This is a genomic window from Cesiribacter sp. SM1, assembly GCF_020178975.1.
GTDB lineage: Bacteria > Bacteroidota > Bacteroidia > Cytophagales > Cyclobacteriaceae > Cesiribacter.
Genome location: NZ_JAHXBU010000006.1, coordinates 1 through 57671, shown reverse-complemented (window position 1 = coordinate 57671; position 57671 = coordinate 1). Strand labels below are relative to the sequence as shown.

Below are 57671 nucleotides of genomic sequence, written 5' to 3'. Positions count from 1 at the left end.
CGCCCCGATCATGGCCACCAGATGTTAGATGACTTGAAGAAGCGGGTAAACCCCGGCTACTCTGCCATCGGCCGCCTTAGAGGGTTGGCAGAACTAAGAGGTTTGGAGTTGGGGATTAGCAGGGGGATGAAATGATTTTGGCCTTTTTTGGCACGAAGTTAGTATCTAAATATGATCTACAAGTTACATTGTAGGAGGTAAGCAGATAGGAGTTTCCTGTGGAGATTTGAGCATTTAACAATTCTACTTGTTCAGCCTTTTTTTAATTATTACGCTTAGATGGTGCCCTTGCCCAAACATAAAAACATTCAGAATAGTCTTTGGAATAAGAAACAAGGAATAGAGGAATAATAATAATAGAAGAAAGATTGTTAAATAATTTACCAATGTAGAAACTGGGGCATTAAGAACAATTTGTTTGGAGGTTAGCTTCAATGATAAAGCTAGTTTAATAATATATCCAAATGATAAACAAAAACTTTGTACTAACACACTCCATGTGAATACAGCAATAATTCTTTGAAAAAGTGAAGGTTTGAATAGCTTTTCGCCACTAATTTCAAGATTGGATAATGATTCTAAATATTCTTGATTGCCAAATGCTACAATAATAGTGAGGCCAGCTAAGGTAAAACCTAGTAGATTGGGTAAAAGGCTTACCGTTGTTTCTGTAATTTCACTAAGAATAGTGTAGCTATTTAGGTTTTGTGTAAAAGATATAATGCAATAACAGATTGTGAAGGCTATAGAAAGTATTAAAGGACTTTTGCTTAAAGAAACTAAATCTTTTGGGTTTAAAATATATAAGAGATTTATCAAACTGCCCTTGTGCAGACTTTTTATATCTTTACCCTCTTTGTAAGCCATTTCTAAGTCTTTCAATTAGTTGTGACGCAACTGATACTGCAAAACTAAACCTGTCTTTTCTTGTATTAACTTTTGCCTTATCGACCCTTGGATATTCAGATGTGTGAATAGTTTCTTTTCTGCCAGATTCATTTACAATCTTAGCATCAACAGACCCATTGTTTTGAGCAAGTTCTAATGTTCCTTTTACTAGTTTATTATTTACGTTAATATTATTGGATTCGTCAGCTACTGCTTTATAAGAGAATTCTTGAATATTTGCGTCCTTCAACATTTTATCCATCCATTCTTCATATCCCTCACTAAAATCATCATTTGTATATGAAATGTTTACATTGAGGCGTTCAACTTTCTTTGCACTATATATTCTGTCAAAAATGTCTGACGACTGTTCTATATTAATTATAATTTTTGAACCTTCTGGATTAGCATAATTTAGCCCATCATTTAAAAACTTTAGTACACTATTAGGATTTATTGAGGGATCTCTTCTAACAGAGAACCTGTGGCAAGAAGGAACAAAAACGAATTCGGTTTCTTTTGAGTTAGGAAAAAGGTTTCTTGGGATTTCATAATTTTCAATCTCCATTGTGTCAAAATTGAACCAGTGGTTACCTTCTATCCATGTAAACTTGGTGAGATTTCCATATAGTATTATCTCTCCATTCAAAGTTGTTTCAGACAAAGACCTAATAATTAGATGGCTATCACCTCTCGTTTTGATCTTGATTTTATTCTTATATAGCTCATGGATTAAATTAGCATATGAATCTGGACCTTTCAGATTTGAATACTCTTTTATATTAAAAGTATAATAAGAAACTTCAAATGTTCTCTCCATTAGGTTGAATTTGTATTATATGGGTTTCCAATATAGCAATACTTCGGTACTGTTAATAACATTTGATACCTTTTTAAGATGCGTTCAATAAAAGAAAGCCAGCTTCTGTTTAAGGAGCTGGCTTTCTTTTTAATCAATGATCGATAAGAAGATTAACTACTCCTCTTCACCGCCAGCTCCAACTCCCTTAACTGTTCGTCGGAGATAGTTGATGGCGTGTCGATCATAACGTCGCGGCCGCTGTTGTTTTTCGGGAAAGCGATAAAATCGCGGATGCTTTGCTGGCCACCCATTAAGGAGCAGAGGCGGTCGAAGCCGAAGGCAATGCCACCGTGCGGAGGAGCACCGTATTCAAAGGCCTCCATCAGGAAGCCGAACTGTTTGCGGGCTTCATCTTCGCTAAAGCCCAGCAGCTTGAACATGCGCGCCTGTGTGGCCCTATCGTGGATACGGATGGAGCCGCCGCCAATTTCCACGCCGTTCATGGCCAGGTCGTAGGCATTTGCGCGTACAGCGCCCGGATCGCTCTCCAGCTTCTCCATGTCTTCGGGCTTGGGCGAGGTAAAGGGGTGGTGCATGGCGTGGTAGCGCTTGGTTTCCTCATCCCACTCCAGCAGCGGGAAGTCCAGCACCCAGAGGGGCTTGAACTCATCGTTTTTGCGCAGACCCAGCTCGTTGCCCAGGTGCAGACGCAGCTCGCTTAGTGCTTTGCGGGTTTTATCGGCATCGCCGCTTAATACCAGCAGCAGGTCGCCGGGCTGGGCGTTCATTTTCTGTGCCCAGGCCTTCAGGTCTTCTTCTGCATAGAACTTGTCTACGCTTGATTTTAAAGTGCCATCGCTGTTGTAGCGTACCCACACCAGGCCTTTCATGCCTATTTGCGGGCGCTTTACATAGTCGGTAAGGGCATCCAGCTGCTTGCGCGTGTATTCGGCAATGCCGGGAGCGGCAATGCCTACCACCAGCTCCGACTGGTCGAATACCTGGAATCCTTTGTTCTGGGCCACATCATTCAGCTCGGTAAACTCCATACCGAAACGGATGTCGGGCTTATCGGAACCGTAGCGGCGCATGGCTTCGGCATAGGTCATGCGGGGCACTTCACCAATATCGATGCCTTTAACGGTCTGGAACAGGTGGCGGATCAGGCCCTCGAAGGTATTGAGTATATCTTCCTGGGTAACGAAAGCCATTTCGCAGTCTATCTGGGTAAACTCCGGCTGGCGGTCGGCACGCAGGTCTTCGTCGCGGAAGCACTTCACGATCTGGAAGTAGCGGTCAAAACCGCTTACCATTAACAGCTGCTTAAAGGTTTGGGGCGACTGGGGCAGGGCGTAAAACTCACCCGGGTTCATGCGGCTGGGCACTACAAAGTCGCGGGCACCTTCTGGTGTGCTTTTGATGAGCACAGGGGTTTCTACCTCTATAAACAGCTGGCTGTCGAGATAGCGGCGGGTTTCCTGGGCCAGTTTGTGGCGCAGAATGAGGTTGTTGCGCACAGGCGTGCGGCGCAGGTCCAGGTAGCGGTACCTGGCACGCAGGTCTTCACCACCGTCGGTTTCATCTTCGATCAGGAAAGGAGGTGTTTTGGCCTTGTTCAGTACCACCAGCTCCTTTACCCGTATTTCAATATCGCCCGTAGGCATATTAGGGTTTTTGTTGTAGCGCTCAATTACCTCGCCGCTTACCTGCAGCACCCATTCGCGGCCTACCTCGGCAGCCTTTTGCAGCAGTTGCGGGTCAGATTTGCCCTCTTCAAAAATAAGCTGTGTGAGGCCCCAGCGGTCGCGGAGGTCTATCCAGATCACAGAGCCTTTGTTGCGGATGGTTTGAGCCCAGCCGCTAAGGGTAACTTCTTTTCCTTTATCTTCGAGGCGAAGCTCGCCATTGGTGTGGGTGCGTAGCATAATATAGCGCTATTATTTCGTAGGGCTCAAAAATAAGTGATTAGGAGCAGAAACGTAAAGCAAAGCGCATAAATACAGTAGTAGCGCTAAAGAATTTGGCCTGGAGTTTGTGTGTTTTAGTCAGCATACTGGCGCAGGCAGCGTACTGCTTTAGGCAATGTACTGCCTTAGGCAAGGCACTGCCTCGGGCAGCATACTGCCAAAGGCCTCCAGCAGGAATACTGGCTGCTGATGGTTGTTGTGGGAGCAGGGCTTGGGCAGCAGGTGCCAGCGCCCGATTACTTTGATAAAACAGATGAATTTCAGAAGAAACAGCTAATTTTGCATTATGAAAAGAATACAGGTGTTATGGCTGGTGTTGTTAGCGCTGGTGTTTACCTATACAGCCTCTGCACAGGATGCTAAGCTGAAGAAGACAAAGCTGCATGATGCGATTACCGTATCACTGCCCCAGGATTTTGCTCCGGTAAGCGAGCAGGAGATGATGGCGAAGCATGTATCATCACGCAAGCCGGTGGCGCTCTATACCAACCCCAGCAAGCAGGTCGATTTTAGTGTAAACCTCTCAACCACCCAATGGCAGCATTTCGATTTGCCGCTGGTAAAGGATTTCTACAAAGCTTCGCTCTCTACGCTTTACAGCGATATGAAGTGGATGAAAGAAGAGATACAGGAAATTAAAGGGATCCCTTTTGCTATTTTTGAATATGTAGGCACGGTGGCAGATGAAGAGCAGGAAAATACCATCAAGCAAACAAAACCAATGCAGGTGTACACCCACATTGCTTATGGACTTGTAAATGGCAAGGTTGTGGTATTTACATTTACGGCTCCGGCTAATCAGCAGCAGCAGTGGGCACCGGTTGCCGAAGCAGTAATGGAATCTATCAGACTTAAGAAAACACTATAGCATGTTACAGGTTAATACTGATGAGCAGTTTATGCGGGAGGCCTTAAAACAGGCCTCTTATGCTGCTCAGGAGGGGGAGATACCTGTAGGAGCAGTGGTGGTAAGCCGCGGGCGCATTATTGCCAGGGCTTATAACCAGACTGAGCGTTTGCAGGATGTAACCGCCCATGCCGAAATGCTGGCCATTACAGCCGCAGCCAACTACCTGGGCGCAAAATACCTCCAGGATTGTACCTTGTATGTAACGCTGGAGCCCTGCCCCATGTGTGCAGGTGCCCTGTACTGGTCGCAGGTGAGCAGAATTGTTTGGGGAGCGGGCGATGACAAACGCGGTTTTGCTCAGCTGGGCGTACCCATGCTGCACCCGAAAACAGAAGTAAAGGAGGGTGTAATGGCAGCTGAATGCCGGGCGTTGCTTGATGAATTTTTTATGAAATTGCGGAAGAACGGACGCGGCTCCCTCTAGCTACAGGATTTAGAATTATTGAATAACAGCATAAAAAGAGTGTTTTGTGATTAAGTGACAGATACTCTTGGTTTTATGGAGATTCGCTTGAGGACCTGTTCTTAATGATGTAGATTCTTGATAGTTATTTAATATTCTATAACTATTCCCGATACCAGATACTTTGTACCTTGTACACAATTAACATTGTTTAACCTTTAAATACCTTTTTAAACTATGGCATTCGAATTACCTAACCTGCCGTACCCATCAAATGCGCTGGAACCAAACATTGACCAGCAAACCATGGAGATTCACCACGGCCGCCACCACAAAGGCTACACCGACAACCTGAACAAAGCAATTCAGGGAACTGATATGGAAAATAAATCCATAGAAGAAATCCTGAAGAACGTAAGTGGCAACAATGCCGTGCGTAACAATGGCGGTGGCTACTACAACCACAACCTGTTCTGGGAAGTAATGAGCCCGAATGGCGGTGGCCAGCCTACCGGCGCTGTGGCAGAAGCCATCAACAAAAAGTGGGGATCTTTCGATAAGTTCAAGGAAGAGTTCTCTAATGCAGCGGCTACCCGTTTTGGCTCTGGCTGGGCATGGCTGATTGTAACCCCAAATGGTGAAGTAGATGTAACCTCTACTCAAAACCAGGACAACCCGCTGATGGATGTAGCCGAGAAAAAAGGCACTCCAATTTTGGGTCTTGATGTGTGGGAACATGCCTACTACCTCAAGTACCAGAACAAGCGTGTTGATTACGTTGGCAACTGGTGGAATGTGGTAAACTGGGAAGCAGTAAACCGCCGCTTTGAGCAGGCACGCAAAAAATAGTCGATAAACTGTTATCTGCCTACGATAAGCGGCAGACTATCGAAAGCCACCCAGGCAGGGTGGCTTTTTTTATGCTTAAGCTGTTATTTAGCCAGTGTTGTGCATCTGTAGTGATTCCTTCAGCGGGAGAATGGGTGCAGATTTTTTCCCTCACTTAAACTTTTAGCTTATGACATTCCTGGAAATCTTGTTACTTCTATTGATTAGCGCAGGACTGCTGTTTTCACGCTACATCCTGCAGCAACACTGGCAAAAAATCTTTGGAGTGGCACTTTCTGCCACAGCTGTTTTGCACCTGTTTGTAGATGGGTACCGCTGGCAGATGACTCCTGCCTACCTGCTGATGGGACTTTTGGGCTGGCGTTTGTACAGGGGCGGCAGATCAGGAAGTGCTACCTGGAAAAGAATAGCACTGGGTAGTTTGCTGGGGCTCTTTGTGCTGATTGCCTGGCTGTTACCCACGGCAATGCCAGTGTTTGAGCTGCCAAAGCCTGGTGGAGCCTACGCTATAGGAACACAGTGGCTGCATTTAACAGACTCCAGCAGAGCCGAAGTAATTACGCCCGATCCCCTGGATAAACGGGAGCTGCTGGTGAAGTTGTGGTACCCGGCGGGCCCGGTAGAAGGTTTGGCAACAGAAGGCTATCTGACAGAGGCGGAGCGGGTGGGCCTTAGCACCGGTAGAGGACTACCAGCTTTTGCCACTTCACACCTGGCGAATATTCAGACCCATGTATACCCTAATGCTCCCAATGCAGCAGGTAGCTTTCCTGTGCTTATTTTCTCTCATGGTTATGAATCGGCAGGTGGTATGTATTACTCGTTTCTTTCGGAACTTGCCAGCCATGGGTATATGATAGCGCATGTTTATCATACACATGAAACAATTGCCAGAACCTTTCCCGATGGCAGAGTTATTTATGTAGACGACAGTGCTTCTAAAGCCAGAAACTGGTCTCCGGAACATACGGAAGTATTCTGGAAGTACTACAATGGTTTACAGGATGCCAAAACTGATGCGGAAAGAGAGCAGGTGGTGCTGGATTGGGTGCATGCCGATGTTACTACTGAAATTCCCAGGCGCTGGGCTTCTGATCTATCCTTTGTACTGGATCAGCTGGAGCAGATAAATGAAAACAGGGAAAGCCCGTTTTATGGCAGGCTGGATGTAGCAAAGGTAGGTGTTTTTGGGCATTCGATAGGCGGTAGTGCCGCTGGCCAGGTACTCTTGCAGGATAAGCGCTTTCTGGCAGGTATCAACCTGGATGGCTTAGGCCTGGGCGACATGATCGATAAAGCCCTGCCACAACCTTTTATGGTGCTTTCGGCAGACCGCGAAGGGCTGCCTGATAACATCAACCCCATCATTTGCAGGAATAAGAGTGAAAAAGAGTTTTACTACACCTATATCAAAGATACCTGGCACGGAAACTTCAGTGATGCCGCCTATTGGCTGAGGTACAGAAAAGCCGCTGACTCTGGCAGCCTGGATCCTGATCGGGCAGTGAGCCTGATCAACCAGTTATCCCTGGCCTTCTTCGATTACCACATTAAAGGCTTTCCTAACCGGATAATGGAAATTTCAGATAAAAATTCTGAACTCAGAACAACGCTGACAAAGCCAGAAGGCAAGCTGCAGCTAACGGCCTATTAGAGGTTTTAGAAGCCTAACAGGGGTATAGAATTTGGTGTGATATGTAAAAGCCACTTCTTTTGGGAGTGGTTTTTTCTTTTCCAATACCTGCAGCCCTGTTTCAAAGCTTTGTTCATATAAATAAAAGCAGGTCCGATGAAAATAATATCTACCAGATATGTATCTTTCATATAAGATGAATCTCTTAGACATAATCTTATTTATAGGAGCAGGACAAGGGATTCTGCTGGCGCTTTTACTCTTTTCAAGAGGTACCAACAAGCGTAATAACCGCATACTGGGTACCCTGCTTGGTTTGCTGGCGCTGCACCTGGTGCTGGTAGGCAATGATAATGCTACATTTTTCCTTGAGTATCCCCATCTTAGCCGGATTACCTGGACGTTGCCGCTGCTCTACGGTCCGCTCATCTTTTTACTGACCACTTCACTCACGGCGCCCCGTTTCAAGTGGCGCTGGCGCTACCTGCTGCTGTTTACCCCTTTTATATTATTTGTAGGTATACTGATGCCTTACTACCTGTTGCCGGCGCAGGAGAAGATCGCTTATCTCAGCAACTATGAGGTTGTGCTGCAGGAAGATTTTGGCTGGATGAATCAAATCACCAATGTGGTACATGTTTTTTTTCTGGCAATCAGTCTATTGAAGCTAAGAACCTATGTACAGCGGCTGCACTCCCTTTACAGCGATGAGCAGCACATGCGCCTGCTGTGGCTACGTGATCTATTGTGGGGAGTTTTCCTGATCCTGGCCTTTTCTGTGCTGGTATTTTACTCGCGCAAATGGGGCTGGCCGTTGCTGTCTGCTGTGTATCCTTACCATTTTCTGGGTGTGGTAGTGCTGCTGTACTGGATAGGGTATAAAGCGCTGGGGCAACCACTGCTTTTCAGGGCAGATCCTATGCTTGGTACACTGGAGCCACAACTGCCTGCCATTGAGCAAAGAGATACAGGGGGGGCAACAGAACTGAAGGATTCGGTGCCGCTTCCGCTTGCGGTGGCAGATAGTACCCTTACAGACCAGGCTGCACAAATACAGAATGCGATGGAGCAGGACAAACTATACCTGGATCCGGAGCTTGACCTGGTAAAGCTTGCTCAGCACCTGGACATGCCCCGTTACCAGGTATCGGCAGTGCTGAACGGCGTTATACAGAAGAAATTTTATGACTTTGTAAACGAGTACCGGGTAGCTGAATTTCAGCGCCTGGCTGCCGATCCTCACTACGCCCATTATACCTTGCTGGCCCTGGCGCATGAGGCAGGCTTTAACTCAAAATCTACCTTCAATGCGGTGTTTAAAAAAAATACCGGCCAAACTCCCTCACAATACTATCAAAAACAAGGTGCGAAAGTACCAATAGAGGTCTGAATCGTTCGGATCGGACGATTCAGGTCTATTTAGCCCCTTTCTTTGCAGCATAATTTAATTTTTATGAAAGCCACATGGATTGCTTTGTGTTGCTGCTTGCTGGGAGTGAGTGGCCATGCACAGGAGAAAGAAGAATTTTTCAAACCCCCGAAATTTCAGCTGGGCCTGCAGCTGGGTATCAGTACCTTTTCTATGGTAGACAAGGCTGTAAGTCCGCTGCTGTATAAGGGTAATTTCAGGCGGGTAGGGCTGCAGTTTCTGTACACCAGCGAACGCTCACGCTTTGAGCTTAACCTGCAGGGGAACCTGGGCAGCTACTACCCGTCAGCCTTTCCCAATGATCATGTTTATTTTAAAGAGCTGGAAGAAGATGGCTCTGTTAAAGAAACAAAGGTACCTGCAAGAGGTTCTGTTCTATCGCCAACAGTAAAGCTTGGTTACTGGCACACCCTGGGCAATGCTGATAAGCTGCAGTTCTCTGCAGGTGCAGCCATTACAGAACAGCTGTTTTATCCACAGGGCTTTGTGTCTGCAGGCTTGATGAACGTGGTATCGCTAAGCCCACAGCTGCGGGTTACCTATGCCGCTGCGGCCCGGCACCAGTTCGAGGCAAACCTTTCTACCGCTGTTTTAGGCCTGGTTACCCGGCCTCCCTACCATGGCACTCTTACCCAGCCTAACCAAAACCTCGAAGGAGCCTTCCTGAAACATAATACCAGCTGGCAAAGCCTCAATAAACTGCAGGGGCTACAGGCAGAGGTGCAGTATCAGTATCGCATGGGGCTTCGTACTACGGCTGCAGCCAGCTACCAGCTTAACTGGCTGCGCGAGAAAGACCCCAAGCCATTTACCATGGCCGAAAGTGCCTACAATCTTTCTTTCCTTTACCTGTTTCCTAAAAGCAATTAGTCATGAAAAATATCATCATTATCGTAGGGATTTGTTTTGGAGTGGCACTTTGTTCCTGTGAAGACAGTCTGATAAATGAGCCCCCGCTAAAGAATAGTCCTGTAGGCAATTTTGATTTGCTGTGGCAGGATTTTCACGACTATTATGGCCTTTTTGAGGTAAAGAAGATTAACTGGGATTCTGTTTATGCCGTTTACAAACCACAGGTACATGAGGGTATGTCGGAGGCGGAGTTTTATGCAGTGTCTACCAGCATGCTGTCAATTCTGAATGATGCGCACGTAACGCTTTTTCCTACAAATCCGGACCTGCCGCGCTGGAGTGTGGATCTTGAGGATGGCATTAGCCATCAGGAGGATTACAAATTTGAGGTGGTGAAGGAAAATTATCTCCAAAACCATAAGCAGGCTGGCGGAGTGTTTGACTGGGGCTGGCTATCGGATAGCATTGGTTATATACATGTAGATCATTTTATGGTGAAGCTTGCTGATGTAGATGATGCCATGAAAGAGATTGCACCCGCGCTTAAAAAAGCAAAAGGAATTGTGCTGGATATAAGGGATGCCCCGGGAGGGCAGGATCCTGTAGGGCAGCGGCTGGCAGGGTACTTTGCACAGGAAAAATACCTGTACATGAAAACCCGTAAAAGATCAGGGCCTAACCCAGCAGATTTTACCGACTGGCTCAACTGGTACGTAGATCCAATGGGAGGCGGGGAGCTGAAAGACAAGCCTGTTATCCTGATGACCACCCGTTTTACCGGAAGCGGAGCCGAAACCTTCTCCCTGGCCATGCTGGAGCTGCCCCAGGTAACACAGGCCGGCGATACTACAGCCGGTGCTTTCTCTGATAACCCAATGCGGCAACTCTACAATGGCTGGATGTTCAGCCTCTCTGTTGGCGACTTTAGGGATGCCAGTGGTGAAAGTTTTGAAGGCAGAGGCCTGGCTCCGGCCCTGCTGTGGGAAAATAATCCTGCAGATGTTAAAGCCGGAAAGGATGAAGCCCTGGAGAAAGCCATTCAGCATCTGGCAGAATAATAAATAAGCTGTAATAAATGAGAGCCACCTGTGAAGGTGGCTCTTTCTAATGTTGTGTTCTACTGAAGTGTTCTGGAATTACTACTGGCGCTGGCAGTCTTTTACTTGGGAAAGGTATCGGTGCGGGTAAAGCTAAGTACCTGCTCCTGCCCGGCAGGAGCAATTTTTGTCCAGGTCATGGTAGTGGGCAATATTTCTATCCGCCACTTTTCCTCCCTGCCATCAGCAAGCAGCGTAAGGATAGGCTGGTGCCCATCTATCTGCCAGAAGCCATAGGTTTGTCCGCCGGGTATCCCTTTAAAATTGAAGCGGCGATCCCAGCGCATAAGGGCATAGGCTTGCGGGACTCCAGTTGCCTGCTGAACTTTATCAGAAGGATTAAGCAACCAGAGGCCTAATATATCATCAGATGGGGTTTGTGGTAAATTTTCGGTTTTGTGCAGGTTTACAGTAATCAGCACTCCTTCCTCTAAACGCTGCCAGCGCATGCTGTTGCCGGTTTTCTGTACTACTTTGAAAGGGCCGGCCTCATCTTTCCAGCCATTGCTGCTAACGATGCTAAGGCTGGAGTCTGCCGGATTGTAATGCCATTTGCCAACGGTATGCTGTACCCAACCATTCCCGGATTGGGTGTTTCCGTCGGCATGAAAGCGGGTCCACCTGGCTACAGGCGTAACGATTTTATCGCCTGCTTTTACTTCTGTTACAATCCATAGGCCATTGAGCTGGGCATGAACAGAACCCAGGTGTAAGAATAGAAAGCAGAACAGGAGAAGGGAGAGGCGCATAGATAAAAAAGTTGAGTACCGGAAAAAGTATGGTACATCAGCTAAGGTAAAAAGTAGCCGAACAAAACACAACATCCTCTAAAGAACTCAGAAAGTAGATTGAGCTGCCTTTCTCCACCTGTAACCAAAGCCCAGCCTGAAGCCTATTTCACGTTCATCGAGGTAGTAGTCGCTGGCGGCTTCAATTATAAACTTCTCACCTATTTTAAAGCTGTGCCCAAAGCCAAGAGCCACATCGGCACTGCGGCCAACCAATGCCCGGTAACGAACAAAGGTAGCACCAAAAGGATAATACCGATTGCCTATCGTTGCCATTGGGGTTGGATCTTCATTCCAGAATTCCATTCCGGCTGTAAACTGCAGCTTACTATTTACGAGGTAACCTACCTCCAGGCCAGCCTGCAGTTTGCGGAAGGGCCGCTCAAAATTTGTTTTATAAACATCTGTATAGGCATGGACACTGCGTGTGCCCGGTGGTGCAAAGGGATTGGTTTGTGCATTCCCCTGCTGTATAAGCAGGAGAAGCGACATAACCAGCATACTATAAAAAACAGGTTGAGCTGAGGGTTTTTGCATATGTTATTAAGATGCTTTTTCCTCTTTTAGTTTTTTTATTTCCATCAGTTCATCACGCAGACGGGCAGCTTCCATAAAATCGAGCTCTTTTGCCGCTTTCTCCATTTTACGCTGGGTTTCTTTTAGTAGCTTATCCAGCTGTTCGGGCTTCATGTAAGCAACTACAGGATCGGCTGCCAGCGAAAGCGTGTCAGGCTCAATGTAGGCTTTCCTGGCTTCTTTTTTGCGTACATCGGCCACAGAGGTTTGCTCCATAATGGCTTCGCGAGATTTGAACACTGTTTTCGGGGTAATGCCATTTGCCTCGTTATACTCCATCTGGATCGCCCGCCTGCGGTTTGTTTCGTCTATGGCTACCTGCATCGATTCTGTTACTTTATCGGCATACATGATTACCAGCCCGTTTGCATTACGGGCAGCACGGCCAATGGTTTGCACCAGCGAGCGCACATTTCGCAAAAAGCCTTCCTTATCGGCATCCAGAATGGCTACCAATGATACTTCTGGCAAATCCAGGCCTTCCCGCAGCAGGTTTACACCCACGAGCACATCAAATTCGCCCAGGCGCAGGTCGCGCAGAATTTCAACACGCTCCAGGGTTTGCACCTCTGAGTGAATGTAGCGGCAGCGCACACCGGCGCGATCCAGGTACTTGGTAAGCTCCTCGGCCATGCGCTTGGTAAGGGTAGTTACCAGCACGCGCTCCTGCCGCTCTATGCGCAGGTGAATCTCCTCCAGCAGATCATCAATCTGGTTAAGGCTTGGGCGTACATCAATAACAGGATCCAGCAGACCGGTAGGACGAATGATCTGCTCCACGACCACCCCCTCAGACTTGCGCAACTCGTATTCAGCAGGAGTAGCACTTACAAATACCACCTGGTTAATGATTTCCTCAAACTCATTAAAAGTAAGCGGGCGGTTATCCAGTGCCGAGGGCAGGCGAAATCCGAAATCGACTAAGTTGATCTTCCTGGCCCTGTCGCCTCCCCACATGGCACGCACCTGTGGCACGGTTACGTGGCTTTCGTCTATGATCATGAGGTAATCATCCGGAAAGTAATCAAGCAGGCAGAAGGGGCGTGATCCGGGCTTGCGCCGGTCGAAGTAGCGGCTGTAGTTTTCGATGCCGGAGCAGAAGCCCAGCTCCCGGATCATCTCCAGGTCAAATTCTGTACGCTCCTTAATACGCTGGGCCTCCAGGAAGCGCCGGTCTTTTTCAAACAGCTCTACCTGTGCTACCATATCGTACTGAATTTCCTTGATGGCCTGCTGCGCCACATCTTTTCCTGTTACGAAGAGATTGGCCGGAAAGATAGAGATGATTTTTTCGTCGCCCAGCTTTTTGCCGCTCTCCGGATCAATGCGCTGAATGGCTTCAATTTCGTCGCCCCAGAAGATAATGCGGTAAGCAAAATCGGCATAGGCAACAAATATATCTACCGTATCGCCTTTTACCCGAAAGGTGCCACGCTTGAACTCTGCTTCGGTGCGGTGGTAGAGTATGTCTACAAGGGCAAACAGGAACTGCGAGCGTGCAATACGGTCGCCCTCCTGGATGCGCACCACGCTTTTTGCAAAATCGTCGGGGTTGCCCATGCCATAAATGCAGGATACGGATGCTACCACCAGCACATCCTGCCTGCCGCTCAAAAGGGCAGAGGTAGCACTTAGGCGTAGTTTCTCTATTTCATCGTTAATCGAGAGGTCTTTCTCTATATAAGTGTTGGTGGTGGGGATAAAAGCCTCTGGCTGGTAGTAATCGTAGTAAGAAATAAAATACTCTACTGCATTATTGGGAAAGAACTGCTTAAACTCACTATAAAGCTGTGCAGCGAGTGTTTTATTGTGGCTTAGCACCAGGGTAGGCTTGTTAAGCTGGCTTATTACATTAGCCATGGTAAAGGTTTTACCGGAGCCGGTAACACCCAGCAGTGTTTGTGCCGGTTCGCCAGCGGTTAACCCCTCAACCAACTGGATAATGGCTTTGGGTTGATCACCGGTGGGCTGATATTCGGAAATGAGCTGAAAATCCATGTATAAACCAAAAATAATAAAAACTTGGGGTATAATCTCTTTATTTGTGCTCACCAGCAGGTGGAGCCTCAAACTATTGTATAACAATAAAATCTACAGATTTATTTCCGAATCGGATGTTAAGTATTTAAACAAACGCTTAAAAGGTACTTGCTACTATGAAAGTCGAAAATTGAATGATAATCTATATATCACTTACCTAAATTCGGGCCTTGATAATTAACCTATTATCAACCCTTAAACAAAATAACAGAAATGAACGCAGTTGTTGGAAGTCAGCTTTTGATGAAGGAAAGCTTTGTTGAGATCAGCTACATGGCTGAAGATCGTATTATCATTGCAAAGTGGAAAGGCTTTCTTACGGTAGATCAGGTAAAGAAAGGATGTGAGGTGATAAATCAGCAGGTTACCAAGAATAAGCTTACCAAGCATTTAAGTGACCACAGCCAGTTGAAAGTACTAAGCAAAGAGGTTCAGGAGTACCTGGGGGGCACATGGTTCAACCAGGTAGAAAAGCTGGGCCTGCGTAAATTAGCCGTTAACCTGGCCGAAGATGTTTTTGCTCAGGCTACTGTTAAAAAAGTGAATGGTGAGCAAAAGTTCGGACAGATGATAATGGATTCTTTTGGTTCTTACGAATCTGCCATCAAGTGGCTGAATAGCTAAGAGCTTCTTACAAGGTACAGGCCCCTATGCAGACGGGGCCTTTTTTTTGTTTTTAATAAACTAGCTACCACTTCTTTATGATGTTACAGTCACTGAATTCTTCTAGTATAAGTATAGACCAGCGTCAGCAAAAAGAAGATGAATATATTTGTTCGCTGGACCCTTTGAATGCAGATGCAGTAGTAAAGCAAATTCCTGCATTCAATATGGATAAAAACGTGGAAAAACTTACATCGGCTTGTTATAGTCTGCTGCCTCACCCCGATCGGCTTGAGTCATTTGATTATTATGAGTCTGTTGCAGCCATGAGGGATCTGGGATTTTTCCTGGGCTCAATGAAAAGACACGGAGTAGAGCCGGTAGAGGCAGTACCTGAGCTGGATTATGTGCTGGATGTGCTGGGGAGTAAAACAAATCTTCCGCCAAGAGACACCCTCTTGCATTATACCAGCTGGAACCCTGTTGGCTTTCGCAGGCGAACATACACCGGCACACCAGATGAGGATAATCTCATTCAGAGTGTATCAATGGCAATGACTCCTCTTATCAAGGCAATATTTGCACTGGAAGCCATGCATAGCATAAGGCCTGATATGCCTGCTTTTGCTGCATGTGCTAAAGAAGCTGCAGGGGCTTTTGAAGGGATGATTGCAGGAATCGTGCATACCCGAAAGCACGTATCTGTAAGCTATTTTGCACATGAATTACGCCTGTACTTCGATCCTATTCATTTGCACGGTAAGGTATACCTGGGCCCGGGAGCAGTAGAAATGCCCATGTTTGTGTATGATCACCTGTTATGGAGCAGCAGCAACAACGATCCTGCTTATGTTTCCTTCAAAGAAACCTACCTGCCCTACATTTTACCCTATCTGCGCGATACCTACACAGCCCACTGCTATAAGCCTTCTTTGTTAGATATCTTTGGTAAGTTTATGCTTGAGAGTGAACTACAGCAGGAAGAGGTGTGGCAGGCAATTCGCGAGTTTAGAAATCTGCTGAATTTTCTGAAAAGCTTTCGGATGCCCCACAAGAAAATTGCCGATAATGCCTACAAAGCAGCAAACGGAGGAGAGCAGCAGCGCACACATGGCAGTGGTGGTTATACTCCTGATATCCTGGAAGTGGTGCTGCATCATATGAAAAACGCAGTTGCTGATTTTGAGAATGCAGTTAAGTATTACGAATCCCTGCCTGTAAGGTAAGCGCATCTGCTTTGTTGCAGCTGCACGAATACCAGGTTTTGTCAAATCATCTGCTGATTATTGCTATTCAAGCTCCAAAAGGAGCTTTTTTTTTTGCTGTTTCGGAATTCTCTGCAGTCTGTTCTGCTTATTCTACAGGAAACATTAAAATACCGGAAAACCGGTATTTTGGTAGTGGTTGCAAAAAGTAAGCTTTTGGCATAGTACTCGCTTGCCTAATGCTCTGTATTTTTGTGTTTAAAACTGGTAAAATACCATAGCTTCTTCAGGAAGGCTCCTATGAATAACAGACTGTTGATTGTTGAACCCTATACCGAGGTAAGTTATGATGAGCAGAACAGGGTAATTATTACAAAGTGGAAAGGATCATTAGAACTTGAGCAGGTGCGGTCAACACTTGAGTTTAAGGCCAATTTTATTCGTGAGCATGGGATCAGGTATAACCTGAATGACCATTCAGAGCTAAAGGTTCTTTTACCGGAAGTGCAGCAGTACCTGATAGAAGAAGGGCACCCATTGTTAGAACGTGTGGGTTTAAGAAAAATAGCAGTGAAGCTTGCCAAAGATATTTTTGCACAGGCTACCGTACGCAAAGTGAACCGTGTAGAAAACTACGACAGGCTGCAAATAGAAGTGTTTTCCAATTATGAAGATGCTTATGCCTGGCTGCTCAGTGACTTGTGAGGGGTAATTTAATGAACCAAGAGTCTGCTTCATGTGCAATTGTACTGCTATGGATATGGTCGCCAGGCCTTAGATCCCTCTCATGTTAATTCATGTATATTAGCTACTCGCCGTTCCAGATCTTCCAGGCTTTTTCTGCCTGCAGATGGAGCATCTGTAGCCCGTTTTTAGCACTGGCCCCTCTTTTTGTGCCTTCTTTCATAAACTGAGTTTCTGCAGGGTTGTATACCAGGTCGTAGAGGTAATAATCCGGGCCTAGCTGCTCATAGGGCAGATCGGGGCTGGAACTAAGGTTGGGCTGCATGCCCAGTGGCGTGGTGTTGATGATAAGCCGGTGTTGCAGCAGCAGGTAGGGCTGCTGATGGAGCTGGGCATAGCTAAGAGTATCTGGCCCAGATTGGCGAGAAACAACCTGATAAGGCACCTCCAGATCATCAAGAGCTGCTCCTACTGCTTTGGCAGCGCCACCTGTGCCCAGCACCAGTGCCTTCAGGTTATTTAGTTTGTTGCCCAGCCACTCCTGCAGCGAAAGCTTAAAGCCAAAGTAATCGGAGTTGTAGCCAATAAGCTGCTCTCCCTCCCGCTTTATTACATTTACGGCCCCAACCTTTTGAGCACTGTCGTGCAGGCTGCTGAGGTAGGGAATCACCTGTTCTTTATAAGGAATGGTTACATTTAACCCTGCCAGTTGAGGTGTTTGAGCCACCAGCTGCGGTAGTTCATCAATACGCTGCAGGGGATATAGTTCGTAGGCTGCATCGTTTATGCCTTCTCTTTTAAATTTTTCGGTAAAGTAGCCTTTTGAAAAACTATGACCGAGGGGATAACCGATAAGTCCGAACTGTCGCATTAATGATCGGGGCTAACACTGTACTTTGATACTTTTTCGATGCCTACCACCAGCAGAATGCCAAGGGCTGCAAAAAGCACCGCCCATAGCACATGGGCCTGCTGGCCAGTACTGATGGCGTAAGTGGTAGGCCACACACTTTCGGTAACGAGGGGCTTTTGTATGCCCTTGCTATCCATATAGTATTCTGTTACCACCTTCCAGGGCCACACTTTATTTAGTGAGCCAATCATAAAGCCTGCCAGCAGTGCAACGGCTACGTTATAATAACGATCCAGCAGCCATGATACCACCCGGGCAAAGCTTAAAAGGCCGGTTACGCAGCCAAGGCCAAATACAATAATAACGGGTATGTTCAGCTCTTTTACGGCATTCAGAATAAACTCATATTTTACAAGCAGGAGCAGGATAAAGGAGCCAGAAATACCGGGCAGGATCATGGCGCAAATGGCAATTGCACCTGCAATAAATATAAACCAGAGATCATCTGGGGTTTGTCCCGGGCTTACTACCGTAATCACATAGGCAATGGCAATACCAATGATGCCTGCTATAACCACTGCCGCATTCCATTTTCGTATTTCTTTGGTAACCAGTATGGCAGAAATAATAATGAGGCCAAAAAAGAAAGACCAGAGCTGTATGGGGTAGGTAGCCAGTAACCAGGTGATCAGGCGTGACAGCGTAAGCAGGCTGGTAAACACGCCTGCCAGCAGTACCACCAGGAAGGTACCGTTAATGTGCTGCCAGAGCCCTTTAAACTGCCCCTGCTTTAGTAGCTGCAGGGCATCGAGGTTAAAGGATTTAATGCTGTCCAGCAACTCTTCGTATATACCTGTAATGAAAGCAATTGTTCCACCTGATACACCGGGAACAACATCGGCGGCGCCCATGCCGGCACCTTTCAGATAAAGGAGTATGTAGTCTTTGATCGTTCTCATAAAAAGTAGGGCCGGGTGTTTGGCAAATGGGCCGGTTTACCAGCAGTTGCAAACATAACAATTATTAGCTAAATGCCTGAGGCTTATAAAAAAGGAAAAATAAAAGCCTGGATAGCATCCAGGCTTTCTTATATAGAATTCTTTATTCAGTTTACTCTGTGAGAAAGTCACTGAAAGTATCTCCTCTTAATCCTAAGCGAATGGTTTCCAGTGGTATAACTTCATTTGGTGCAATGTTTCCTAAGTTAACATTGGTGCCCAATAGCTTTATAAACCACACCTGCTGCGATTTCTGAGGTGCCTCCCAAATGATTCTTTCAAATGGGATCTGGGTTAAAATTTCTTCTACCAGACCTGAGCGCACCTCTCCGGTACTGCGGAAAAGGCCAACATTTCCACCCTCGCGGGCTTCGCCGATCACCTTCCAGGCGCCGGCTTCCATCTCGGCCTTCATCAGGGCAATCCATTTGTAGGGCGGTATGATCTTGTCGGCATCTTTAGAGCCTACCTCAGATAAGACCGTTACCTGTGTTGCCAGCTGGCGTATATATTCACATTTTTTATCGTGGGGCAGTTCAATAGAGCCATCCGAAACTTCGGCGTACTCCATCTTGTACTTGTCCAGAATCCGGCGGTATTCGTCGAATTTGTTGCGGATGATAAATGCTTCGAAGAGGGTGCCACCAAAGTACACAGGTATGTTAGCCTCTTTAAACACCTGGAGTTTGTCGTCCAGGTTGGGGGTTACAAAAGAAGTAGCCCACCCAAGCTTTACAATATCGACGTAATTGCTGGCTACACTCAAGAAATCTTCCGCCTCCCTGGTACTTAAGCCTTTGTCCATGGCCATGGTAAAACCATAGTCCCTTGGCTTTAGGGTTCTGTAAGGGATTTGCCCAAGCTCGTAATTCATCTGGTCTCTTTAATTTCGGTACTGATCGATGATCTTGTACAGCGCCTTTTGTACTTCAGGTTTTTTGAAGAAGTCAAACAGAACGCTGTGCTTATCGAAGTCCAAAATTAAAGCATTTTCCAGAAAATTAAAGGCCTCTTTGTATTTACCCGCTGAGATAAGGTAAACAACTGCACGATATTGAAGATCAGCGTTGTCTGGCAGCTCATCCATGCCGGCTTTTATGATCACAAAGGCCTTATCGTACTCATGCAGATCGAAGTATACATTAGACCACTCCACCCACACGGCCAGGTTGCCGCCATCGTACTGGCTGGCGGCCTGGTAAGCCTCAAAGCTCGACATTAAGTTGCCTGCACGGTACTCGGCATCGGCTAGCGACAGCCAGTAGTGGCCATTCTCGGCATCGTACTTAAGGGCTTTGGTAAAGAAGTATACAGCCTCGAAATGGCGGTTTTGCTTGCACAGGCAGTAGCCAATGCCAAACCAGGCCCTGTCGTAGGTAGCATCTGCCTTGGTAGACTTCTGGTAGTATTTAATGGCGCCATCGAACTGACCCAGCTTTTCATAGGCAGAGCCTATGCAGCAGTAGGTTTCTGCGCTTGGGCCTTCCCATTTGTGGGTGTTCTTATAAGATTCGAGTGCCTGCTCATATTTGCCCAGGTTCATGAGCGAGTTGCCCATGTTGAAGTGGGCAGAAGCAAACTTTTCGTTGATAGCCGTAGCGTACTCGTAGGCATGTACAGCCTCGTTGTAGCGGCCAAGCTTGTTGTAGATAATGCCAATATTGTACCAGGCATAGAACGAGAAAGGATCACGGTCTATGAACTTCTGGTAATAGGCCAGGCTTGAATCCAGCTTACCGGTTACATCCAGGCAGTATGCAAGCTCATAGAGTGCATTCTCGTGGTTAATATTAACCTCTATTGCCTGTTTGTAGTGGCTGATTGCCTCTTCGTACCTGCCGGTGCTCTGGTAGGTAAGCCCTATGTTATAGTATACATCATCTTTATCTGCCGAGAACATCAGGGACTTTTCATAAAGCCCTATGGCATCATCATGGCGACCGCTAAGCGACAGCACGTTTGCTTTCATGCTCATCACTTCCGGGTCGGTTGGCTGAAGTGCCACTGCTTCTTCCAGCAATTCCAGCGCCTCCTCGTATTTCTGGAGGCGGGTAAGAATCTGTATCTTCAGACTTAATACTTCTGTGGATAGAGGGAACTGTTCAGATGCCAGTTTACAGGCTTTAACGGCCTGCTGCCATTTACTTTTTTTAATATAGTGGTTAACGATGGTCTCGTACTCCTCTACCTCAAAGTAAGTGTAGCTGTCATCTTCAAGAACGCTCTCAAAACGCTCTATTAACGCTTTTTCCTCCTGTCTTCTTTTATAATTCTCTGCCATACTATTTCAGCCTTTTCATGCCGCTACTGTCATACTAAATAACATAAAGCTTGCCAAGAATAACAGGAGGCGTAATATAATAGCAATTATTATAGCATATAGCTTTGCAGCTCTTTACAACACCACTGGATCGTCTCATGCAAGGAGCGGAAGGTATGGTTAAACTCTTTTCTTGTCTTTGAATTGTTAAATTCTATCTCTAAATTACTTAATTTTACAGTTTCTTTTGTAATTAGAGGAGATTTTTGTTGGAATCGGGAACGAATCTTTTCCAGGTAATATGCACCACTTGTGAGGACCGAATTGGCTTTGATTTGTGGTGGCGGTACTCCCAGACAGTCAGCCATTTGCCTGAACAGTAACTCATAACGCACGGCTCCTGCAGAAATTATGTACCGCTGGCCTGTAGTGGCGGTTGGTTGCAGGGCTGCCATGGTCAGGTCAACTACATCTCGTACATCTACCCAGTTCATTAGGCCAGGCGGATAAAACCTGTTTTTCTTAATTACATAATTAAATAATTGTGTGCTGGAGCGGTGCAACGGCCCCGGACCAAGTACTGTAGAGGGGTTGAAGATAATGCAGGGCATACCTTCGGTGTGGGCTCTCCAGACTTCGAGTTCGCCCAGGTACTTTGTTTCGCCATACCAGCTGTTGAGGCTCGATTTTTCCCACTTCTGCTTTTCATCTACAACACTGGTTCTCCTGGACCGGCCAATGGCAGCCACAGAACTGATGTGGATAAAGCGCTCGATGCCGGCAGCCAGAGAACTGTTCACCAGTGCAGTAGTTCCTTCTACATTAGTCTGGTAGAGCAGGTCTTTGTCTTTAGCGGCGAAAGAGACCATTCCCGCACAATGGATTACCTGCCGGCAACCCTTTAGAAGTTGGTGCAACTGGCTTACATCAAGCAGATCTGCTTCTACCCAGTCAATTTCTGCCGAGATATCTTCAAGCTGGGAAATATTGGAGTTTGCGCGCCGTAATGCTCTTACTTTATAACCTTCAGCTATAAGCCTGCGAACCAGATGAGTACCAATTAATCCGCTGGCACCGGTAACGAAAATCATGCCTCTAGCAGGGTGTTGTTCAACAGGTCGAGCTTCAGCAGCTTGTCGAAGTAGGGCAGTTTTATTGTTTCCTTCAGCAGGTTGTAGTGCTTTTGGTTATGGCAGTCGGTGCCTGCAAAATGGATCATTTTCTTGTCAATCAGCCATTCGCTTACCTTACGGGCAGGAGCGGAGTAATAGCCAGATATGGAATTAAGATTGAGCTGAAGCAGTGCACCACGGTCTACCAGTTCCTGGGCCAGTTCATAATTATGATACATATATTCATAACGCTCGGGGTGCGCTAAAATTGGCTTAAAGCCCCGGGCTTTCATTCTGAAAATTGCATCAAAAAGAATTGCTGGCTGGTTTACAAAACCAGTCTCGAACAGGATGTAGTTATCTCCGAAAGTAAGCAGGTCTTCATCGGCCAGCAGGCTTTTAAAGAATACCTCATCGAGGTAGTATTCAGCTGCGGCCTCCAGCTTTAAGGCCAGGCCTTCTTTTTCTGCAGCTTCCTGTATGGCATTTAGCTGCTTTTTGATACCGTTAGGGGTATTGGGATAAAAGTCGCTTAAAATGTGAGGGGTAATCACCAGGTGTTTATAGCCCAGCTCACTAAAGCCGCGTAACAGCTGCACAGATTCCTCCACGCTTTGTACACCATCATCCAGGCCCGGAAGCAAATGAGAGTGTATGTCTGCCTGCAGGGGCAGCACATTGGTGTGCTTCGTATGTTTTTTAAAGAGATTGAACAAAGTAATTGCTGATCTTATTCTTCGTAATAGCCGCCGCTATCGCCATATCCGTAGCCATAGCCATACCCATATCCTTTGTTTCGGCTTACGCCGTTCAGAATTACCGCTAAGTTATTAAACTGGTTAACAGTTGCCAACCTGTTAAGGGTTTTAAAGTAAGCCTTATGGGAATAATTTGCCTTGAAAACGTAAAGAGGCAGATCAGCTTTTTTCATGATCAGAATACCATCAGTTACCAGGCCAACAGGCGGCGTGTCCATCACAATCACATCATAAAGATCCTGCAGCTTTAGAAGGAGCTTGTCAAAGTCTCCGTTCATGACCAGTTCCGAAGGGTTTGGCGGGGTTGGGCCAGCAGGTATATAATCTAAATTAGGAATACTGGTTTTGCGGATACTTTCCTCAAGGCTGTGCCTGCCAATCAGTACAGTGCTTACACCTGCAGAAGAATTTTCACCTTCAAAAGCAAGGTGCACCTTGGGCTTGCGCATATCCAGGTCCAGCACCAGCACTTTCTTTTTAGACAGCGCAATGATGGCAGCCAGGTTTGTGGTAACAAATGTTTTACCCTCACCACTTACTGTAGATGTAACCGAAATAATACGGTTATTCTGGCGGGCGCCCATAAACTCCATATTGGTTCTGATGGCACGCATGGATTCGCTAAAGGCCGATTTAGGGTTATCGGTAATCACCATGCGGGCAGTGGCAAGCTTATTGTGCGTTAAGGGCACTGCACCCAGGACAGGTACATTAGCCAGGCGCTCAACCTCGGCTACACCATTAACTTTATTATCTAGCACATAACGCCCACCCACAAACAGCAGGCTCAGCATCAGGCCAGCCGCTAACCCTATGCCATGGAACAGATATCTATCAGGAGATATGGGTGCTCCCGGCATGCTGGCAGATGACAATATCTTATAATCTGTGGTAGAGCCTGCATTGGCAATTTCAAACTCGATTTTTTTGCTTTGCAGGTTAAGCAAAACCTCCAGGAGCTGATTATAGTCTCTTTGGGATTTACTGAACTCAGTGCCTTTTGATGGCAGTTGTACAAAGCTGCTAAGCAACTCTCTATGTCTGAATTGGAGATCTTCTACCTGCTTTCTTAGATCGCTTTCGTACAGATGGAGAGCGGCAAGCAAATCTTCCTTGATCAAGCTAACCTGCTTGATCTTCAATTGAGCTGCCTGCGTATTTTCATTATAATGCTCCAGCAGTACTTCTTTTTCAGAGATCAGTTTGTTGAGCTGATCGAGCAATGTTTTAATATCGGCAGGAAAATCACTTCCGGCCCGGTTTACCAGTGACTGCGCAAAATAAGTATCTTCTGATTTAATGCGGGAGGATAGATTTGTAAGATTATTCAGCTGGCGGCGCGTTGCCACCCGCTGACTGTCTACACTTTCCAGCATCAGGATAGTATTACTGATATCCTTGCTCAGGTTTGTAGTTCTTTGGCTGATAGTGAAATCTTCAAAATATGTCTCATAACCTTCGAGTTTGCTTTCAGCATCTTCTACCAAGGTATTCAGGAAGGCTATTTTTTGGTTATTGGCCTTAATCTGCTCTTCTTCTTTATAGGTAAGATACATGTTACTAACGGCATCTACCACGACCCTTGCTTTATAGGGGTTATAATCAGTCAAAGAGATTTTGATGGTTTTAGCATTTGGGTTTAGTATTGTAACTGTTAGATTATTGCTAAGGTAATCTATCAGAGACTGGTCGCTGTTGATGATAAAGTAGTAGCTACTATGAATGGCATCGCCTGTTGCGCCTTCTTCAAGAGCTAGGGTCAGGCTAAAAGAGCCTGTTTCTACAGTTTGCCCAAAGCGATAGCGGTTGCTTACTTCCTGATCGTCCAGAAAATAGCTAAGGGTATACTCCTGATGATCGTGAATGTTAACAAAAATTTTCTGATTAAAGAACCGCTCATCTTTAATGAGATACTGTACTTTGAAAGGAGAGGAGCGATATTTCTCATCATCAAGAATTTTACCCTGTGTATAGTAGCTTACATCCAGATCCAGGGCTGCCAGCACTTTGTTCAGAAAGAGCTTTGACTTGATGAGTTCAATTTCGCTCGACATACCCTCCATGGTTGCTTTGTCGGAATCAACAAAGCCAAAGCTGGCTGCCGGCTTGTTTTCGGTTAGCTGAAGTTCGGAATTTGACTGGTAAAGAGGTTTTGTGTAGCGTACATACAAATAGGCTGCCATGTTGCAGACCAAAAAGATCACAACAATAACAGGTAAACTCTTTTTTAAGACACTAAACAGCTTATCAAAGTCAATACTTTGAAGAGGGCCTCTTTCGGATTGCTCATCTGGAGCATCTGTATATTCAACATATGTAGTATCTTCTTTCAAAATTCCTCCTCCTGCTACAGATAGCTAATTATTGTTGCTAAGGCTTATAATCACGAGTGTTAAACCAATCACATTGGAAATCAGACCCAGAACAGGACCAATGTCCCGAATAGTTTCCGGGAGCAGCCTTCTGATTGGTTCAATGTAAACAATATCCCCTGACTGAACCTGTAAAGAGGCTTGCCGCATCCCCTCGATGGTCGTAAGATCAATTATCTGTACATGCGGATTATCTAAATCACCCCTGATCAGGCGAATGTTATGGGCTTTCCCATCTCTGCTTATGCCGCCTGCCAGTGCTATTACCTCCAGTAAATTCATGTTCTGGTTGGTAAGTGGAATTACCTGTCCGCCGGTGGAGCCGAGCACAATAATTCGTTTGTTCACATACCGTGTAAAAACAAATGGGCTCTTGTAAAAACTACTGAAAGCCGTTGCCAGCACACTATCGGCCTGTTTGAGGCTGTAACCGGCCAGCAACACATTACCAACCATGGGTAGCACAACTTCGCCGTTTGGTTGCACCAGGTACTGAAGCTGCCTGCGCTGCTGTTGTTGCACGTTTGTTCCTCCCAACTCTCTTGCCAGTTCAAAATCAGGATCGATAATACGTTCACCCCTGTTGGTGTAAACATCTACTTCCAGAAGGTCGTTAGGCTGTATGGTGTAGGTACGTTCAGCTTCTATCACCACACCTTTTAGTGGAGCATAGTCATCTCCTGCCACCTGCAACATGATATCCTGCTTATAGACTCTACAACTGCTAAACAGGATCAGGCAAGGGAGAATAATATGTAATAGGGATGGTTTCAACGTGCTAACTGATCTGTGAATTCCTTGAATGTAGGTAGTTTCAGATCTTTTTCTGAAATAGTGGGAGATTCTGCACCCCAGTTGATGTTGAGGGTAGGGTCGTTCCAGATTATACCGCCTTCGGCCGAGGGATCGTAGTAGTCATTACACTTGTACAGTAGTATTGTATCTTCCAGCGCCAGGAACCCATGGCCAAAGCCCTCTGGCATATAAAACTGCTTGTGCTCCTGATCATCTAAGATGGTGCTGTGGTATTTACCAAATGTTGGTGAGTTAGGCCTTAGGTCTACTGCTACATCCAGTACTTTGCCTTTTATTACCCGGATGAGCTTGCTTTGCTGGCTTGCTCCATTCTGGAAATGTATGCCCCGCAATACTCCCTTTTTAGAAAAGGACTGGTTGTCCTGAACAAACAGATCTTTTACACCCAGTTCTTTCAGCTTTTTCTGGTGAAATGATTCAAAAAAGAAGCCTCTGTCGTCAAAGAGTACTTTTGGATATATTTCGACTAATCCTTCAATTGGAGTTAATACTGCGCGCATTCTATATTATTATAGCTGTATGTGTTAATTTACGAATTAAAAGGAGTTGCTCGTTTATTCAAAATTTAGGGGCAAATTTCACCAATAGTGTTCAGGTAATGTCTGATGACTATTTTTTCATCAAACCGTTCCACTGCGGTGCGGCGGCTGTTCTGCGCCAGCGCTCTGCGGTGCTCATCATCCAGTTCATACATCATGAGCATTTTCGCAGCAAGATCTTCAGCATCGTGATGTTTGCACAGGAATCCATTATATCCATCTGTTACTACATTATTACAGCCTGCAACATTAGTGGTTACAATAGGCTTGGCAGCACTGGCGGCTTCCAGCAATGTGCGGGGTGTCCCTTCTCTGTAAGAGGGAAGTACAATGCAGTCGGCCTTATGAATAAAAGACAGTACATCATCGGTAGTGCCTAAATAATCAATCAGTTTATTGTCTATCCACTCATTGAGTGTGGCCAGGGGAATGCCTCTTCTGTGGCCGGGGTCGGGTGCTCCTAAAAGCTGAAACTTTGCCTTGATTCCTTTTTGCTTCAGTAGCCGTACGGCATCGGCATACTCCATTAAGCCTTTGTCGTAAAGGAGCCTGGATATGACCAGAAAAGTAAATTCCTCATTAACATGCTGCCCGTTGGGAGAAAAGCGTAGCGTATCAATTCCCGATCCAGGGATTACCTCTGTTATTTCAGGTGCTACGATACCAAATTTTAAGAAGAGATTCCGGTCGTCTTCATTCTGAAAAAACACTTTATTAGGATAGCGGAAGGCAATTCTGTAGAGCCTGCGGGCTACTTTGGCCACCATTGAATTGCTTAGAAAAGCAGTGCCAAGTCCGCTTACGTTATTAATGCAGGGAATCCCCAATAAATGAGCCGCAACGGTGCCATACAAATTGGGTTTGATGGTGTAATGCAAAATTACATCTGGCTGTACCTGCTTATAGGCCTTATACAGCTCATAAAATACGCCGGCTTCATGAAGAGGATTGGCGCCACTGCTTTGCATGGCTACCGGAACATACCGGCAGCCATTTTCAGTCAGGAGGTGTGAATACTTATCTTGCGGCGCAATGGCATATACCTCCATTCCCTCTTTCTGCAGTGCCTTCACCAGGCTCATTCGAAAATTATAAATATTCCAGGAGGTATTGATAACGATAGCAACTTTCTTCATATGTAGAGCAGACGCTTCGTATAGTTCTGCATCCGTTGTGCCGGCTGTATATTAAATTATGTAGTATCTGCAAAAATATAAAAGAAGCTTACAATTTTTGCTATACTGTACCTTAAATTGTGGAAAGATAGGAACTTGAGGGTAGGTACTAACGTTTTTAATAGCTTAATATTACGAAAATAACAATTAATGATAGAACCAATTTCTACAGCTCCAAAGGTAGAGAAGGCTGTTTTAGTAGCACTGATAACCCCAAGGCAAACAGCCGAGCAAGCTAAGGAATACCTGGAAGAACTAGCTTTTTTAGCAGAAACCTCGGGTGTACAAACCCTTGAAACCTTTACCCAGCGGCTAGACAGACCTGACACCCGTACCTTTGTTGGGAAGGGTAAACTGGAGGATATAAAAGCTTTTGTGCAGGAGCACGAAGCAGATGTTGTCATATTTGATGATGAGCTTACTCCCTCACAGGTGCGTAACCTGGAGCAGGAGTTGCAGTGTAAGATTTTAGACCGTAGTCTCCTGATTCTGAATATATTCAGTGTTCGGGCCAAGACTGCCCAGGCCAAGGCTCAGGTAGAACTGGCACAGTACCAGTATTTGCTGCCCCGGCTTACCCGCATGTGGAGTCACCTTAGCAAGCAAAAAGGTGGTATTGGTATGCGTGGACCGGGTGAGAAAGAGCTGGAAACTGACCGCCGGATTGTGCGTGATAAAATAGCATTTCTCCGCGAGAAGCTGGATAAGATCGAAAAGCAGAGCCTGACCCAGCGCAAAGGCCGCAAGCAGTTGGCTCGTGTAGCCCTGGTAGGCTATACCAACGTTGGTAAGTCAACGCTCATGCGCCTGCTTTCTAAATCAGATGTTTTTGCAGAGAATAAACTGTTTGCAACGGTAGATTCTACCGTGCGCAAGGTGGTGATCAACGAAATTCCGTTCCTGCTGACCGATACTGTTGGTTTTATCCGCAAGCTGCCCCACACACTGGTGGAATGCTTTAAGTCTACCCTGGATGAGATCAGGGAAGCAGACCTGCTGCTGCATGTAGTAGATATTTCTCACCCTGCCAGCCATGAGCAGATCGAGATTGTGAACAGCACCCTGGCGGAAATCGGTGCCGGCGATAAACCAATGATCATGGTTTATAATAAGGTAGATGCCATGCCCGAAGAAGAGCGGTTAAATATACAGGAGACAGGTGTGCCCGAAGAGAGCGAGCAGCCAGTTGTTGATCGTGTATTCATTTCTGCCCTTAAGAAGCAGAATATAGAAGTGCTACGCGAGGCAGTGAATGAGCAGGTAAAGGAGCGTCATTACCAGATTTATCCTAACTACCTGCAGCCCCAGGTGTATGAAGGCAGCTGGAGTTTTGATGGCGAAGAGGAAGAGTAGTCTTTTCTTTAGAAGAAGACTCTGATTCTTTTTTTGCAGAAGAACCACGCTTTCCTTAGATTTGCCACTTCCGAGTCTAAAACTCGGAACTTCCGGCCTCGTAGTTCAATGGATAGAATAGAAGTTTCCTAAACTTTTGATACAGGTTCGATTCCTGTCGAGGCTACAAAATAGGATTTTTAAAATTCAGGCCGCTTCAAAAACCTTCGCTATAGGTATTTGAAGCGGTTTTTCGTTTCGGCTTGTTTCACATTTTTCCTATCTTCGTTTCACCAGTGTTTCACTAAGGGGTTTTGGTGAAAGGAACTGGTGAAACAATTGAAACATATGGGACTTAGCTACAGCAACAAATTCTTCTTAAAGCCAGTTGCAGGCACGAAAAGGGCTAGAATCTACCAACGCCTGATAGTGAATCGGGAGAAGGCAGAGCTTTATACAGGCCTGGAAATAGAAGAGAAGATATGGGATGCTGCATCTCAGCGCACAAAGGGAAATGCGGTCATCAATACTCGGCTTGTCGAAAAAGAATCCGAGTTACATAAGCTCATCGGGAAGTTGCAGGAGGAGGATAGAGACATTAATGCTAAGCTCGTGAAGTCTCTGCTTAGGGGTGATGAAGAAGATCAGAAGAAAAAGGTTAAGCTGTTAGCCTATGCCGAAAAGTACATTGCCGGTAGAGAAGAAGATGGCGAGCTTACCGCTCGTACCATTTGGGGGTTCAAGAATCTTAAAGACCACCTGACGAAATTCATTACACTTCATGTAGGCGAGGAGGATGTCGCACTAAAGGATATTGACTATAATTTCCTGAAGAGCTTAGACTCCTACCTGCTAAAGCAAAAAGCAGAAGGGAAGAACACAACTTTAAAGAGGAATACCATCAACAAGCATCATGTTCGCCTGCGCACTTTTCTACATGCTGCGGTGCGGGAAGGTGTGCTTGAAAAAAATCCGTACAGCAGCTTTAAGCTCAAGGATACACCTGCTCAAAGGAAATATTTGACCGAAGAGGAGTTGCGAAAATTAGTTGAACATGATTTAAATAATAATGTTAGTCTGCAGCGCATTAGAGACATTTTCGTTTGGAGTGTTTATACAGGCTTGCGATATCAGGATGCAATGGATGCAGAAGCAAAGCAAGTACAAAAAGACAGTGAGGGTAATTATTATATACAGCTGTATCAGAACAAGACTGGAGAATCGGTTAATATTCCCCTCCTCCAACCAGCAGTAGATATTTTTAATCGATATGATAATGATGAGCGCAAGGTGAATGGCAAAATTTTGCCACGCATATCAAATGCAAAAGTGAATGAATACCTAAAATCAATCGGGATTTTAGCAGGTATTGAAACTCCTATTACACACCATGTCGCTCGTCATACCTGTGCTACTACTGTTTTACTTGCTAATGATATCCCTATGGAGGTTGTAAGTAAGTGGTTAGGGCATAGTGACTTCAAAACAACCCAGATTTATGGTAAGATTACTAATCCAGCTTTAATGCGTGCGGGCAAGGTAATGAGAGAGAAGCTTAGGATTGGTTCATTAGGAAATAAGTAGATAATAATTCTTATGGAGGGGTTGTGCAATAAAATAGCGCTTGAAAAAACAGTCAGAAAGAATATTAAAAAGGCATTGGGGAAGTATTCTAAATATACTTTGCCACCTCAATTATTTACCTCAGAATCAATTCCAATCAAGGATGCAAAAGAGTATATCCGTGGCCCATTGAGATTGAGAAGAGATAAGCTGATACAGCTAGAATCAGTAACTAATGCTTATAAGGATGCATTTTGGATGACTAGAGAACATGTAAGTCCGGTGCAAAAGGCAGAATATCAAGTTATTTTAGCTTTGGAGGTAGAAATATATCAAGGAGTTATGGAGGCATATGTTAATTTCAAGACTCTGTTTCCCTATCCTTTTATCAAACATGTTGTTGAGAGTGAGTCGCAACAAGCAGCTATTGCTAAAAGTCAAGAAGCAAGAAAGAAGGATCCTTTTTGTTTTTGCTATGATAATATAGGCAGCATAGATTGGGAAGACTTTACTAATAGGCTAACAGCAACATATTTTATTATTTATACTTGCCATTTTTTAATAAATAATCCAATCTATTTTTATGCGATTTGTAGAGTCTTTGCTGACCATAGTACATATATAATAGGTTTTAAAAATAACTATGCCAGTTTTGAGGAAATACAGGATCAAATTAAAATTGCCTCCAAGGATTGCCAAACTTTTTATAAAGAAGTAGAAGAGGAGTTCAGCCGCATTCACAATGGTAGATACGGTTCTGGTGGCGATATTAATTATGAGTTATCAGAGGCTTATTCCGAGCCTAAACATGTAAGAATTATTTCTTTGGCGACTAAAAATTTCTTTGGGTTGCTCAATGATGGAAATCCTAGCTTCTTGTCATTTGCACATCTTATCGAGTGCCTTAAATCTAATAAAAGCAATGAAGAAGAGGAGCCAGAGCACTCAAAGCTAATATTGCTACACAAATTCTTGCAGCCTTTTTTTATAAGTGGCCATTACAAATTAACATCGCTAGAGGAGCATAAGAATCGTGAAGATAATTCTTATGAGATACAGTCAGGGGAACGTCTTCCAAAGGAATACATCGATTGTTGTAGGGGTGAACTTAGTAAGCTTTTTCATTTTTCTAGAAAGTCTCATAGAAAAAAATAATCAATTTTACAACGTTCTTTTTTTTTACATCTTCTCAAATTTTTGAACGTAGAATTGCACTGATTCATGCTGCTTCTTGGCGGTATGAAACATTTTAACTCAAATCGCAGCGAGACTAGCGGGAGCTTTGTTTTGGTGCCGCATGAATTTATTGAGCGGGTAGAGAAGATGGATGCCAAGGTTGATAAACTTTTAGAATATCAACAAAAGGGTGTACATGTAAGCCCTGTAGAAGAGTATGTTCCCGAACATGAAGCAAGACAGGCATTAGGGAAGGGTGGAACCTGGTTTTGGGAGCAACGCAAGTCTGGTGCACTTCCATATACAAAAGTTGGCGGAAAAGTTTATTACAGGCGTTCTGACCTGGCCAAACTTTTCGATCAATCATCTTCCAAATCTTAATTCCTATCCTCATGAAAGAAGAACAAATAGGTTTTAAGGTAACGAAGCAGGAAAAGGAAGCGCTTCACGCCCAGGCAAAGGATCAAGGTGTAACAATCTCAAATCTTGTAAGGTCAAAGGTCCTGTCTAATGAATTAGATCCTGACTTCTTGAAATCACTATTCCTGTTTAATATGTACAGGGGACATCCTTTAGATAAAAAGGGTCACAGAGAAGTCAAGTTCATGATTTCCAGCTTCAAAAAAATTTACCCGAAGTTAAATCGGGAGCAAATCCGTATTGTTCGCAAACTACATGCTGCTGTTGAGGAAGTAGATATTGCTTTGGATTATGATCCAAAAGAAGAGCATATTCTCACAGATCCTTTCAAGGATTACTCTGAATATGAGCAAATTATTTGGGAGCAGTTTGTAGGTCTAGGATGGGAGGAGGAGCATGAGTAAGATAAAAATTAAAACTGTAGCTATTAGCCTCCAAAACCACAAAAAGGAATTTAAACGCAAAAGGGTTACTAAATTTAACACTAAGTCATATCAGTTTGACTTGTTAAACCTTGGTGTTAAACACGAAAAGCTTTGGTTTACTAAGTTTAATCTGCCAGTGATTACTAAAATACTTGTTGAGGCAGGCTTTAGAACTTATGGCGCCGACACAGAAATTCAGCTTGTAAGGGTTCAGGATAATATTGTTTCCCGAGCAACTGAGCTAGAGCTAAGAAATTTTGTCCTTAGCCTCATTCAGGCTTATCCTGAAAAGCAGGCAATAGGATATGATCCTAATGAATTAACAGGCGAGATTTACCGGGATGAGCTAGAGCAGGCATTATATTCACACCAGCACTATATGTTTCATCAGTCTTATTGGAGTATACTGCCAATGATTGAGAAGCCAATGATGCATGATGATGCAAAAACTTCTTACTCCCCATTTCGAAATGGGGTCGAACAAGTTAAACATGATGGGTTTAACCTGTTGAACTACCAGAAGCTTAAACGTTTTTACGTGTGGAGTGACAGTATTATGGATTTTGACATTGAGCTGGAACAAAATATTGGATTCTCCTCACAATTTGCAAAATTCATTGCTAATATATGCGACAGTGAGGCTCAGAAAGTGCGGAGCTTTATGTTAGCTATTGACTATCTATTGCATAATTATAGCACACCGGCAAATCATAATGCGGTAATTTGTTATGATGAAGTAGCGGGTAAAACTGCCGCTGCTGAAGGTGGTACTGGAAAAAGCATGCTGGCTAAAGCTATATCTCAATGTAGAAAGGTTGAAAGAATTGACGGGAAAGGCTTTGATGGCAAAGATGTTTTTTGCTTTCAGGATGTGAAGGAATCAACTCAGATCGTATGGATTGATGATCCAAACCCGAATTTCCCAACAGAGTGCTTAAATTCCATCATTTCGGAAGGGTTGATAGGTAGAAGACTTTATGAAGGCAATTTTCATCTGGCAGCAACTACTGGCCCTAAATTTTTGATTTGCTCTAACTATATAAAGGGTAAGGGTAAAACATTTAAGCGGAGAAAAATCATCCTTAAGTTTGGTGATTACTATTCCAGCAAAATGTTAGACGGGGCAGAAATGCCAGTGCTGAAAGAGCATGGCTGTATATTTTTTGAATGGGGAAAAGAAGAGTTCAATTGGTTCTACAATTATATGCTCCACTGCCTTCATCAGTATATGAAAGATGGCTTAGTTGTGTTTGAGCAAGATCTGAGTAAACAGAGTTGCAAAGAGCAATTAGATCCGGAATTTTATGCCTGGGTCACCAATAAGGACTTTGAGATTGGTATTGAGCACTCTGTCAAAGAATATTACCCTGCTGAAGATTGCTGTAAATTTGATGTCATCCTTTATCAGCTGCAGTACACTACTTCAGGACAGATTGCCATAGTCCTAAAACTGGAGAGAGGAATGGTTACCCCGTGTTTGTCAGACTTAGAAGGCTCTCGCCATATAAGGGTTCCGTTCAAAGCAAAGTGCCCGATAACTAGCATTTCGGTTATGCACAACTGCAAAATTGATTGGCGATCCAAAGTTTAAAGCCGGGGAGGACTAAGCATGAAAAAAGAAATTAAAGTGCATTCTTTTGATGTTAGAATAGCAAAATCTTTAGGTTTAAACTGTGCAGTCTTTTTAAAAAATCTGCAGTACTGGTTAGCCCTCAACAAAAGGAATGAACTCAATTATCATGAAAATAGGTACTGGAGCTATAACACCCTAAAAGCTTTGCAGGAGTCCTTCCCTTATTGGTCTATATCGCAAATTCAGCGCATTATAAAGAAGCTAAAAAATGCAGGAGTTATAGAGGTAGGCAACTTTAATAAACACCGGAGCGACCGCACCAACTGGTACACAATTAACCCCAAGAGTGAATATTTTAATCTTGCTAACCCTCAAGCGAAATGGCATGAAGATAAAACGAATTCGGATGAACATTTTGTGGAATCACATAATCTAGATCAGGCGAAATCGCGTGATGAACATATAGCGAAATCATATGATGGTTTACCAAATACTGAACCAGATACTAACACATCTTCTAACCTCCATCTCTCTTACGCACTCCCTAGCCCCCAGGGGGAAAGGAGCATTGAACATGAAGATGAGGTAATTGATGTTGAACAAGAGGAAATGGTGGAACCCTCTGCCTTTGAACAGCCATCAAATTTAAAAGAAAAAAATTCCGCCAAAAAAGAAAGTGCAACTATTAGGCCTCTGTCGGCAAAGAGGGTATCTATTGAGTTACCTCATGGTCATGCATTCGCCCAGGCCTGGGAAGAATGGGAGAAGCACCACTTCGAGAAGCGAAATAAGCTAACACCTACTAGTATAAAGCGCCAACTCGAAGCTTTAGAGCGCATCAGTGAGCGTGATGCTGTAGAAAAGATACAATACAGTATCGAGAAAGGATATATTGGCCTTTATAGCCCTAAAGATCAAAAGCAAATCATATCACATACAGGCAAAGTAGATGATTTTGAGCAAAGGCAAAGGAATATAGAGGGGAGGAAGTTACGATTTGGGCAGAACAGACAATGAGCAGCATCCAAAAACTACCCAAATTTAATGTTCTAGTACCAAGACCTGAGGATCTTAACCTCTGCCCCGAGCTCTCACCTTCCCAACAGCTGGCCGTGTGTGACTTCAATACCACTGGCATAGGGGCAATGCTCCAATCTAGTATCGGTGAAGGGAGCATAATTGGGTACCTCTCTGAATGCCTGGAGAACATTGACATTCTGGCTGGCATTGATAAGCCCAAAAAGCTATCCGAGCAAATGCAAGACATGCTGATTATGGGTATTATGGAGGTAGTACGGGAATTTCGCAGCCTGACCTTTGGACAGCTTAAGCGAGCCATTTTCAATGGCATGTCTGGCAAATATGATGTGGATGGCAAGGTGTATGGTTTCACAGCCAAGGATGTTCGTCAGTGGCTCAACGCTTACATTAACGAGCTAAGAACCGAGCACCAGGGCGCATTACAAAAGCAGTTGGATTATGAGTGTTCAAGAGAAGAGGAAAAGAAGCTTGAGGCCCGGAAATCAGCTCATGAGGAAACCAAAAAAGCAATTCTTGAAGTCTTTCACAGCGACTACGAACAAATACGAATAAACTTGGCTGGCGGGGAGGCAAGTATTGCCGACATACCCGAAGAAATTGACAGGGGGAATATCCTTTATAAAATGTTTTGGAGGGCCAAGCTAATCGGCTGTTCAAAAGCTGAATGGGAGGTGCTAGTAGAGAAAATGAAGCTGCAGATTATGGCAGAACTATCGGGTATATTGAATGTTCGAAGTAAAAGGTCGAAGAAGCAAGGTGATAACTTCATTATTGACTATGATCAAGGGAAAGCAGAGTCGGCGGCTAGAAGTCATATTTTTAGGCAAAAGATAGCTGAATTTCTGAATGCTGACATGCCTGCGGAAGTGATTCTGCAGAAGCTTGAGCAGGCTTAAGGGAAGTTAAACGAGTTTAAGCTTTTCCAGTGCCTGTTTGGGGAGCATAAGTTAGCCAGAGATAGTCAAGAAAAGTTGATAGGCATTGTGGAGAGTGAAAAAACAGCCATCATCTTATCAAACTTGCTTCCTGAATATGTTTGGCTTGCTTTAGGCAGTATTAGTATGCTGAAGTCAGAACTGTTTTCGGGACTAGATGACCGGCAGTTTGTTTTATTTCCAGATGCAAACGCGTTCAACCTTTAGAATACTAAGCTTTCCGCTTTTCATGAGAAGGGTTTTATCATTAAAATAGATGATACCCTGCAGAAACAACTGACAGACTAAGAAAAAATGAATGAGTATGATCTAGCTGATTATCTAGTTAAACGAGATCCTAAATATGGTTGTGCATTAAACGACGAAGGTTATCCCCTATTCTGGGATGGTTAACGTATTCTTCGAATATTTAACAACTTGTTTGTTACAGCCCTGGGGGCAGCATTTAGTTTGACTGTTCATTCTGCGATTTGCTATTCAAGTTACCAGCTTCTTAGGGTTCAGATGCCTCTTTTCATTAGCTTCAGAAATAAAATGAGCAAAATGGAAAAAGAAGTATTCAGCAGAAAGGAGCTTTATGATTTGGTGTGGTCTACTCCTGTGCTAACACTATCAAAAAAGTACAAAGTATCCGAAAGCAGTTTACGTAAGCTTTGCAGGAGGCACAAAATCCCTTTGCCTCCTGCTGGTCATTGGCGTAAAGTAGAGCGTAATAAGCGTATATTGGTTACACCATTGCCTTCGAATACCAAAGACGTAAAAGAAATAATTCTAAAGCTGAGAGCAACAGGTGAGCTAGAGAAGAAAGCTAATAATCAGGCACAATACGAGAATCTCAGAGATAGCTTACCACTGAAGGTTCCCTCAAGGTTAACTAACCCCGACCCGCTAATTATTGCAGCCAAGGATAGTTTAACTAGTGGTAAGGGCCGCCGCTACCAACATGGGGGTTTAGTCTGGACTGCTGGTGGTCAATTAGACATCAGAGTAAGTCCAAAGAGTGTAGGGCGGGCCCTTCGCTTTATGGATACTTTCATAAAATTACTCAGAGCCAGAGGGCATGATATTAATATCATTCATGGTAGTACCTGTGCTGTTATTGGTAAACAAACTATTGAGATCCAGTTGAAAGAATTCATGAGGTTGGCTTATGTAGAGCACAGATCCTCATACTCAGATAGTGCATGGACGAGTAGAGAGTATCAGGCAACTGGAAAGCTAGCTTTGCGAGTGGACAGGTATCCAGTTAAGGAGTGGAAAGATGCTAAGCTCCCATTAGAAGAGCAACTGTGGCCTATTCTTATGAAACTTGAAGCAGAAACTGAAAGGATGAGTGTTGAACAGGCTAAGCATGAAAAGCTTCGCCTGGAAGAGCAAGAAAAGCTACGGATTGAGAGGGAGCTAAGGGAGCAGAAAGAAAAAGAACTTGCCGCCCTCAAAGAGTTGCTGGATCAGGCTCAGCGGTGGCAGCAGGCAAAAGCACTTAGAGAATACTTAGACGCTGTTGAAGTTAAAGCGGCAGCCAATGCAGGTCTAACAATTGAGCAGGCTAACTGGCTTATGTGGGCTAGGTGGAAATCGAATGAGCTGGATCCCTTACTGCCATGATCAAATTTGCTCATTATTCTCAGTAAAGAGTAGAGAGTGGGTATCAAGGATCAGATAAACTATATCAGCACAGTGAAAGAGTTTCATATAAAGTAAGGTTTATGTACTTTTTGATTTAAAGTTGAACCTCTATTTTGTAGACCTATTGTTACATTGCAAGCTCTTTCTCATTTCAACCAAAACATTATGGGCTTAATTGACGCATTACTTGGCACGAATAGCAAAATGTCTCAACAGGAGATTCAGCAGAAGTTCGGTCATATGCTTATTGCTGGAGAGGAAATTCAGCATGCTTTCAAAAGTGTAAGAGACTTTTTCGTCTTTACTAACAAACGTCTAATTCTCGTAGATAAACAAGGCTTAACGGGTAGAAAAACAGAATACCTCTGTATTCCCTATAAAAGTATTACCCTTTATTCAGTTGAGACAGCAGGTACATTTGATGTAGATTCGGAGCTTAAGATTTGGATAAGAGGATTGCCACAACCACTTGTAAAGGAGTTTAGGAAGGACAATGATATTCATGAGATCTATCAGCTGTTGAGTCAGCATGTTCTCTAAAATACCTAACATCCATGCCTTAAAGAAAAAGTGTAGTATCCTTTTTTAGGTTCGCCAATAATGCATTAAATAACCTTTGGTCTTTGTGACGATCTTTGGCAAAAGCCGGCTAGTGATCAAAAAATATACTCTCAACTTCTGATATATAAAATTATGAGCAGCAAGCTTGTAGTTATTGCACTACTACTATTTTCTACTGTCAATGCCTTCGCTCAAACTCCCATTGACCTAACTGAACAGACAATAAAGCTGGGCGGAATGAAAGAAGAATTACTTTATTACGGCTTTGCGGAAGGAGATAAAATAGTCTTTAGCTTCCAAGAGGTTGGAAATAAGGAAGTGAAGGAAATTGAAGTTATAGAATATCCTAGTAGCTCTAAGTTCTCTGACTATAAGAGCAAAAAAATCGAAAATAAAATTATAAACGTCCCTAAAACAGGAGTCTACGTCTTCCGCCTCAAGAATACTGCAATATCTGGAAGGATTTGTAAGATTAAAATTCAGCGCATTCCAGCCAATGAGACTACTACAAAGTTTAACTCTGCCGTAAATTGGGTTACTCGACAGGATACTACATGGAACACCTTCACAAAAGATGTAGTCGTAGGTTACGACACCACCTACCTCCAAAAGGTTAAAAGGGAATTAGTTAAAACTGAACAAAGAGAAGAATCGATTCTTGATAAAACTCAGAGAGTACATTCTCAGACAAATGACAATGGTAATAGAACCCGCCTTTTCTTTACACTACCCCGAAACGAAGCAAGTGGTTTAAGAACAAAAAGAGTTGTCTCGTGGGCTTATTGGGTTGGGGTAAATGAAGCCGGTAAACAAGCCTGGGATCAAAATTCAAAAGTGTTATCAAAACTAGTTAAAGGTATAGCGACAACTTACACTACACCATTGGGCGCACTTGCAATAGGTGCAATTTCGGATATGGCGACCCCTAAAGTAGGAGAAGATGTGATTTATGGAATTGCCGACCAAGAAAATGCAAATTTATTTCATGCTGGGCAGCCTTATAAAATTTATGATGAAGGAAAAGGCGTAGCTGGCTATAAGAGGTTTACAGATCCGGGTATTTGCCAAGGAACCTGGTACATAATTTTAGCGAATGATAATTTTGTCGATGGAATTGATGCAACTGTTAAGGTTGTAGCGATTATTGAAACCAATATATACGAAGATAAACATTATACAGAACAAGTAGTATCACCTAGAACAGAGAAGCAACTCTTCAAAGAACCTGTTATTACCTCAAGTGAAGTTCCTGTTACTGGTATATGAAATTTTCAAAGTTAAGCCTTTGTGAAGTAGAAAGTTTGCTAATTCAGGATTAATGAAGACTACAGTTAAAGTTATCAATATTATCATCGCTATTGCATTTGCACTACAGCTACTGACAGCGTTCGATAATAATGGGTATCCTGAAACGATAGGGATTGCCCCATTGTATCTAACAGATGTTTTAATTCCCTTTTTTTACATAATAGGCCCAATAATTATAACCATTGCCTTTTTTTATCAGCAGGCCAAAGAGTATTTGTCTCCAGCTATCATGTTTCTGTTTGCTACTGGATTCATTTATCTAGGCTATCTCAATTACCCAACAGTAAAACAAGAGAATATTTTTCCTCATTTAAAACGGCTTGAATGGGAGATTGGGAGCTATAAGGAGGCCATGAATAGTCTGGAAAAGGATGAATATTTTGAATATCATTTGCATCGGCTAAAAGAGCTGCAGATGCTGCAAAGGATGTACGCTGACCAATATAGTTTTTTGGAGAGATCCATTCATCTGGAGGATCCTAGAAGGTTTAGAATGACGACGCTTTTTGGCTTACTAGGTATCTTACTGTTGGTAAATTGTTTTAACCAATACAGAAAGATAAACGAAGTAAAGCGTCAAAAAGCAATGAATAATAGCTTTCATACCCTCACACCTAAACAGTAACTGTGTTAACAGTTTCATTCTCAAATGAGAAGATATCGATAATGCGTTTAACCATGGCATTGGTACGAGCTTCAATCATGTCAGCGTTCCAGGTATTGGCACTTGCCAGGCTTTGGTTTTTATGATCTATGCTAAAAAGGAGCTTGTTTAGAGCCAAACCATTCTTGTAACCAATCCACATTTCTTCGTTCAGGATATTACGCTGGGACTTAGACTGTTTTTCCTCAAAAGACTTATTTGATAAGTTAGAGTTGTAGGCAGAAAGGGTTAAGTTACCAAGTTTGTGAACCCATTCATCCTGGATCTCTTTCGCTAACTTCTTATCTCCATCAGCGATCATTTCTATCCATTTTTTTGGCAGGTTTTCTCCCTGTGGTAGTACATGTTCGATAGTCCAGACATAGTTACCGTTGTTCGGGTTTCTCTTCCACAAATCTGGAGCGTATTCGCGGCTATGGCTGATGCTGTCTAATTTCCAGAGAAGGTAACGTGTCATGCCTGAGTTGTTTATAAACATATCGCTTTCCAGCCACTCCTGGAAGTTTTGCAAGCTTTCAGGCTTTGCTTTAGAGTTATTTAAGTGGGCATCGATTACAGTGCTTGCAGATATGTATCCTTCCTCTACCAGCTGTTTATGGCACTTCTCGACAACCTCAATATTGATACCATCCAAATCCCTAGTGCTAGGATAATCAGTAACATTTCGTCTAACATAGTACTTGATTAAGAAAGAGATTACCTCTTCAATTGTGTTTTCGCTAATAAGCTTATCGCGGTGTGAAAATAAGTGAAGCAGGACAGTATAAGAGGCTGCTGCACCCACCATGTTAAGCTCTGTGAGCATTGCAGCTACTTTTCGGTTCGCCTCCTGGTTTGTTCCTGAGAACTTACCATATACGGCTCCTTTATCCAGTAGCTCATCAAAAGTTTTCTGTGCGTCTTTCTTGATAAGCCTTTCATAGATCTGCAGGATATTACTTCTGGTGGCTCTGCTGATCCTTTCCTGTCTTACAGTATCATAAACCTTAAATGCATTATAATACTGGCGTAAAAAACGAAGTTGGCTGTCATAATCAGGTACAAATTCTAATAGCTCCTGCCACTGATCGTAAGAAACGTCAATCTCCTGATTGTGCTGCTTCTCCATTTCAGCCAAGAGATTATTCTTGATAATGTCGATTGGAGAAAGGGGAACACCCCTATTGTTGAGTGTTTCAAACAGGGTGAAAGCATCAGCCTGGGAGCTTACTGAGATATGGATGAAAACTAGACGGTTGATTTTATTTAGGAGTTCGTCAAGTTCGTCTTTTGCCTCGGGCAGCTGACTGTAGAAATACTCAAAAGCTTTGCTGAATCGCTTATTGCCAAAGTTTCTTGGGTACTCAACTTCTTTCAGTATCCCGCACTGTGCCAATATGTACTTGTAGTCCTGCAGATTGTTGTTCTGGCTGGATGGTTGTACCCGCAGAAAGCACATTTCTTTTCCTTCTTTGAAGCCTCCTTGTTCATCACTATAGTATTGCTTCTTCCTGATGACGAGTTTCTTCTTGATACCATTTAGTTTAATGGCAAAATCCATCTTTTCGTCGTCATCATCTTCTTCCAGTTCTTCCTGCAATTTTTTGTAGCGATAGTAAATTGCGGCAAGGACAATGCTAATGGTCGTAAGCCTTTGCTGGCCATCAATTACCTGGTAAATTTTCTCCTCACCTGGCCGAAGATCGTCTGAGTGATTAACAACGATAATGGAGCCAATGAAGTAATCAGGATCATTTTCGTTAATGTCGTTTATTAATACCTCCCAATTATATTTTCCCCAGGTGTATTCGCGCTGGTACTTTGGGATGTGGTAGTGCTCAATGTTACCCTCTATTTTAAGGATATCAGCTAAAGTCAGTTTTACAGCATTCATAGCTGGAGGAGAAATAAAATTTTAAATTAAATTAGATTTAAAGCTTTCTGCAGAAAATAACAGGCATGCATAAACAGAATGATCTGCCTGTATGTATTGTTCAATATGGTAAAAATCTATTCTATTGTAAAGCATTAGGCCGAAATCTTCTGATCGGAATAGATTAGATTGCTCCTTCTAACGCTATGTTGTATTCCTCAATTTTCTTTTTCAACGTATTGATAGATCTGTAGCCAATAAGCTTGCAGGCTCTGCTTTGATTGTAACTACATATTTTCAGGACCCGCTCTATATGAACCTTTTCAACGTCCTGCCAGCGCAAAGAATGCTTCTCCTTTTGCTGAAGCAGACGCTTTGGAAGCTGGTCCAGACTTGAAACTATATCTTCTTCAGTAAAAACATAAAGGGAAGAGATGACATTTTCAAGTTCGCGGATGTTGCCGGGGAAAGGGTATAACATTAGTTCAGCTTTAACTTCAGGAGCAAGCTTTAGAGCCTTCTTTCGCCTGAATTTGTTTTTCTGTGCTTCCAGAAAGTAATGCAGCATAATCTCCTTTTCAGCCTGGCCGCGCTCTTGCAAAGTAGGTAGCTCCAGCTCCGCGACAGCCAGCCGGTAATACAGATCCCAGCGGAATTTTCCTTCCTCACATAAGCTCACCAAGTCCTTATGAGTGGCGGCAATTACACGGACATTTACTTTTTTAGATCTGGTGTCTCCTACAGGAGTGAATTCTCCGCTTTGTAATACCCGTAACAAAGACTGCTGCATAAAAGGAGATATATCGCCTATTTCGTCCAAAAAAATAGTGCCACCATCCGCTTCTTCAAAAAAGCCCTTTTTGTCTTTCTCGGCTCCTGTAAATGCCCCTTTTACGTAGCCGAAGAGAGTTGATGCAAGCAGCTCATCTCCTAAAGAAGAACAGTTAACGGCAAGGAATGGCTTTGATTTGCGGACTGAGCCTTCATGGATAGAATAAGCCAGGTGTTCCTTGCCCGTACCGCTGGCGCCACGGATAAGGGTGGAGATTCCATCTGCCTCGGCAACCATCCTGGCACGTTCATAAACAGGCTTTATAGATTCGGTGTAACAGTATTCATACTTTTGATCAGGTGTGGTATCAGACTGCTTGCTTAACAAAGAAATAGGCGTGCTGGATTTTTCGACCTGAATAGTAATAAGCTGGGGCTTCCCATCTTTTCTGTGTCTGCCGGCTTGTGTTTGAATCAATTGTGTATTTATGTGGGAAAGAGAAGTGTGGCAGATGTACCAAGCCAGCTGCATGATGGAAGTGCCGGGAGAAAAGAAGATATCTATGTCATGTAATTTATGCTCCTCAAGCACCAATGCTACTTTTTGCCTGATTTCCGTCAAGTCAATAACGCTTTCAAGTTTTACCGGCTTTAGTTCTACTACATGATCAGGAAAGTACCTCTTTAGAAGCGCCTCTAAAAATTCTGCTCGTGTATCGTCTTGACTGTTGAAGAGGATGATATGCTTGTCATGTTCATAGAAGTATTCATGATACTGAAAAGTGGGCCCTTTTTTACTTGCGCCTGTAATTCGTTCATCGTGATCCTTCTCGAAGTCATTATTGAAGGCAAGCCAAGAGATTAAAATTTTACTTTTCATATCATTATTTGACATATAAAATTAAATATTGATATTTAATTTAACTAAAACAACAGCTTAAGGGGCTTTTTGTGCTTTGGCACAGCTTTGGTAAGAAGTAGGTTAACCAAACATTAAAAACTTCTAGCTATGAGCCAGACACAGATTACCTGCCCCGAGTGTAAGCACCAGTTCAATGCCGAAGCTGCCCTTACCCACCACATGAAATATCAACTGGATCAAGAGAAAAAGCGTCTCCAGCATGAAATGAGAAGCTGGAAAGAAGAGCAGAACAAAACAGTAGCAGAGAAGGTGAATATCCTGAAAATTCAGGAAGAACGACTAAAGCAACAGCAACTTGAGGTGGATACTAAGGTCTCACGCTTAGTAGCACAGAAAGAAGTCGAAATGCGCCAGGAGCAGCAGCGGAAAGAGGCTGATAATTTGGCAAAGCTTCGTCAGCAGGTAAGGCAGGAAAGTCTTCAGGAGGTCTCTGCGCTAAAAGAAGAGTTGGAGGAAAAAAGTAAGCTGGCGGCGCTGGCCAGGGAGGCTCAAATAAAGCTAGAGCAAACTCAGCGGAAGCTTGATGAGAAGGAGCGGGACCTGCGTTTGCAGTTCGAGCGCCAGCTAAGTCAGCAAAGAGTGGAACTAGAAGAAGCAATAGCAAAACGTGAATCAGAGCAGCACCAGCTGAAGCTAGCCGAAAAGGATAAGCAGCTTGAGGATATGCGCAAACAAGTGAGTGAGCTTAAACGCAAGTCAGAACAAGGTTCCATGCAGTTACAGGGTGAAGTACAGGAGTTGGCTATTGAATGTAAATTACGTAAGCTGTTCCCCCAGGATGAAATCCAGGAGGTTCCTAAAGGCCTTAATGGAGCAGATACCATGCAAAAGGTTATTGATGACAGTGGCAAAGCCTGTGGAATTATGCTCTATGAGAGTAAGAGGACCAAGCACTTTAGCCAAGCTTGGTTACAAAAATTACGCGAAGACCAGCAGCGTGTTGTTGCCGAGGTTGCCATACTGGTAACAGAGGCCATGCCCGATGGTATTACCGAATTCGGTTGGATTGACGGTATTCTAGTTTGTTCCTTTGGCACCTTCCCGATCGCTGCCTCTTTGATCCGTCATAACCTAATTGACCTTTCACACCTGAAAGTGGCACATATTAACCAGGATAGTAAGATGGCACTTCTGTATAATTATCTTACAAGCGTTGACTTTAAAATGCACCTGGAGGAAATAATTCGTACGTTTGAATCTATGCGCCTGCAGTTAGATAGAGAACGAAGAACCTATACTAGGCAGTGGAAAGAGCGCGAAACGATGCTTGAACGAGTAACCCATAACACAGCTAGTATGTATGGCAAGTTACGTGGTATTGCCGGGGCTGCTATTCAGGAAATTCCCTCCCTTGAATTGGAGGGATCTTCCGACAATGAACAAACGCTCCTTCCATCAGCAAATCAATAGCTCTGGGTAGCCTCATTTCTTTGTCCATTCATTTCCCTTAAATTGACTTTCTATGCACAAGGAACTTGTTTCTAAATTTTATAAGATCAGAAATATTCTGGTTCACAGCGGAGTCTCACAGAGCTACGAACAAGCGATGCAGTTTCTATGGATCATTGTGCAGTCACTCGTTCAAGAGGATCGCATTTCCTTTGTCGAAAGAATGCTTGGTAATACAGAGCACCGACTAAATCTTATCGGCCTAAACAAGCAAAACAAAGAAAATCTTTTTTCTCTGATTAACGATATTGATCCTGTCAGCACAAATGAACTTAGGCAAATCATGGAAAATTTCCCTGATCTAATCTCTAGTCTTCAAGCACACTACTTTAAAAGTTCTACTGCAAGTGGCATATGGAAAGTCTCACAGGATGTAATCAATTTGAGTATTCAGCTAGCCAATACTAAGGGATCTGTGCTTATTCAAAATCTTGAGCCATGGGAGGTAAGCAAGCATCAGCTACATGGTGTTATAATTCCCCCCAGATACAGCAGCCTGGACTTAGCGGAAGATATTGCTCATAAGCTACGCATGGATCTTAAAGTAATCAATAGCGTTGGTGGTGTACAAAAAGGACAGTATCAGTCCTTCATTGCCTTTCCTCCCTTGCGGGCTGAAGGAAGTAAGTCATTAACGCCTACTTCACGTCGAAAAACCTATCTCTCTGAGGAGTCTATTGTAGATGGCTTGGCAACTACCACAGCCACTGGAAAGATAATTGTTTTTGCTGAATCAAGTTTTTTGACTGATTCTAACCGTAAGGAGGTGCGTAAATTTTTACTTGAGCAAGACTTGTTAGAGCTGGTTATAAGTCTCCCCGCAGGTATGGTTCAACAAACTAACATAACAACTTGCCTTCTTGTACTTAATAAATCAAAAGATGAAAGGGAAGGAGTTAGATTTGTTGATGCTAAAAGTTTTCGTACTCAGGTAGATGCAAAATTCTTTGGCTTAGCACATGAGAAGCTCATTGAAACAATTGTTCAGGACAAAACAGTAGAAAATACTGCTGTTACCGTGAATGTACATGAAGTAACTTTAAATGATTTTGACTTAAGTCCAGGGAGATATTTATTCGAAGCGCAATATAAGCTGGAGCCTTCTGCTCCAGAGTTTAATAACAACCCTGAAGCTCCTTCGGAGGATCAACGTGGTATTTCTTATGATGATGGAATAGGATTTTTCTATCCTGGCCAGGAAAAAGAAAACATAGTTAAATTAGGTGATATTTTAACCTTTGTCCCTCACTATACTCGCAATGTTACAGGTGAATTTGTTGCCTATATTACACCAAAAGACTTGAATGAATCATGGAGAGAAGAGCCACTGACAGAAAAGGAAATCAAATTCGAAAAGCTTTTTGATGCTGCTAATGGGAATAATCAAGTTATTGTGAAAGGGGAAATGTTCCTTTTGTCAAACATTTTAAGCAGCAAAAATGCTTTGAAGCCAACTTTTGCAAAATTCTCAACCGAAGCAGTACTACCTCCAACTGTTTTTGCCTTAAAGATAAAAGATAATGCTAAAGTAGACATTACCTACCTGCTGCAGGAGTTGTCATCTGACTTTGTCTTAGAACAACTGGAATTTTTAAGCACAGGAGAGGCATTACCAAGAATTTCAAGAAAGAATCTTTTATCACTTCGGTTAAGGATACCAACTATACAAGAACAGAAAGCTCGTGTTGAAATAGCTCTTGAGGCACAACAGGTACTTGCTCCCTTGATTGATCGCTTGCAAAAGCAACTTGCTCAGAGGGATCAAGAACTTAATGAAGGTTTCAAAATATTCAAGCATAACTTTGGGCAACATTTTACGAATTTTAGATCCACACTTTCCGTCTTACAGTTTCACCTTTCGCAATTGGATAAGCAAAATGCTCATTTCAGTCTTGATGAACCAATTGGTAGAAATAATAAGCCTGTGAGGCATTTTCTGGACATGCTAAACAATTTTCTGGATGAAGCAGCTAACAGTTTAGATACAGAAGATGACTTATTGAATGTTGCAAAGAAGGATGAGGAATTGCATGAAGTAAATATTAAAGACTTCGTGCAGGAGCATATTTTACCCCTCTTTACAGGTCAGGAATTTGCCTTTGAAGAAGAGATAACACTGGATGCACATAACCCATTATTCAATGTGTATTACTCAGCTATGGTTAACCGAAACTTATTGATAAAAATCTTCAACAATCTAATCAGCAATGCTAAGCTTCATGGCTTTAGTAAAGGATATACTTCCAGTCCTAAAATTAAACTGGAAGTGGCTGTAGGTGCAGATATTGATGATAAATACTACGCTCATTTTTATGTCTATAACAATGGAAATCCACTGCCACAGGATTTTACTGTCGATATACTGACAAAAAGAGGATTGCATGCTGGAGAAACTGGTAATACTGGTTATGGGGGATATACTATATATAAGTGCCTGGAGGTTCTTAATGGCGAAATAAGCGTTGTTAAGCCTGTAGAAGGATATACAGTTGGATTTGGATTTGATATACCTATTTATCATAAATTTTATGAAGATGAGAGTTCTTTGGATTGACGACAAATATCACGATGAGCATCCTTTACTAGATAGTGCATATGTTAATGGGATTGAAATTACTGGATACACTAATGTGAAAGGCGGAATGGATTATTTAGAGAATAATCCAGATCAAGTAGATGCCTTGATACTTGATGCCGTCACCTATGAGAACGAAACGGATACTGTACCTTCAATGAAGGGGCTATACACAGCTTATAAACGTGTTACAAGATTTAGTGCTAAGAACCCAATACCTTGTTTTATTTACTCCGGGCAGAAGGGGATTATTGAGGGGGAGGTTGATCATCTAGATATCCCTACTTTTGACAAAAAAAATCCCCCTGAGCTATTATTTGAAGCTATTGAAAAGGCTGTTAATAATCAGCCAGAAAACAGGATTCGAATTAGGTATCAACCAGCATTTAATGTGTTGAATCAAAAGTATTTAGGTAGAAAATCTGAACGATACCTGCTGGACTGCTTACTACAGATAGAAGAGCTGACATTTGGGTTAAATCAGGAAAATGAAGATTACCTTAATCGACTTAGGAAGACCCTCGAAGCATTGTTTAAGTGCTTGAATAATCGAAAAGTCTTACCTGATGCTTTTGTTAAAAATGATCGGGTTAGTCTGGCTTATTCAAATAAATTCATGTCGGGGGAGCTTATTGAAATTGACGGAACAGTCTACATCTTAAAGAAGGAAGCTCATTTTCCATTAGCCATTGCTAATTCTATAAATTACATTATCCAACGCACCAATTTCGGTTCCCATCATAATGAACCTCACTTTGATGTAGAAGAAGCTCAAAGAAATGAAGCCGCACTAAAAGAATATAACATTTCACCATACCTGCTTCACAGCCTTACTTTTATGGTCATGGATGTTCTGTGTTGGTGTGAACATTATATTGACCGTTATCCAGATACAGAGACTAATAAATCATTAACAAAGTCAGAGCCAGTAAAGTCTCTGCCTCATATTGTAGGGCCACTGGAGCAAAAAGAGCGCACTTTTTATGTCCAAGACTGTTGGATTTTACCGAAGGTGATCACAGAACATGAGTTAAAATTAGGTCAAGTGATTACCGTAGTAAAGTATACAGAAAACACTAATAAGAATGGTTTCAAATACTTCTGTAGAATTCTACAGAAATAAACTTCTTCTTACTGTTGCTTATCCATTCTTACTAACTCATCCATTGATAGTTGCTGAAAAAAGATTTAAATCATCTCTTATTAGTCAGCATTTTTCGCTTAAATATTTATATTGTTACCCGCTTACCACTTTCATAAAAATGATTACTGGACAATTAAAATCTGATATAGATGCTCTTTGGGAAACCTTCTGGACTGGAGGAATTGCCAATCCTCTTACGGTGATTGAGCAGATCACTTACCTGCTTTTTTTGCGGAGGCTGGATGAGGAACAAACGCTAAAAGAAAGCAAAGCCAATCGTTTAGGTACTGCCATTGAAAAGCCCATCTATACTCCAGAGCAAAGAGAGCTGCGTTGGAGCTATTTCAAAGACCTTGATCCGAAGGTAATGTATGAGATCTTCACCAGAACGACGGATGATCGGCCTATCACTGCCTTTGATTTCATGAAAACTGTGGGCGGAGAAGAAGGTCAGTTTGCTCGCTTTCTGGACAATGCCACCTTCATGATTAGATCTCCTCGTCTACTGGATAAGGCGGTTGAAATGATCGATAAGATCCCTATGAAGGATAGAGATACTAAAGGCGATCTTTACGAGTACCTGCTGAGCAAATTATCAACATCTGGTACAAATGGCCAGTTTCGTACGCCTAGGCACATCATTCGCATGATGGTGGAAATTGTGAAACCAACGCCAACCGATGTCGTGTGCGATCCTTCAGCTGGTACGGCGGGATTTCTGGTAGAAACTGGGGAGTATTTGCGGAACAAGCATCCTGAAATATTTCATAAGCCGGAATCAAAGCAGCATTTCAACAATGAAATGTTTAATGCTATTGAATTTGATGCGAGCATGATGCAGATAGCAGCCATGAACCTGATGCTGCATGGTATTGAGCATCCTAAGCTAAATCCCAATGATGCACTCTCCCAGGCAAATGCTCATATAAAAGATGAATACTCCCTGATCTTGGCTAACCCACCTTTTACTGGCAGCCTGGATTACGATGCCGTAGAAAATAGCCTACTAAGTACTGCCAAAACTAAAAAGACAGAGCTGCTCTTTCTGTCGCTCATGCTGCGCATGTTAAAGGTAGGCGGACGGGCAGCAGTAATTGTACCCGATGGTGTAGTATTTGGCAGTACCGGCGCACACAAAGCCTTACGTAGAGAGATAGTTGAAAACCAGCAGTTGCAGGCGGTAATTAGTATGCCCAGCGGTGTGTTTAGACCTTATGCTGGGGTTAGTACAGCCGTTTTAGTCTTTACCAAAACAAATTCGGGTGGTACTGACCAAGTGTGGTTCTACGACATGCAGGCCGATGGCTACAGTCTTGATGACAAACGCCAGCCTATTGCTGTAAACGATATTCCCGATATTCTAGAGCGTTGGCAAAAGCCTGAAGAAGAGCTGCAGCGCCAACGGAAGGAAAAGAGTTTTTTTGTGCCTAGAGCCGATATAGTGGCACAGGATTATGACCTCTCCATTAATCGGTACAAGGAATTGGTGTATGAGCAGGTGCAATATGATGCTCCTAAGGAAATCATTACCCATATCAAAGAACTACAGCTGCAAAACAGCCAAGATCTTCAAGCGTTGGAGGCGCTTTTAGGATGAGTGTTTGGCAAATAATTTCATTAGGGGATGCTGCTACTTTTATTAATGGACATGCGTTCAAACCAGAAGATTGGAGCGATGAAGGAAAAGAGATAATAAGGATTCAGAACCTTACTAAAAGCTCTAAAGAAGTAAACTACTTCAAAGGTAGACTAAGCGATAGATATAAGGTTAAGAAAGGTGATTTATTAATCTCATGGTCAGCGACACTTGGCATTTATGAGTGGACAGGTAAGGATGCATGGCTCAATCAACATATTTTTAAAGTTCAATTTGATAAAAAAGCCTTCGATAAATCTTTTTTTAGATACCTTATTCAACATTCCCTTAACGAAATGGGAAGAGAGGTTCATGGTTCCACAATGAAGCATATAACCAAAAAAAGGTTTGATAAATTTAAGATTCCTTATCCTCCCTTAGAACTCCAAAAACGAATAGCCCAAGCCCTATACAAGGCCGATGCCATCCGCCAACGCAATCACCAGATTCTCCAAAAGTACGACCAACTTGCACAATCATTGTTTCTAGACATGTTTGGAGATCCTGTGAGGAATGAAAAGGGTTGGAATGTTATAAGCTTTGAGAAAGTAGCTAAAAATGAAAACTCTAAACGAGTTCCGGTAAAACAAGCAGATAGAGATTCAAGGGAAGGTGCGTTCCCTTATTATGGGGCTACAGGAATCATTGATACTATTGATGATTATAGATTCGATGGAGAGTACTTGCTCATAGCAGAAGACGGGAAGAACCTGCTATTTAGAAGGAAGAATAATGCTTTCATTGCTAAAGGTAAGTTCTGGGTAAATAATCATGCTCATGTTTTGTCATATAACGGAGTTGCCGAACTTGAATACCTAGAATACTTAATTAATGCATACGATTTGACACCATTTGTTACAGGTATTGATCAATTCAAATTAAATAAGAATAACCTTGAAAAGATACCAGTACCGCTACCTCCTTTAGAATTACAAAAGAAATTCTCAACTATAGTAGAGAAGATTGAAGCAATAAAATTAAATGCCCAGAAAGAATTAGCGGAATCAGAAACTCTATACCAATCACTGTTGCAAAAAGCCTTTTCTGGAGAATTGTTTGACTAAACCTGAATGCCCATGGCTTCTAATTTCGACTTTCTGAAGCTTACACCCTGGCAGGAGCTATTTGAACAGGCCAGCCAGGCAGAGCGCTACGTGCACACAGATCCGCGTTCCTCGGCTTTTTACAGCCGCTTAACGCTGGAGACTGCACTGCACTGGCTGTTCGATGGGGCCATGGGCTTTCCAGACCTTTATGATTTAGCCAACGACAAAGGTCATCTGCCTGATATTAGCAGCTTGCTGAACCATGCATCTTTTCGTAAAGAAGTCCCGGAAGAACATCATCAGGAATTGCACTATGTTCGCCTGCGGGGGAATGATGCTGCCCATAAGTCTAAGAATAAGGTCACGCCGTATCATGCAGAATCTTCTCTGCAGAGGCTACACCATTTTTTGCAATGGTTAGCAGCAACCTATGAACTGGAAGAAAATGTGCTTGTTCCCTTCAATGCTGCCCTGATTCCCACTACTTCCGAGGCTTCTCGTAGCTTAGAACAACTTCAGCAATTGCAGGATGAGCTCAAGGACAAGGCTGAAAAGTTATTGGCATCTGAAAAGAAGGCGCGAGAGCTTGAGGAGCAAGTAGAAAAGCAAAAGGTAGAGAAGCAAGAGGGCGGAGCTGCTATACCTGTACCAGCGCCTACCTATACCGAGGCAGAGACCCGCCAACTATTTATTGATGTACTGCTGCGCGAGGCTGGCTGGGATCCGGATGCACTAAGAGTTTCAGAATATCCATTAACCGGCTTACCAGCAGAGGTAAGTAAAACTGGAAAGGGGATTGCGGATTACGTGCTTTGGGGAGATGATGGTAAGCCATTGGCTGTGTTGGAAGCCAAGAGAACCCTGAAAAGCAAGGAAGAAGGCCGTCAGCAGGCCTACATTTATGCCGACGCCCTTGAGCAGATGCATGGGCAACGCCCTGTAATCTTTTATTCCAATGGCTTTGAGCATGCCATATGGGATGATAAGTTTTATCCACCACGTTCCATTCAAGGATTTTATACCAAGGATGAACTGCAGCTGCTGGTGAATCGCCGAAGCAGCCGTTTGGATATACGAAAGCAGCCGGTAGACAAAAAGATTGCTGGTCGTCCCTATCAGTTAAATGTAATTCAGCGAGTCAGCGAACGCTTTGCCGATGAACATGATGGGAGATTGGTTGGTGCTCATCGGCGAGCATTGGTAGTAATGGCTACGGGAACCGGTAAAACCCGTACGGCCGCAGCTCTGGTAGATGTACTGAGCAAAGCGAACTGGGCAAAGCGTGTTCTCTTCCTAGCTGATCGCAATGCGCTGGTGCGCCAGGCAAAGCGTGCCTTTAACCAGTACCTACCCGATTTAACTGCTGTTAATTTGGTGGAAGAAAAAGAAGATCCTAATACACGCCTGGTCTTTTCTACCTATCCTACAATCATGAACCTGATTGATGGCGAGCGTAAAAAGGATGGGCGTTACTATGGCGTTGGACACTTTGATCTGGTAATTCTGGATGAGGCACATCGTTCTGTCTATAAGAAGTATAGTGCCATCTTCGACTACTTTGATGCTCTGCTTCTTGGCTTAACAGCTACACCCCGGGGCGAAACTGATAGAGATACCTACAACCTATTCAATTGCTCCCTTGGTGACCCAACTGCCTATTATGAATTAGATGAAGCCATTGACAAGGAATATCTTCGTCCACCTGTTGGCAAGCCTGTAGACCTTGACTTTTTGCGTAAAGGGATTAAATACAATGACCTTTCTCCGGCAGAGAAGCTTGAATATGAAGAGAAGTTTGGTGATTCGGATGGTCATTACCCAGAAGAAATTGACGCAACAGCCATTAACCAGTGGCTTTATAATAAGGACACCGTTAGAAAAGTACTGGCTCACCTAATGGAGCATGGGTTGAAAGTAGAAGGTGGCGATAAACTAGGGAAGACCATCATCTTTGCCCGACAGGGAACCCATGCAGAGCTTATCTATGAAATTTTTAATCAGGAATATCCACAATATGGTGGCAAGTTCGCACAGGTTATAGATATCAGGCAAAAGAGCCCGGAGCAGTTAATTGAAGATTTTAGTTTGCCGGCAAAGCTTCCTCAGATTGCCATTTCTGTAGATATGATGGATACAGGCATTGACGTACCAGAGGTGCTCAATCTGGTGTTTTTCAAGCCGGTGTATTCGCGCACAAAATATTGGCAGATGATTGGTCGAGGTACCCGCCTCTGCGAAAATCTGTTCGGACCTGGCATGGATAAGAAACACTTCTATGTTTTCGACTTCTGCGGCAATTTTAAGTTCTTCGAGCATAATCCTGAGGGCATCGTAACACCAGATCAGGAGTCGCTTTCATCTCAGCTCTTTATGACTCGAATCCAGCTCGCCGAGGCGTTTCGTGCCCCTGAGTACCAGGATGATGAGCATCAGCAACTGCGGCAGGATTATTTGATCTGGGCGCGCAGCTTGGTTGAGCAATTGTGGAATAACCGACAAAGCTTCCGTATTGCGGCAAAACTGCAGCATGTGGAGAGGTTTCACAGGCTAGATGTATGGCAAAACTTGAGTGGTACCGATATGGCAAGCTTACGGGAGCATCTGGCGCCCCTAGTAGAGGTCTCAGATAAAGACGAACAAGCAAAGCGTTTCGATCTGCTGATACTTAGGCTTCAGCTGGCCCGGGTGAACAATAGTTCTGATACAGATCGATTGCACAGACAGTTGGTTACTACTGCTCACAATCTTGGAAAAATATCCAATGTTCCAGCCGTTAAAGAGAAAATTCCGGTAATCAGTAGTATTCTTGGAGAACAGCTTTTATCTGCCTTTACAGATCAGAGGCTTGAAGAAATTCGCCGTGATTTGCGAGACCTGGTGCGGCTTATTGAGAAAGATAAACAAGCAATTATCTATACAGATTTTGTAGATAGGGTAGATGAAGTAGGAGAAGATGTATCGCTGATAAAAAACCTGAAGGGGCTTGAGACTTATCGAACGCGGGTGGAAAAGTTTATCCGTCAAAATCAAAGTCATTTGGTTATTCGCAAGTTGCACACTAACCAGCCAATTACCTCTGATGAGCTGCAGGAGCTAGAGCGTATCCTATTTTCAGCTGGCGATTTTGGCACCCGTGAGGAATTCAAACAGGAGCTAGGACATGATAAACCACTAGGAGTCTTTATCCGCAGTATTCTGGGTTTGGATGCATCAGCAGCACAGGCCGCATTTAGTGATCTACTCCAAAAAGCTACCCTATCAGCCGATCAGCAAACCTTTATTCAGCACATCATCAAGCACTTTGAACTAAATGGCATTGTAGACCCAGCGTTACTTTATGAATCCCCCTTCACTGATATCAATTATGAGGGGCTGGATGGTGTGTTTCCCGAAGAAGCAAAAGTCATTATTCAAACCATCCGCCAGATCAATAATAATGCTGTGGCATAATTCAATAGTTACTTAGAATAATATGTCTTTAAGTTCCTCTATTATATTTCTACAGGAAGATAGATTGTATCAGATAACAATTTTAAATGAAGTACTAATTTAGCTTTTGTCCAAGTAGCTACTTAACCTGATTTTTGCCATTATTCACAAATACTGACTTCTAATTCGCAAAATCCATGTATACGGTCAAAGATTTACTAACAGATATTAATCCTGTTAAACGTACTTTTTATAACTATTCGGCTGTTTTCGGGATTAAGCTAGGTGATTATATGATAGGCAACCCTAGATTTTTTTCTCATAATCAAAAGATTGATGAAGTGCTTTACGACTATTTTATTAAAAATAAAAGGTTTGTTGACGAATTCTACGAGGATTGGCATAGCTCTAGAACAATGAGCGAAATTGCAGAAAAGCACAAGTTAGATGTATCGCAAGTTATAGAGCTTTTTAAAGAAAACAGAATTTTTACGAATTTCCGTTACAAAGGTGAAACTTTCAAAGAAGACACCAGATTCTTCTACTTCTCAACTTATCAGGTAATTGAGCTTTTAACGGGTAGACAAGTAATTGAACGACCAGAAGCTTTAAATTCTACTGAAGATCATCAACCTCCTTTAGAGGAGGACCCTAATTCATCTGATGATTCCTTAATAAAAATTATTGGATATGATGATATCAAATCTTTCATTATAGATGAATTGGCTCCAATCACCAATCCTCAAGATATTGAAGACTGGGGTATCAATAATCCGGGAGGTATACTACTTTATGGTCCTCCTGGTTGCGGTAAAACACTTTGGGCTAATTGGATTGCCGATTTCTTAAAGTATGATTTTATCGAAATCCCGCGCTCAATGTTTGGTAGTACTTATGTTGATGGTGCTATGAATAACTTGAAAGGATTGTTAGATGATCTTAAGTCTAAACAGAAAGTTGTGGTGTTTTTTGATGAGTTCGATTCAATAGCATCATCAAGAACATCTTCTACAAACTCATCTGGTTCGGAAAATGCAAAAGTGGTAAATACACTTCTTCAGGAAATCCCAAAGCTAATTAGTAAACAGATTGTACTTGTTGCGGCAACTAACTTTATCGATACACTAGATCCTGCGGTTATTAGGCCTGGAAGGTTTGATTTGAAGTTACCAATATTCCCTCCTCTACCTGTAGAAAGGCTTAATCTTTTATATGGTGCTTTGACTTCAGATTCAAAACTGAATCCACTAAATCCGCAGTCCCCTCTTTTAGAAATTTTGAAATACAATGACATGCTGAATAAGGAAAATTGGGCACAATTTTCGGGTCAGCTTATTTTGTTTTCAAATAGCCAAATTATTGATCTTGCTAATATCATAAAAAGGAAAATTTGGCAAAAGTATAAAATGTCTAATTTTTCAAGAAGTATTGAAGTAACCAAAGAGTTAATTGAGCCTAGCATAAATGAAGCTAAAGCAAAATTAACAAACAAGGATACCGAAACTTTGAAAAAATTTTTGAGTGACTGCAGAAGCTCCCAACTCGATATCTTCAACGAAAGGATTAATTCTTTAGAAAATGAGTTGGAACCTAATGGGCAATTCAATAAGAATCCAATAGGATTCACATCAGGGAAGAAGAAATAGAAAAGCAATAGCAAATTCTTTTTAGTAGAAAAATTTTATTCAGCAAAGTATTTAAAAGGAGCTGCCTCCTCGGTATGCTACCAGTGTTACCTTTAACATTGGGAGATTTGCAAGGTTTCAAAGAAGGAATATCCCCAGAAGATTTAGCCATTATTTTGAAAGGATGGAAGAACTTGCTCGTCTACTTTTAGCATGAGACATCAGATCTGTCGATGCTCATGCTAGAAAATGCAAATATTTCCATTTTAATTAATCTTTAATCTCATTCGATAGAATCTTTATCTGAAATGATTTTTTTGTTTAGTGAGCATATTTATATAATTTAAATATCTTTCCAAATATTCTCCGTTAGGTTTCTAGTTAGTTTAGATAGAACTCTGTTGTGTAGCTCATTTTCATTGAGATAATCTCCAAATAGCATTGCTTTGATTTCTTCTCTAGAAGAAAATATTGGTGAACCGTGAGGGGCATATTCTAGTAACAATTCTTCAATTTTAGTATCGGTATAGACATATGCTTTTAGAATAATTTCACCTGCAAAGACTTTATGGAAAGCGTATTGCTCAAGGATATGAAAAATTTCAGAACTATCCTTTGCTCTAGTAGCCTTTGTTGAGTCAGCTGAGATTGTTTCTTCTAAAGAAATATCAAAATCTCTTTTGCCAAGTAAGAAATCTACTTTGTCTATATTAATTTTAAAATGTAAAGTATCTTCTATTCCTTCAACAAAAGGATGGATGTGAGTACTAGGTCTGAAATCTTTTTGACCTTTGAGATTAGCGTTACAAACATAGCAAGATGGGACTAGATTATAAAAGGACAAGGCAAAGTATGGATATGGATATTCCGCTCCAAAGTGAACATAGTATTCCGGTGAAACTGGACATAGCGTTCCGTCGAAAGTGAACACCTTATTCCGGGCAAAGTGAACACCTGTGTTTTTTAAGCAGGTCAAAAAAGTGTCT

General features: G+C 43.1%; 49 protein-coding genes, 1 tRNA gene and 1 pseudogene (1 of these 51 running past the window's edge). 32 read left to right on the top strand and 19 right to left on the bottom strand.

Annotation, left to right across the window (positions count from 1 at the left end):
* A protein-coding gene (gene uxuA / locus KWJ01_RS01610) for a mannonate dehydratase (protein WP_224994525.1) crosses the window boundary here: on the top strand, positions 1 to 135 show its final stretch. 1050 nt of this gene lie to the left of the window's left edge; 135 of the gene's 1185 nt are visible here — the last part of the coding sequence; its start codon lies beyond the left edge, outside the window; its stop codon occupies positions 133 to 135.
* Between the two features lie 108 nt (positions 136 to 243).
* Here uxuA and KWJ01_RS01605 read toward each other — a convergent pair whose 3' ends face one another.
* The 3 genes from KWJ01_RS01605 to aspS all read right to left on the bottom strand — a co-directional run bounded on the left by KWJ01_RS01605 (position 244) and on the right by aspS (position 3615).
* Positions 244 to 882, bottom strand: coding sequence for a hypothetical protein (locus KWJ01_RS01605; protein WP_224994524.1), 639 nt, complete (start codon positions 880 to 882; stop codon positions 244 to 246).
* On the bottom strand, positions 848 to 1708 hold the full coding sequence (locus KWJ01_RS01600) for a DUF4747 family protein (protein WP_224994523.1): 861 nt from the start codon (positions 1706 to 1708) through the stop codon (positions 848 to 850). The genes KWJ01_RS01605 and KWJ01_RS01600 overlap by 35 nt, the downstream gene beginning before the upstream one ends.
* Positions 1709 to 1860: 152 nt before the next feature.
* Positions 1861 to 3615 carry an aspartate--tRNA ligase gene (aspS, locus tag KWJ01_RS01595; RefSeq protein ID WP_224994522.1) on the bottom strand — a complete coding sequence of 585 codons (1755 nt, stop codon included), beginning with the start codon at positions 3613 to 3615 and terminating at the stop codon, positions 1861 to 1863.
* 328 nt (positions 3616 to 3943) lie between these two features.
* Between aspS and KWJ01_RS01590 the strand changes: the two genes are divergently transcribed.
* The 7 genes from KWJ01_RS01590 (at position 3944) to KWJ01_RS01560 (ending at position 10791) form a co-directional block, all read left to right on the top strand.
* Positions 3944 to 4525 carry a hypothetical protein gene (locus KWJ01_RS01590; protein ID WP_224994521.1) on the top strand — a complete coding sequence of 194 codons (582 nt, stop codon included), beginning with the start codon at positions 3944 to 3946 and terminating at the stop codon, positions 4523 to 4525.
* 1 nt (position 4526) lies between these two features.
* Positions 4527 to 4991, top strand: coding sequence for a nucleoside deaminase (locus tag KWJ01_RS01585; RefSeq protein ID WP_224994520.1), 465 nt, complete (start codon positions 4527 to 4529; stop codon positions 4989 to 4991).
* Between the two features lie 216 nt (positions 4992 to 5207).
* Complete coding sequence (locus KWJ01_RS01580; protein WP_224994519.1) at positions 5208 to 5819, top strand: superoxide dismutase; 612 nt, start codon at positions 5208 to 5210, stop codon at positions 5817 to 5819.
* Between the two features lie 169 nt (positions 5820 to 5988).
* Complete coding sequence (locus KWJ01_RS01575; protein WP_224994518.1) at positions 5989 to 7473, top strand: hypothetical protein; 1485 nt, start codon at positions 5989 to 5991, stop codon at positions 7471 to 7473.
* A 175-nt stretch (positions 7474 to 7648) separates the two neighbouring features.
* Positions 7649 to 8842 carry an AraC family transcriptional regulator gene (locus KWJ01_RS01570; protein ID WP_224994517.1) on the top strand — a complete coding sequence of 398 codons (1194 nt, stop codon included), beginning with the start codon at positions 7649 to 7651 and terminating at the stop codon, positions 8840 to 8842.
* Between the two features lie 63 nt (positions 8843 to 8905).
* Entirely contained in the window at positions 8906 to 9751 is an 846-nt protein-coding gene (locus tag KWJ01_RS01565; RefSeq protein ID WP_224994516.1) for a hypothetical protein, read from the top strand.
* A 2-nt stretch (positions 9752 to 9753) separates the two neighbouring features.
* Positions 9754 to 10791 carry a S41 family peptidase gene (locus tag KWJ01_RS01560; RefSeq protein ID WP_224994515.1) on the top strand — a complete coding sequence of 346 codons (1038 nt, stop codon included), beginning with the start codon at positions 9754 to 9756 and terminating at the stop codon, positions 10789 to 10791.
* A 101-nt stretch (positions 10792 to 10892) separates the two neighbouring features.
* Here KWJ01_RS01560 and KWJ01_RS01555 read toward each other — a convergent pair whose 3' ends face one another.
* The 3 genes from KWJ01_RS01555 to uvrB form a co-directional block, all read right to left on the bottom strand.
* Entirely contained in the window at positions 10893 to 11579 is a 687-nt protein-coding gene (locus KWJ01_RS01555; protein WP_224994514.1) for a hypothetical protein, read from the bottom strand.
* Between the two features lie 87 nt (positions 11580 to 11666).
* Positions 11667 to 12110, bottom strand: a complete 444-nt coding sequence (locus KWJ01_RS01550) for a hypothetical protein (RefSeq protein WP_224994513.1) — start codon at positions 12108 to 12110, stop codon at positions 11667 to 11669.
* Positions 12111 to 12161: 51 nt separating this feature from the next.
* Positions 12162 to 14192, bottom strand: coding sequence for an excinuclease ABC subunit UvrB (gene uvrB, locus KWJ01_RS01545; protein ID WP_224994512.1), 2031 nt, complete (start codon positions 14190 to 14192; stop codon positions 12162 to 12164).
* A 255-nt stretch (positions 14193 to 14447) separates the two neighbouring features.
* On the opposite strand from uvrB, the gene KWJ01_RS01540 reads away from it, so the two are divergent.
* The 3 genes from KWJ01_RS01540 to KWJ01_RS01530 all read left to right on the top strand — a co-directional run bounded on the left by KWJ01_RS01540 (position 14448) and on the right by KWJ01_RS01530 (position 16747).
* Positions 14448 to 14858 (top strand): hypothetical protein, encoded by a 411-nt coding sequence (locus KWJ01_RS01540; RefSeq protein WP_224994511.1) that lies wholly within the window; start codon positions 14448 to 14450, stop codon positions 14856 to 14858.
* A gap of 77 nt (positions 14859 to 14935) precedes the next feature.
* Positions 14936 to 16063: a monodechloroaminopyrrolnitrin synthase PrnB family protein gene (locus KWJ01_RS01535; protein WP_224994510.1), complete on the top strand. Its 1128-nt coding sequence runs from the start codon at positions 14936 to 14938 to the stop codon at positions 16061 to 16063.
* A 279-nt stretch (positions 16064 to 16342) separates the two neighbouring features.
* Positions 16343 to 16747, top strand: coding sequence for a hypothetical protein (locus tag KWJ01_RS01530; RefSeq protein ID WP_224994509.1), 405 nt, complete (start codon positions 16343 to 16345; stop codon positions 16745 to 16747).
* 103 nt (positions 16748 to 16850) lie between these two features.
* Here the strand turns inward: KWJ01_RS01530 and KWJ01_RS01525 are convergent, their stop codons facing one another.
* The 10 genes from KWJ01_RS01525 to KWJ01_RS01480 form a co-directional block, all read right to left on the bottom strand.
* On the bottom strand, positions 16851 to 17597 hold the full coding sequence (locus KWJ01_RS01525) for a shikimate dehydrogenase (RefSeq protein ID WP_224994508.1): 747 nt from the start codon (positions 17595 to 17597) through the stop codon (positions 16851 to 16853).
* A complete protein-coding gene (locus KWJ01_RS01520) occupies positions 17597 to 18538 on the bottom strand; it encodes a DUF368 domain-containing protein (protein WP_224994507.1) in 942 nt (313 codons plus the stop codon). Before KWJ01_RS01520 ends, KWJ01_RS01525 begins: the two co-directional genes overlap by 1 nt.
* Positions 18539 to 18689: 151 nt before the next feature.
* Positions 18690 to 19451: a phosphosulfolactate synthase gene (locus KWJ01_RS01515; RefSeq protein ID WP_224994506.1), complete on the bottom strand. Its 762-nt coding sequence runs from the start codon at positions 19449 to 19451 to the stop codon at positions 18690 to 18692.
* A gap of 9 nt (positions 19452 to 19460) precedes the next feature.
* Entirely contained in the window at positions 19461 to 20858 is a 1398-nt protein-coding gene (locus KWJ01_RS01510) for a tetratricopeptide repeat protein (protein WP_224994505.1), read from the bottom strand.
* 89 nt (positions 20859 to 20947) lie between these two features.
* Positions 20948 to 21928 (bottom strand): SDR family NAD(P)-dependent oxidoreductase, encoded by a 981-nt coding sequence (locus KWJ01_RS01505; RefSeq protein ID WP_224994504.1) that lies wholly within the window; start codon positions 21926 to 21928, stop codon positions 20948 to 20950.
* Positions 21925 to 22665 carry a tyrosine-protein phosphatase gene (locus KWJ01_RS01500; RefSeq protein ID WP_224994503.1) on the bottom strand — a complete coding sequence of 247 codons (741 nt, stop codon included), beginning with the start codon at positions 22663 to 22665 and terminating at the stop codon, positions 21925 to 21927. The genes KWJ01_RS01505 and KWJ01_RS01500 overlap by 4 nt, the downstream gene beginning before the upstream one ends.
* A 14-nt stretch (positions 22666 to 22679) precedes the next feature.
* Positions 22680 to 25040: a polysaccharide biosynthesis tyrosine autokinase gene (locus KWJ01_RS01495; protein WP_224994502.1), complete on the bottom strand. Its 2361-nt coding sequence runs from the start codon at positions 25038 to 25040 to the stop codon at positions 22680 to 22682.
* Positions 25041 to 25064: 24 nt separating this feature from the next.
* Complete coding sequence (locus KWJ01_RS01490; RefSeq protein WP_224994501.1) at positions 25065 to 25775, bottom strand: polysaccharide biosynthesis/export family protein; 711 nt, start codon at positions 25773 to 25775, stop codon at positions 25065 to 25067.
* A 74-nt stretch (positions 25776 to 25849) separates the two neighbouring features.
* Complete coding sequence (rfbC, locus tag KWJ01_RS01485; RefSeq protein ID WP_224994500.1) at positions 25850 to 26395, bottom strand: dTDP-4-dehydrorhamnose 3,5-epimerase; 546 nt, start codon at positions 26393 to 26395, stop codon at positions 25850 to 25852.
* 65 nt (positions 26396 to 26460) lie between these two features.
* Positions 26461 to 27570, bottom strand: coding sequence for a glycosyltransferase family 4 protein (locus KWJ01_RS01480; RefSeq protein WP_224994499.1), 1110 nt, complete (start codon positions 27568 to 27570; stop codon positions 26461 to 26463).
* A gap of 189 nt (positions 27571 to 27759) precedes the next feature.
* Here KWJ01_RS01480 and hflX point away from each other — a divergent pair, with 189 nt between their 5' ends.
* From hflX to KWJ01_RS01410, 14 genes and pseudogenes are all read left to right on the top strand, one after another.
* Entirely contained in the window at positions 27760 to 28962 is a 1203-nt protein-coding gene (gene hflX / locus KWJ01_RS01475) for a GTPase HflX (RefSeq protein WP_224994498.1), read from the top strand.
* Between the two features lie 94 nt (positions 28963 to 29056).
* Positions 29057 to 29128, top strand: a tRNA-Arg gene (locus KWJ01_RS01470).
* 161 nt (positions 29129 to 29289) lie between these two features.
* Positions 29290 to 30525, top strand: a complete 1236-nt coding sequence (locus tag KWJ01_RS01465) for a site-specific integrase (protein WP_224994497.1) — start codon at positions 29290 to 29292, stop codon at positions 30523 to 30525.
* A gap of 12 nt (positions 30526 to 30537) precedes the next feature.
* On the top strand, positions 30538 to 31659 hold the full coding sequence (locus tag KWJ01_RS01460) for a hypothetical protein (protein ID WP_224994496.1): 1122 nt from the start codon (positions 30538 to 30540) through the stop codon (positions 31657 to 31659).
* Between the two features lie 84 nt (positions 31660 to 31743).
* Positions 31744 to 32061: a helix-turn-helix domain-containing protein gene (locus KWJ01_RS01455; RefSeq protein WP_224994495.1), complete on the top strand. Its 318-nt coding sequence runs from the start codon at positions 31744 to 31746 to the stop codon at positions 32059 to 32061.
* Positions 32062 to 32072: 11 nt separating this feature from the next.
* Positions 32073 to 32504 carry a hypothetical protein gene (locus KWJ01_RS01450; RefSeq protein WP_224994494.1) on the top strand — a complete coding sequence of 144 codons (432 nt, stop codon included), beginning with the start codon at positions 32073 to 32075 and terminating at the stop codon, positions 32502 to 32504.
* The gene (locus KWJ01_RS01445) at positions 32497 to 34116 is read left to right on the top strand and encodes a hypothetical protein (RefSeq protein WP_224994493.1); all 1620 of its coding nucleotides are present in this window, start codon (positions 32497 to 32499) and stop codon (positions 34114 to 34116) included. Before KWJ01_RS01450 ends, KWJ01_RS01445 begins: the two co-directional genes overlap by 8 nt.
* A gap of 18 nt (positions 34117 to 34134) precedes the next feature.
* A complete protein-coding gene (locus KWJ01_RS01440; RefSeq protein ID WP_224994492.1) occupies positions 34135 to 35115 on the top strand; it encodes a hypothetical protein in 981 nt (326 codons plus the stop codon).
* Positions 35112 to 36035, top strand: coding sequence for a hypothetical protein (locus KWJ01_RS01435; RefSeq protein ID WP_224994491.1), 924 nt, complete (start codon positions 35112 to 35114; stop codon positions 36033 to 36035). Before KWJ01_RS01440 ends, KWJ01_RS01435 begins: the two co-directional genes overlap by 4 nt.
* A gap of 18 nt (positions 36036 to 36053) precedes the next feature.
* Positions 36054 to 36281 (top strand): annotated as a pseudogene (locus tag KWJ01_RS28195) (DUF6371 domain-containing protein); the annotation flags it as partial.
* A 336-nt stretch (positions 36282 to 36617) separates the two neighbouring features.
* On the top strand, positions 36618 to 37682 hold the full coding sequence (locus KWJ01_RS01425) for a hypothetical protein (protein WP_224994490.1): 1065 nt from the start codon (positions 36618 to 36620) through the stop codon (positions 37680 to 37682).
* Between the two features lie 186 nt (positions 37683 to 37868).
* Positions 37869 to 38243, top strand: a complete 375-nt coding sequence (locus KWJ01_RS01420; RefSeq protein ID WP_224994489.1) for a PH domain-containing protein — start codon at positions 37869 to 37871, stop codon at positions 38241 to 38243.
* Between the two features lie 153 nt (positions 38244 to 38396).
* Positions 38397 to 39530 carry a hypothetical protein gene (locus tag KWJ01_RS01415; protein WP_224994488.1) on the top strand — a complete coding sequence of 378 codons (1134 nt, stop codon included), beginning with the start codon at positions 38397 to 38399 and terminating at the stop codon, positions 39528 to 39530.
* A gap of 52 nt (positions 39531 to 39582) precedes the next feature.
* Entirely contained in the window at positions 39583 to 40197 is a 615-nt protein-coding gene (locus KWJ01_RS01410) for a hypothetical protein (protein WP_224994487.1), read from the top strand.
* Here KWJ01_RS01410 and KWJ01_RS01405 read toward each other — a convergent pair.
* Positions 40187 to 42109 carry a DUF262 domain-containing protein gene (locus KWJ01_RS01405; RefSeq protein WP_224994486.1) on the bottom strand — a complete coding sequence of 641 codons (1923 nt, stop codon included), beginning with the start codon at positions 42107 to 42109 and terminating at the stop codon, positions 40187 to 40189. The two genes, KWJ01_RS01410 and KWJ01_RS01405, sit on opposite strands and share 11 nt — an antisense overlap.
* Positions 42110 to 42272: 163 nt before the next feature.
* Positions 42273 to 43754: a sigma 54-interacting transcriptional regulator gene (locus tag KWJ01_RS01400; RefSeq protein ID WP_224994485.1), complete on the bottom strand. Its 1482-nt coding sequence runs from the start codon at positions 43752 to 43754 to the stop codon at positions 42273 to 42275.
* Between the two features lie 114 nt (positions 43755 to 43868).
* Between KWJ01_RS01400 and KWJ01_RS01395 the strand changes: the two genes are divergently transcribed.
* From KWJ01_RS01395 to KWJ01_RS01365, 7 genes are all read left to right on the top strand, one after another.
* On the top strand, positions 43869 to 45191 hold the full coding sequence (locus KWJ01_RS01395; RefSeq protein WP_224994484.1) for a DUF2130 domain-containing protein: 1323 nt from the start codon (positions 43869 to 43871) through the stop codon (positions 45189 to 45191).
* Between the two features lie 52 nt (positions 45192 to 45243).
* The gene (locus tag KWJ01_RS01390) at positions 45244 to 47784 is read left to right on the top strand and encodes an N-6 DNA methylase (RefSeq protein ID WP_224994483.1); all 2541 of its coding nucleotides are present in this window, start codon (positions 45244 to 45246) and stop codon (positions 47782 to 47784) included.
* The gene (locus KWJ01_RS01385; protein ID WP_224994482.1) at positions 47759 to 48928 is read left to right on the top strand and encodes a hypothetical protein; all 1170 of its coding nucleotides are present in this window, start codon (positions 47759 to 47761) and stop codon (positions 48926 to 48928) included. Before KWJ01_RS01390 ends, KWJ01_RS01385 begins: the two co-directional genes overlap by 26 nt.
* On the top strand, positions 48891 to 50546 hold the full coding sequence (locus tag KWJ01_RS01380; protein WP_224994481.1) for a class I SAM-dependent DNA methyltransferase: 1656 nt from the start codon (positions 48891 to 48893) through the stop codon (positions 50544 to 50546). Before KWJ01_RS01385 ends, KWJ01_RS01380 begins: the two co-directional genes overlap by 38 nt.
* A complete protein-coding gene (locus KWJ01_RS01375) occupies positions 50543 to 51649 on the top strand; it encodes a restriction endonuclease subunit S (protein WP_224994480.1) in 1107 nt (368 codons plus the stop codon). The genes KWJ01_RS01380 and KWJ01_RS01375 overlap by 4 nt, the downstream gene beginning before the upstream one ends.
* Before the next feature lie 6 nt (positions 51650 to 51655).
* Positions 51656 to 55081, top strand: coding sequence for a DEAD/DEAH box helicase family protein (locus KWJ01_RS01370; RefSeq protein WP_370634625.1), 3426 nt, complete (start codon positions 51656 to 51658; stop codon positions 55079 to 55081).
* A gap of 176 nt (positions 55082 to 55257) precedes the next feature.
* Positions 55258 to 56706 (top strand): ATP-binding protein, encoded by a 1449-nt coding sequence (locus KWJ01_RS01365; protein ID WP_224994478.1) that lies wholly within the window; start codon positions 55258 to 55260, stop codon positions 56704 to 56706.
* Positions 56707 to 57028: 322 nt separating this feature from the next.
* Here KWJ01_RS01365 and KWJ01_RS01360 read toward each other — a convergent pair.
* The coding region (locus tag KWJ01_RS01360; RefSeq protein WP_224994477.1) for a hypothetical protein at positions 57029 to 57671 on the bottom strand (643 nt) is incomplete at its 5' end.

Excerpts from the sequence above, each read along its gene's own strand:
- KWJ01_RS01600 (WP_224994523.1), bottom strand. The coding sequence starts at position 1,708 with ATGGAGAGAACATTTGAAGTTTCTTATTATACTTTTAATATAAAAGAG.
- aspS (WP_224994522.1), bottom strand. The coding sequence starts at position 3,615 with ATGCTACGCACCCACACCAATGGCGAGCTTCGCCTCGAAGATAAAGGA.
- KWJ01_RS01590 (WP_224994521.1), top strand. The coding sequence starts at position 3,944 with ATGAAAAGAATACAGGTGTTATGGCTGGTGTTGTTAGCGCTGGTGTTT.
- KWJ01_RS01585 (WP_224994520.1), top strand. The coding sequence starts at position 4,527 with ATGTTACAGGTTAATACTGATGAGCAGTTTATGCGGGAGGCCTTAAAA.
- KWJ01_RS01580 (WP_224994519.1), top strand. The coding sequence starts at position 5,208 with ATGGCATTCGAATTACCTAACCTGCCGTACCCATCAAATGCGCTGGAA.
- KWJ01_RS01575 (WP_224994518.1), top strand. The coding sequence starts at position 5,989 with ATGACATTCCTGGAAATCTTGTTACTTCTATTGATTAGCGCAGGACTG.
- KWJ01_RS01570 (WP_224994517.1), top strand. The coding sequence starts at position 7,649 with ATGAATCTCTTAGACATAATCTTATTTATAGGAGCAGGACAAGGGATT.
- KWJ01_RS01565 (WP_224994516.1), top strand. The coding sequence starts at position 8,906 with ATGAAAGCCACATGGATTGCTTTGTGTTGCTGCTTGCTGGGAGTGAGT.
- KWJ01_RS01560 (WP_224994515.1), top strand. The coding sequence starts at position 9,754 with ATGAAAAATATCATCATTATCGTAGGGATTTGTTTTGGAGTGGCACTT.
- KWJ01_RS01555 (WP_224994514.1), bottom strand. The coding sequence starts at position 11,579 with ATGCGCCTCTCCCTTCTCCTGTTCTGCTTTCTATTCTTACACCTGGGT.
- KWJ01_RS01550 (WP_224994513.1), bottom strand. The coding sequence starts at position 12,110 with ATGTCGCTTCTCCTGCTTATACAGCAGGGGAATGCACAAACCAATCCC.
- uvrB (WP_224994512.1), bottom strand. The coding sequence starts at position 14,192 with ATGGATTTTCAGCTCATTTCCGAATATCAGCCCACCGGTGATCAACCC.
- KWJ01_RS01540 (WP_224994511.1), top strand. The coding sequence starts at position 14,448 with ATGAACGCAGTTGTTGGAAGTCAGCTTTTGATGAAGGAAAGCTTTGTT.
- KWJ01_RS01535 (WP_224994510.1), top strand. The coding sequence starts at position 14,936 with ATGATGTTACAGTCACTGAATTCTTCTAGTATAAGTATAGACCAGCGT.
- KWJ01_RS01530 (WP_224994509.1), top strand. The coding sequence starts at position 16,343 with ATGAATAACAGACTGTTGATTGTTGAACCCTATACCGAGGTAAGTTAT.
- KWJ01_RS01525 (WP_224994508.1), bottom strand. The coding sequence starts at position 17,597 with ATGCGACAGTTCGGACTTATCGGTTATCCCCTCGGTCATAGTTTTTCA.
- KWJ01_RS01520 (WP_224994507.1), bottom strand. The coding sequence starts at position 18,538 with ATGAGAACGATCAAAGACTACATACTCCTTTATCTGAAAGGTGCCGGC.
- KWJ01_RS01515 (WP_224994506.1), bottom strand. The coding sequence starts at position 19,451 with ATGAATTACGAGCTTGGGCAAATCCCTTACAGAACCCTAAAGCCAAGG.
- KWJ01_RS01510 (WP_224994505.1), bottom strand. The coding sequence starts at position 20,858 with ATGGCAGAGAATTATAAAAGAAGACAGGAGGAAAAAGCGTTAATAGAG.
- KWJ01_RS01505 (WP_224994504.1), bottom strand. The coding sequence starts at position 21,928 with ATGATTTTCGTTACCGGTGCCAGCGGATTAATTGGTACTCATCTGGTT.
- KWJ01_RS01490 (WP_224994501.1), bottom strand. The coding sequence starts at position 25,775 with ATGTTGCAGGTGGCAGGAGATGACTATGCTCCACTAAAAGGTGTGGTG.
- rfbC (WP_224994500.1), bottom strand. The coding sequence starts at position 26,395 with ATGCGCGCAGTATTAACTCCAATTGAAGGATTAGTCGAAATATATCCA.
- KWJ01_RS01480 (WP_224994499.1), bottom strand. The coding sequence starts at position 27,570 with ATGAAGAAAGTTGCTATCGTTATCAATACCTCCTGGAATATTTATAAT.
- hflX (WP_224994498.1), top strand. The coding sequence starts at position 27,760 with ATGATAGAACCAATTTCTACAGCTCCAAAGGTAGAGAAGGCTGTTTTA.
- KWJ01_RS01465 (WP_224994497.1), top strand. The coding sequence starts at position 29,290 with ATGGGACTTAGCTACAGCAACAAATTCTTCTTAAAGCCAGTTGCAGGC.
- KWJ01_RS01460 (WP_224994496.1), top strand. The coding sequence starts at position 30,538 with ATGGAGGGGTTGTGCAATAAAATAGCGCTTGAAAAAACAGTCAGAAAG.
- KWJ01_RS01455 (WP_224994495.1), top strand. The coding sequence starts at position 31,744 with ATGAAACATTTTAACTCAAATCGCAGCGAGACTAGCGGGAGCTTTGTT.
- KWJ01_RS01450 (WP_224994494.1), top strand. The coding sequence starts at position 32,073 with ATGAAAGAAGAACAAATAGGTTTTAAGGTAACGAAGCAGGAAAAGGAA.
- KWJ01_RS01445 (WP_224994493.1), top strand. The coding sequence starts at position 32,497 with ATGAGTAAGATAAAAATTAAAACTGTAGCTATTAGCCTCCAAAACCAC.
- KWJ01_RS01440 (WP_224994492.1), top strand. The coding sequence starts at position 34,135 with ATGAAAAAAGAAATTAAAGTGCATTCTTTTGATGTTAGAATAGCAAAA.
- KWJ01_RS01435 (WP_224994491.1), top strand. The coding sequence starts at position 35,112 with ATGAGCAGCATCCAAAAACTACCCAAATTTAATGTTCTAGTACCAAGA.
- KWJ01_RS01425 (WP_224994490.1), top strand. The coding sequence starts at position 36,618 with ATGGAAAAAGAAGTATTCAGCAGAAAGGAGCTTTATGATTTGGTGTGG.
- KWJ01_RS01420 (WP_224994489.1), top strand. The coding sequence starts at position 37,869 with ATGGGCTTAATTGACGCATTACTTGGCACGAATAGCAAAATGTCTCAA.
- KWJ01_RS01415 (WP_224994488.1), top strand. The coding sequence starts at position 38,397 with ATGAGCAGCAAGCTTGTAGTTATTGCACTACTACTATTTTCTACTGTC.
- KWJ01_RS01410 (WP_224994487.1), top strand. The coding sequence starts at position 39,583 with ATGAAGACTACAGTTAAAGTTATCAATATTATCATCGCTATTGCATTT.
- KWJ01_RS01405 (WP_224994486.1), bottom strand. The coding sequence starts at position 42,109 with ATGAATGCTGTAAAACTGACTTTAGCTGATATCCTTAAAATAGAGGGT.
- KWJ01_RS01400 (WP_224994485.1), bottom strand. The coding sequence starts at position 43,754 with ATGTCAAATAATGATATGAAAAGTAAAATTTTAATCTCTTGGCTTGCC.
- KWJ01_RS01395 (WP_224994484.1), top strand. The coding sequence starts at position 43,869 with ATGAGCCAGACACAGATTACCTGCCCCGAGTGTAAGCACCAGTTCAAT.
- KWJ01_RS01390 (WP_224994483.1), top strand. The coding sequence starts at position 45,244 with ATGCACAAGGAACTTGTTTCTAAATTTTATAAGATCAGAAATATTCTG.
- KWJ01_RS01385 (WP_224994482.1), top strand. The coding sequence starts at position 47,759 with ATGAAGATGAGAGTTCTTTGGATTGACGACAAATATCACGATGAGCAT.
- KWJ01_RS01380 (WP_224994481.1), top strand. The coding sequence starts at position 48,891 with ATGGTTTCAAATACTTCTGTAGAATTCTACAGAAATAAACTTCTTCTT.
- KWJ01_RS01375 (WP_224994480.1), top strand. The coding sequence starts at position 50,543 with ATGAGTGTTTGGCAAATAATTTCATTAGGGGATGCTGCTACTTTTATT.
- KWJ01_RS01370 (WP_370634625.1), top strand. The coding sequence starts at position 51,656 with ATGCCCATGGCTTCTAATTTCGACTTTCTGAAGCTTACACCCTGGCAG.
- KWJ01_RS01365 (WP_224994478.1), top strand. The coding sequence starts at position 55,258 with ATGTATACGGTCAAAGATTTACTAACAGATATTAATCCTGTTAAACGT.